This window comes from Rhizobium sp. L43 (assembly GCF_002531725.1).
Classification (GTDB): Bacteria; Pseudomonadota; Alphaproteobacteria; order Rhizobiales; family Rhizobiaceae; genus Rhizobium.
This window is the reverse complement of sequence record NZ_NWSQ01000007.1, coordinates 171,331-229,001: the sequence shown is the minus strand read 5'-3', so window position 1 is coordinate 229,001 and position 57,671 is coordinate 171,331. Positions and strand designations below refer to the sequence as shown.

Below are 57,671 nucleotides of genomic sequence, written 5' to 3'. Positions count from 1 at the left end.
AATGGGCAACGAACGGCGAGTGTCACGGGGAAGAAGAGCGTCCTGCACTATGCCGTTCGTCTCAGGGGATTGTCTCGTCATAAGGGTTCTATGGATCAAATTTTTGCGGCGCGCAACGAGCCGCGTGCCCGTCACCGTTGACAAGGCCACAAATATTGTTAACATGTTAAATATATAAGGCACTGTGGCGCGGGAGGAACGATGCCGCATTTCACGATGGATTATTCGGCCAATCTTGATCGAAGCGTGGACTTCGACGCGCTTTGTCGCGTGGTTCATGCGGAAATCCTGAAAACGGGCCTGTTCGAGGTCGGCGCGGTGCGGGTGCGCGCCATTCGGTGCGAAGCCTATGCGATCGCGGATCTTCTTGCTGAGAACGCTTTCATCGACATGTCCTTCCGTATCGGCGAGGGGCGGAGCGAGGATGACAAGCGCCGGACCGGCGAGGCGATCTTCCAGGCGGTGACGAAGCACCTGAATACGCTTTTCCAGACGCCTCACTTTGCCCTGACCCTCGAAATCCGCGAGATCGATCCGGCGCTCAGCTGGAAGAAGAACGCCATTCATCCGCGCCTTCGCAAAACGAATAGCTAGACCGTCCAGCCAGAATCCAGACGTGACAGACAGCGAAACGTTGCACAGCTGCCTCGTTTCCGGCGCTGAAAGATCAGCAATATCGGAGAAGAAAATGTCGACATTTGAAAACAACATTGCGAAGGCAGAGGCCTATTTGGCCCGCTTCCGTGAGCAAGGTGTACTGAACCATATCGATGGCGAAGCGGTTCCGGCCGCCGACGGTACGACCTTCGATGTCATTTCTCCGGTCGATCTGAAGGTGCTGACAAAGGTCGCACATGGCAAGGCGGCGGATGTGGACCGGGCAGCGAAGGCAGCGAAGGCGGCCTTCCCAGCCTGGGCGGCAATGCCGGGCGATGCTCGCAAGGCGCTGCTGCACAAAATAGCTGATGCCATCGTCGCGCGCGCCGAGGAGATCGCCTTCACGGAATGCATGGATACCGGCCAATCGCTGAAATTCATGGCAAAGGCTGCGCTGCGTGGCGCAGAAAATTTCCGTTTCTTCGCCGATCGCGCCGCAGATGCTCGCGATGGAAAGAGCTTGCGTGCGAACGGCCAGGTCAACATCACCAGCCGCGCGCCGATCGGCCCGGTCGGCGTCATTACGCCCTGGAACACGCCTTTCATGCTGTCGACTTGGAAGATCGCACCGGCACTCGCCGCCGGCTGCACCATCGTCCACAAGCCGGCGGAGTTTTCACCGCTCACGGCGCGGTTGCTGGTCGAGATCGCCGAAGAGGCGGGCTTGCCCAAGGGTGTCTGGAATCTCGTCAACGGCTTCGGCGAGGATGCCGGCAAGGCGTTGACCGAGCATCCTGCCATCAAGGCGATCGGCTTTGTCGGTGAGAGCCGGACCGGCTCAATGATCATGAAACAGGGTGCAGATACGCTGAAACGCGTGCATTTCGAGCTTGGTGGCAAGAACCCCGTCATCGTCTTTGCCGATGCCGATCTGGAGCGCGCAGCTGACGCCGCCGTCTTCATGATCTATTCGCTGAACGGCGAGCGCTGCACTTCCTCCTCCCGCCTGCTTGTGGAAGAAGGCATCTACGACCGGTTCACCGCGATGGTCGCTGAGAAGGCCAAGCGCATCAAGGTCGGCCATCCGCTCGATCCCGAAACCGTCATCGGCCCGTTGATCCATCCCGTCCATGAAAAAAAGGTGCTGGAATATATCGCGATCGGGAAAGAGGACGGTGCGACGCTTGCCGCCGGCGGCGCAAAATTCGATGGGCCGGGCGGCGGATGTTATGTCTCTCCGACCCTGTTCACCGGGGCGAATAACCGGATGCGTATTGCCCAGGAGGAAATCTTTGGTCCCGTGCTGACCGCGATCCCCTTCACGGACGAGGCCAATGCGCTGGCGCTTGCCAATGACGTACAGTACGGCCTCACCGGGTATCTCTGGACCTCTGATGTCACTCGCGCCTTCCGTTTTACCGATGCGCTGGAAGCCGGAATGATCTGGGTGAACTCCGAAAATGTGCGTCATCTGCCGACTCCCTTCGGCGGCGTCAAGAATTCCGGCATCGGACGAGACGGCGGTGACTGGTCCTTCGATTTCTACATGGAAACCAAGAACGTTGCCTTTGCTACCGCGGCGCATGCGATCCAGAAGCTCGGCGGCTGACCGCACGGCGCACATTTAAAACTTCGGAGGAACCCTTCATGCCCTTGCCCACGCCCAATCTCTACCCGCCCTTCAACATCGTGCGCCTCAGCCATATCGAGCTTGCCGTCACCGATCTTGCCAGGTCTCGCGCCTTTTATGTCGATACGCTCGGCCTGCAGGTGACCGATGAGACGGCAGACACGATCTATCTGCGCGCACTCGAAGAGCGCGGCCATCACTGCATCATCCTGAAGAAAGCCGGAACTGCTGAAGCTGGGGACCTGGGCTTCAAGGTATTTTCCGACGAGGACCTCGACAAGGCGGAGCAGTTCTTCAAGGGCAAGGGCTTGCCCGTAGAATGGATCGAACGGCCTTATCAATCGCGCACGTTCCGGACCCGCGATCCGCATGGCATTCCGCTGGAATTCTATTCAAAGATGGACCGGCTACCGCCGATCCATCAGAAATACGCCCTCTATAAAGGCGTAAAGCCGCTGAGGATCGACCATTTCAACTGCTTTTCGCCGAATGTCGACGAGAGCGTTGCCTTCTATAATGAGATCGGTTTCCGGGTGACGGAATATACCGCCGACGAGGAGACGGGCAGGCTCTGGGCCGCTTGGACACACCGTAAGGGTGGGGTTCACGACATTGCCTTCACCAACGGCCGCGGCCCCCGCCTGCATCACACCGCGTTCTGGGTGCCGACGCCGCTCAACATCATCGACCTGCTCGACCTGATGGCGACCACCGGCTGGCTTGCGAATATCGAGCGCGGGCCGGGACGACACGGCATTTCCAACGCTTTTTTCCTCTACATTCGCGATCCGGACGGCCACCGAATTGAAATTTACTGCTCGGATTATCAAACGGTCGATCCCGACCTGGAGCCGATCAAATGGGATCTCAAGGATCCGCAGCGCCAGACACTCTGGGGTGCGCCGGCGCCAAAGTCCTGGTTCGAGGAAGGCAGCCTTTTTGTTGGAGCACCAGTGGTGGATTCTGTCCTGAAGGCGCAGCCGATCGTCGCGCCGTGACGACCCGACGGCTCAGCCGCTAAACCGGCTGGGCCAAGCCGCCTATCCGCTCACATCAACCGATCGGACCTTGATCATGCTCTTGAAAGACCCTTCACTTTTCCATCAGGCGGCACTTGTCGCCGGCGAATGGATCACAGCCGATCCCCCCAACGCGATCGAGGTGAACAACCCGGCGACCGGCGAGATCATCGGATATGTGCCGAAGCTGGGTGCTGCCGAGACCAGGACGGCCATCGAGGCCGCCCGCATGGCGCAGAGGGGCTGGGCAGCGCGCACGGCAAAGGAACGCTGCGCCGTGCTTCGCAAGTGGTTCGACCTGATGATCGAGAACAAGGAAGACCTCGGCCGCATCCTGACGCTGGAGCAGGGCAAGCCCTTGGCCGAGGCGACCGGCGAGATCGTCTACGGCGCAAGCTTCGTCGAATGGTTTGCTGAAGAGGGCCGCCGCATCTATGGCGACTTGATCCCCGGCCACCAGCCCGACAAGCGCATCATGGTGATGAAGCAGCCGATTGGCGTCGTCGCGGCCATCACGCCGTGGAACTTCCCCAATGCGATGATCACCCGCAAGGCCGGCCCGGCTTTCGCAGCCGGTTGCGCCATGGTGCTGAAGCCCGCCTCGCAGACACCGTTCTCGGCGATTGCGATTGCTATCCTGGCCGAACGCGCCGGCCTGCCGAAGGGCCTCTTCAGCGTCATCACGGGCTCCGCCGCGGCGATCGGCGGCGAAATGACTTCGAACCCCGTCGTGCGCAAGCTGACCTTCACCGGCTCCACCGAAATCGGCACCGAACTCTACAAGCAGAGCGCACCGACAATCAAGAAGCTCGGCCTTGAGCTCGGCGGCAATGCGCCGTTCATCGTTTTCGACGATGCCGATCTCGACGCGGCAGTCGAAGGGGCCCTAATTGCCAAATATCGCAACAACGGCCAGACTTGTGTTTGCGCCAACCGCATCTATGTGCAGGACGGCGTCTACGACGCTTTTGCAGCAAAGCTGGCAACCGCGGTCGCCAAGCTGAAGACCGGCAACGGCTTTGACGAGGGCGTCATCCTCGGACCGCTGATCGACAAGGCGGCCCTTGCCAAGGTTGAAGAGCATATCGCCGATGCGCTGGACAAGGGTGCGCACATCCTGCAGGGCGGCAAGCCACATGCGCTCGGCGGCACCTTCTTCGAAGCGACCATCCTGACGGATGTCACCAAGGATATGGCGGTCGCACGAGAAGAAACCTTTGGTCCGCTGGCGCCGCTCTTCCGGTTCAAGGATGAGGAAGATGTGATCGAGCAGGCGAACGCCACCGAGTTCGGCCTCGCCTCCTACTTCTACGCCAAGGATCTCGCCCGGGTATTTCGTGTGGCCGAGGCACTGGAATACGGCATGGTCGGCGTCAACACTGGGCTGATCTCGACAGCGGAGGCGCCGTTTGGCGGCGTCAAACTGTCGGGTCTCGGCCGCGAAGGCTCGAAATATGGCATCGAGGAATTCACCGAGATCAAATATGTCTGCCTCGGCGGCATCGGCTGAACTGAATAGGGAGAGAACGATGTCCCACCCGAAAATTGTCAACTTTTCTCGCAACGGACACACCGGATATGGTCTGCTTGCCGGAGACGGTATCGTCGATCTTTTCGCGCGCCACGGCACCAAGTGGCTAACGCTGCGCGAGGTGATCGCGGCCGGCGCGCTGCTGACGCTCGCTGAGGAAGCGGCGGGCTTGCAGCCCGATTTTCCGGTCTCGGAGATCCGCTACGAAATCCCCGTGCCCGCGCCGGAAAAAATCATCTGCGTCGGCGTGAACTTCCCCGACCGCAACGAAGAATACAAGGATGGGCAGGCAGCCCCTTCCAATCCCTCCCTGTTCATCCGCTTCCCGCGCTCGTTTACCGGCCACGGCCAGCCGCTGATCCGTCCACCGGAAAGCCCACAGCTCGACTACGAAGGCGAGATCGTCATCGTCATCGGCAAGGGTGGCCGGCGGATTCCCGAGGCTGAGGCGCTCTCCCACATAGCTGCGCTGTCGCTGTGCAACGAAGGCACGATCCGCGACTGGGTCCGCCATGCAAAGTTCAACGTCACCCAGGGCAAGAACTTCGACCGCACCGGCTCGATCGGTCCCTGGCTCGTGCCTTATCGCGACGAGAGCCAGCTTGCCGACATCAAGCTTCAGACGCGGGTCAATGGCGACGTGCGCCAGAACGATCGCACCAGCCGGATGATCTTCTCCTTCCGCAAGATCATCAACTACATCTCGACCTTCACCACGCTCGTTCCCGGCGATGTGATCGTCACCGGTACGCCGACAGGTGCTGGTGCACGCTTCGATCCGCCGATCTGGCTGAAGCCCGGCGACCTCGTCGAGGTCGAAGCCGATGGTATCGGCATCTTGCGCAACACGATCGCTGACGAGGTATGAGATGCTGACATCCGAGGAGATCACGCAGGCGGCAGAGCGTCTCGATATCGCCGAGCGGACGCGCGAACAGACGGAGCTTCTGTCGCTCAGGTATCCGCACATGACGATGGACGACGCCTATGCCGTGCAGTCGGCCTGGGTGAAGAAGAAGCTCGCAGCCGGGCGCAAGGTGATCGGCTGGAAGATCGGGCTCACCTCGAAAGCCATGCAATATGCGCTGAACATCGACACTCCCGATTCCGGCGTGCTTTTCGACGACATGCTCTTCGAGGACGGTGCGACGGTCCCTGCTGATCGCTTCATCCAGCCCCGGATCGAGGCGGAGATCGCCTTCATCATGAAAGCTCCCCTGAAAGGACCCGGCGTCACAGTGTTCGACGTGCTGAATGCCACGGACTACATCACCCCGGCCCTGGAAATTCTTGATACGCGAATCCTCAGGGTCGACCCCGAAACAAAGAAGGCCCGCACCATCGTCGACACGATTTCCGACAACGCGGCCAATGCCGGCATCGTGCTTGGCGGGCGCATGGCGCGGCCCGACACCGTCGACATGCGTTGGATGGGGGCTATCGTCAGCCGCAATGCAGAGGTGGAAGAGACCGGTCTGGGTGCCGGTGTCTTGAACCAGCCGGCGCGAGGCATTGCCTGGCTTGCCAACCGGCTGGCACAATATGGTGATGGCATCGAGGCAGGCCAGGTCGTCCTCGCCGGATCCTTCATCCGACCGATCGAGGCGCGTCACGGCGACACCATCATCGCCGATTTCGGCCCCTATGGAACGGTCAGCAGCTATTTCGCATAGGAGAGTGCCGATGCCCGCGCCCAAGAACACGTTCAAGACGGCCTTGGCCGAGAAACGTCCGCAGATCGGCCTCTGGCTGGCGCTCGCCAATCCCTATACGGCCGAGATCTGTGCAGGTTCCGGCTATAACTGGCTGCTGATAGACGGCGAGCATGCGCCGAACGACATACCTCTGATGACCGCGCAATTGCAGGCGCTCAAGGGTTCGCCGAGCCACCCGGTCATCCGGGCACCGATCGGCGAGGCCTGGCTCTTGAAGCAGATCCTCGATATCGGCGCGCAGACGGTGCTGGTTCCGATGATCGAGAGTGGGGACCAGGCAAGCGCCATGGTGCGCGCGGTACGCTATCCGCCGCACGGCGTGCGAGGTGTCGGGGCAGCGCTTGCCCGTGCATCGGCATTCAATCGTATTCCCGATTACCTCCGGACCGCCAATGACGAGGTCTGCTTGCTGCTGCAGATTGAGAGCCGCGCCGGGCTGGCCGCGCTCGATGACATCGCTACCACCGACGGCGTGGATGGTGTTTTCATCGGGCCGGCCGATCTCGCCGCCGACATGGGCCACCTCGGCAGGCCAGGCGATGCAGAGGTGCAACAGGCAGTGGAAGCGGCATTGATTCGTATCCAGTCGCATGGCAAGGCCGCCGGCATCCTCACTGCCGATCAGTCGCTTGCTAAACGCTACCTCGAACTCGGCGCCACCTTCGTCGCCATCGGCAACGACGTCAGCCTGCTGGCGAACGGCGCGTCGCGCCTGTTGTCCGATTTTCAGAGGGCAAATGCCGCTTGTCCTGGAAGCTCAGTTTCGGCAAGTGTTTACTGAACTGTGCTGAATGAAGCGAATCCACGTTCAAATGAGAGTGACATTCATATCTGTTGATTTCCAGTGAGAAAACTGACCGGCATTTCCATAGAGATTTGACCGCCCTCTATGTATGTTTCGGGTCTGTATTTGAGGTCTCGGTTTTCTCCTTTGCTTTTTTCGGCTCGTGCGCTGAGCAGTTTTCCCACAGGTCGTGTGTTTCGCAATTGTCTGGGCCGGATGATTGATATCGCAGATCACCACTTCGTCACTTGTGGCCCACAGCAATCAGCGCGTAGAGGGCCTGGGCAAGGGCTGTGCCGATCAAGCCGTAAATGACGCCCTTGACTTGTCGCGCCCACAACCACAAGCAGCTCTCGGGCCCGAGGGCCGGCAATGGCGGCGCCTGCGGATCCTGCCGGACTTATAAGCTCGTCGAGATCAATCATCCGGTCTTGACGCAAGGAAGCCGGACTTCTGTCGGCATCACCGAAGGTGGCCTCCGATTTCTCGACCTAAGTTAGCACCACGGCGCCGGGTCGATTCATTTCGAAGTTCGGCAAGGCAACCAACGCACCCCTCGGAAACGCAACCCTACCACCGCGCCGGCGCGACGTGCAACAGCGTAGGGAAAGCGGCTTCCGTCCACCTCGCATTGGGTGCCAGGGCCGCAAGCAGGTTGCGACCATTGTCTTCCGACGAACCCTCGTAGGTGGCCCGGATGAGATCGAGGTTGATGCCCACGGCGATCAGCCCCACTTCATTTCGCCGGTGGCGACCTTGGAGCCGATATCGAGCGCAACGCCCATGCCGAGACCCGGGAAGCGTGCTTCCATGGTGGCCTTCAGAGCTGCGGCATCCTTGGCCTTGGCCAATTCTTCCTCAAACGCCTTCAGGTAGGCGATGGTATGTTCGACGCCTGAGAGATCGGTCTTGGCATCGGGAGCCATGTGTCCGGCGACGACCACCGCCGGCTTGCGCGCCGCGATCTTTTCGAGGTTGGCAACCCAGGCGGCGCGGAGTTCGGCGCTGTTTGTGTCTGCCGTCCACACATGAACACCGTTGAAGATCATCACGCCGCCGAATACCGCGTTGATGGACGGCACGAACAGATAGCGCCGGTTGGGGAGGCCTTCCGCGTCGACGATCTCGACGGTCTCGCCGTCAACCGTCAGCGCCTTGTCATCGAAAGTTTCGGGGATGACGACATCGGTCAGCGTCTGCGGGCCATTTTCCTTGAGCTGCGGACCCCAGACGGAAAGCTTCTTCTCGACACTGCCCTTGATGGCGGCAACCGTGGCGGAGGCAGCGATAACCTTTGCATCCGGGAAGGCAGCCTTGATCGGACCCAGACTGAAGTAATAATCTGGATCGCTCTGGCTGATATAGATCGCGGTGAGCCTCTTGCCCGTAGCTTTGATCGCTGCGGCCACCGCCTTGCCATCGGGAAGCGTGAAGCCGCCATCGATCAGCACGGTTTCCGTCGCGCCGGAAACCAGAACCGGGGCACGGAAGAAACCGTTCTGTCCGGCGGGGAAATGCTTCCAGGTCAGCCCCGCGGCAGCATGGCCAAGACCAGCTGGAGCAAAGACGGCGGTAGCACCGGCTGCGAGAGTGGTTTTCATGATGGTTCTCCTTGTAAACATAGTTGTCTCCTGGTGTTTCTCTCGATGTTTGTCAGACGGTCAAGTTCGGGCTGGCAGCCCGATCGTGAAACTTCGTCTGCGTGATTGGCGGCTGCACCTCAAGGATGGAGACCTTTCGCACCAGCATCGGCAACCGCACCGTCGTCAGCAGGCATACCGCCACTAGCGCCAATCGCACCGATAACCTGATTGTCGACGACAATCGGCACGCCGCCTTCGACCGGGAACGCTCCCGGCACGGCAAGCAGGTTACTTTGATTGTGGTTGAGGATCATGTCCTCGATTGCCTTGGTCGGCGTCTTGATGCCGTTGGCGGCCTTCGCCTTACCGATTGCCGCGTCGATCGTGCCGATGCCGGCTTGGTCGGACCGTTCCAGGTAGACCAAATTGCTGCCGGAATCGACGACCGCAATGGTCATCGCTAGATTGCGCTTGCGCATTTCGGCGACGGCCGCCGCTGCAGCCTGCTTGGCACGTTCGACGGTGATCGGCGCGCCATAGGGCGGCGCGCTCTGGGCCGAGACAGTGGCCGGCATAGCAACCCCAAGCACACCCAAGACCAGTGCGGAACGGATCGCTCGCTTCATCATCATCGTGGTATCCTTCGTTCAGGAATGCGTGGTGGCCTCGGACAAAGAAGCGCCCATGTCCGAGAGCCTGGCAATCAGATCGGGGTTGCCGAACAGATCACGTGCCCCGATCAATCTGCGGCGCTGTCCATCATCGACAACCAATCCCGGTACGCCATCGATGTGGAATTCCTTCATCAGGGCGCGGGCCGCCTCAATGCGCTGACGGTTTGCGGCGAGAAGATCCGCATCCGGTACTTCAAGGCGGCCTGAGGCTACGCCGAGACCGGCATTCTCGAGGATGTTCCTAATTTCGGGCATGTCAGTGATATCGCGACCTGAGACATAACGAGCCTCCTGAATCTGACTGAGCGCATCGAGTTCGCGTGCCGGAACTGTCAGCGCCACTGCTGTGATCGCCAATGTCGCCAGGCCGGAGTCCAGCATGCCGCCCTTTGCAAGCACTTGGTTGCGATAGCCGTCGGTGAACCGCTGTCCCGTCAATTGCGCAATACGCTCGTCGTTGGACCAGGCAAAGGCGGCAAACTGCGTGTCCATTCGCCGTGCTCCAGTTCCGGAAAACAAGCCTGTCGGCGCAAGCACGAGAGTCAGCCCCGGAATTGCGGCTAACTGCCGGAGCACGGGCGAGGCACCATAGCACCAGCCGCAGAGGGGATCGAAGAGATAGGTGATGTGGGCCTTGTGGCGCATGTCTCGCTCCTTGTGAAGTCATAAATGGCATGAGAAGATTGAAACGATAAGGCCAACGAAAACGACAGAATGTATGTTAAAAGCAAATGATCAAACGGGAGTGCCTTCGTGCAGGAAGCGACAAATCTCAATCGACTCGCCTATTTTGTCGCCGTCGTCGATGCGGGATCCTTCACCCGGGCAGCGGAGTATCTCGGCATCACCAAGGCGGTCGTCAGCCAGCAAGTTGCAAGGCTCGAACAGGAAGTCGGCATTACGTTGCTAATGCGCACAACGCGGCGGCTCCAACCCACCGAGGCGGGGCGGATGTTTCACGCCCGTTGCGTATCGATCCTGCGCGAGGCCGAAGATGCCCTGGGAGAGCTGGCTCAAGCCAGGACAGAACCTAAAGGCTTGCTGAGGATCACGGCACCCTATGATTACGGTACCTCGGTCGTCGTGCCCCTGGTCACCGCTTTCGCGAACCGCTATCCACATTGCAAGGTGGAGCTTAACCTGAGCGACAGTGTGGTCGATCTGGTCGCCGACAACATGGACTTGGCCATTCGCGTCGGCTGGTTGGCTGACTCAAGCATGCAGGCACGACGGATCGGCTCGTTTCGGCAGTTGCTGGTCGGTGCGTCGTCGCTCGCCGACAAAATAGTTGCATACAGCGAACCGTCCGACATGCCGTCCCTACCGTTTGTTGCCAACAACGCGCTGAAAGAGCCTTTGGAATGGACCTTCAAACGCGGTGATGGAGGAATACGCACTGTGCGTTTCAAGGCGGACATCGCGATCAACACCACGCCAGCGGTGTTGGAAGCGGTTCGCCAAGGTGGCGGATTGTCTATCGTGCCGGATTTCCTCGCGACCGCCGATCTGGCCGATGCGCGCTTGGTTCATGTTCTCCCTGAATGGCATCTACCATCGGGCGGCGTGTACACGGTCTATCCTGCAGCTCGCTTTCGTCCGCCTAAGGTTTCAGCGTTTGTGGAAATGCTAATGGCGGCGTTGAAGATGTAAACACACCGGGCATTTGATGACTCTACCGTTGGCCCACTCTTGCCGAAGCACCATTCTCTTTAGTGAAAATTCCGACTTTTGATTTTCAGAGTATCGATGTGAAGGTCTGGAATGAAAATATCCTTCGGCTTGACCGTCGGCGCTCGATCCCGCGAATCCGGGCTCCCCGGCGACCCGTGAGCGAACTCGTCGCCGGGGCCCGTCGGCAGTTTAAATTCTCCATCACGATCAGCCAAGGCGGATAGGTCGCCCGACAGATCAAACAGTTGCTGGGCGATGAGGTGCACGACGTCCCCTTCCCGTTGGATCCGCCCGTTGATCGCCATCATGCTTGACCCGAGCAAAACGCGCCGCCGGGTGAGGAGCTTACAGACGGCCTGCCACAGCAGCGGTCCGCGGATGGCGGCGCAAATGGTGGCCAGGGCTATCTTCATGAGACGCCAGCGCGAGGGGCTTGCCTGTGGGAGGCTAGCCTGTGGGATTGGCGTATCCAGAGGGGGGAGAGTCCGGGACTTGCCCGGCAATCTGTTCGGCGATGATGGCAACGATCAGTCTGGCGTAGAGCCATGCCCGGGCCAGTTCCGGCTTCTTGGCCGGCAAGCTGTCGAGACCGGCCAGGCTCTTGAACCGTTTGAACGCCAACTCGATTTGCCAGCGGAAGCGATAGAGGGTGAGAATATCAGCTGGCGGGAAGGTGGCGGCCGGCAGCGAAGTCAGCAGCAGAATGTACTTTGCCGCCTCGAGACTGCGCGGATCGGGTTGTTTGCCGCGCTTTCTGGCGTCCTTGAGCAGGCGTTTGTGCTCGGCTTCCACCTGTTGCGGATCCTTGCGCCGGACAACCAGGCGCAGGACCAGTGGCGTCGCCGCCGTCACGCCTTCGTGGATACGGACCTGAGTTCGCCTTCCTGCTCTTGCTGAGCGGCGAGCGCAGCAAACAGATCAAAGGGCTCGCCATTCGTCTGCAGCAGGCGCAAGGAGTTCCAGCCGGTCCGCACGATGAAGTCTGCGCCGGCGTCGATCACCGGCCGGAGATTGCGCGGTCTTGCATAGTAGCGATCGGCCAGCACGATATTGCCGGGTGCGTAGGTCAGGCGCTGAAGGTTCTCGGCACCATGGATGTCGGTCAACTCAAGCTGATCGACCTGAGCCGTTGCCAGGTCGTAGCCGACATGCAGCCGCCATGTCGTGCGGTCGGCGCCCGGTTGGCAGATCGACGTTCCATCGAGCACCCGCAAGCGATATCCCGACCAGCGCCCCGCCGGCACTTTGGTCTGTTCGGCAATCAGCGCGGCCACGATGTCGCCAAGCCAAGGCGCTGCTTTGCACAGCCGCTCGAGCAGCGATGGGTCGGACAAGCGGGCAATCCCGCCCGCTTCGGCCCAGGCACAGGTCTCGCGCAGCGACATACCAAGGCCGCCATAGGCAAGCGCCAGCCGCAACAGCGTTGCGGCGTTCTTGATCTCCCGCACCCGCGTGAAAGCACACCGCGCGACCGCGCCGTTGCCTCCAGGTCAAAACCCGCCGGAAACCGCGCGCTGACTTCCGGCCAATGATCCAAAATCTCAGGACGAATCTTCATCCTAAGCTTGAATCACAACCAGATTCTTCATGTCCAGTCCTAAACCTAGCGCATATGAGCCGAGAGGTGTCCCTCACCCGCCCCGATCTGATCTTGCAACCCGGACCAGCCGCTCAGATCGGGGCTGGTCGTCGTACCGTGCCGAAGCCCAAAGTGACATTTCTACTTTGCACAAAAGCGGACATTCCAACTCCTCCGCCACAAGGTACGATAGGGTATACTATATATCCTCTGACAGCCGTCATTTTCGACCGTCCAAGCGATGCGATCCCCTTCCCGTAGGAAGGATTCCAGCGTGACCGTCAGCGGCCTCACGCCGGGGCGACGGAAATCGAGTTCTTCGCGGATCGGCTATGACGCCGTGATGGACGGAAAACAGCCGCAGCGGCGGCGCCGGATGGACCGCATTCACGGCGGACGCCTGACGCCGTGTCACCCTTTTCCCCGCTTGGAGAGGCTCACTCGTCCAAAATATGGTGCTCCGCCAACCCTCTGTTTAGTTTCGCCCTTTCGATGTCTTCGCCAGCATCTCGCTCAGCGTTGCCGCCGAGAGCATGGCTTCGGCCAAAAGCTTCTTGAGCTTCTGGTTCTCTTCCTCCAGCGCTCGTACCCTTCTGGCCTCGAGACCAACATTTCCGTACTGCAGGGATTGCCACCGATAGAAGGTCGGCTCGCTGATGCCGTGCTTGTGGCAAACATCCGCCACCGTCACTCCGGCTTGGTGCTCCTTCAGAATGACCGTAATCTGCTCATCGTCGAATTTCCTCTTGCCCATCACCGCTTCAGTCCTCACGAAATGCTCTATTGAAACTGTCGAGAAGTGGTCTGACAGCATAGAGCGCCACGCTGCTTTTGCCCGTTTCAATCAGTGTCTGTGCTGGCATGCCTGCAACCAGTTCGACATCGCGCATTTTCGCCAACCGTTCATCCGTTACGCGGATCGTCGCGGCAAAGTAGGGCTGGCCGCTCTGCGTATCGGTGAGACGGTCTGCTGATACATACTCGACCCGACCTTTGAGGAGTGGAACGCGCCGCTGATTGTAGGGAAGGAGGTGAACCTGTGCCTCGAGCCCCGCATGGACGAGATTGATGTCTTCCGGTCTCACATGGGCAGAGACGATAAGGCGATCGGCGCGGGGCAGAAGATCGACGAGCGGTTCGCCGGCGCCGATCACCCCACCTGACGTATGGACGCGCAGGTTCATGATCGTTCCGTCTTCGGGAGCGCGGATGTCGGTCCTTGCGAGTTGGTCGTCGATCGCCCGCAAACGCTCGCGCAGCTGTATAATCCGGCTTTCCGTATCGCGCATGCCTTGGGCGACTTCGCTCAACCGGTCGCTCTCGAGCTTTGCAAGATCGGCCTGTGAGCCGCTGATCACCTGGTAGGCGCGCGAGATCTGTGCCTCGACTTGACCCTGCTGGCCATCGAGGTCTGCTTTTTCCCGCTCGAGGTTGAGAAGTCTGCTCCTTCTTTCCAGTCCTTTGGCATTGAGGACGGTCACCTGATCCAGTTCTTCGCTCGAGATTGCGGCTCTGTCGGCCAGTGCTGCCTTCTGCGCGCCAAGTCCGACGATTTCCTGCCGCACCTGCGCGATTTTTTCATTGGCGATCTGAATTTCCGCCTGCATGACCCGGCGACGGGCCTCGAAGATTTTCTGTTGCCCGATCAGAATCGCGCTGACCGAAGGATATCTGTCCATGGCTGCCCTGAGGTCCTCAGGATAGGTGACATGGTCGCCGCCCGTCTGCTCCGCAAGCAGGCGGGCGCGGCTTCCTTCGGCGTCCCAAAGTTGCCCTTGAATGCTGTCGCGCTCTGAGCGAGACTTCGTGTCGTCGAGTTCTATCACGATCTGTCCGGCCATGACGGCATCGCCGTTTTTGACGAGGATCCGTCGGACAATCCCGCCTTCCAGATGCTGAATGGTCTTACGGCTGGACTCCGGCTCGATCACGCCCGATGCAATTGCAGCGCTTTTCAGCGGCGCCAGAACCGACCAGATTCCCAATCCGACGATAAAAACCAGGATCAACAGGTTCCCCGTCCAGACAACGCCTCTGAGCCCCGGCATCGGCGAAGGCGGGGCGGGTCCGCGCTGTTTCGACTCGATCACCGGCGAATAGGCCGCCTGTTGCCTTGATGTCGCTGTCGGTATCTGAGCCAGCCGCTGGCCCGTCCCTGGCGAATTTGAAAATCTCGCCGGCGTTGTGTCCAGTGGAACAAGGGTCATGGCGGCGTCCCTCCCTAGGTTCCTGTTCGAGACGGTGGTTGAAGATAAGCTTCATAAATCCGCTCGCTGTCGCCGAAGGCAGCCACCGTCCCGTTACGCATGATGGCAATCTTGTTGGTGACCGGCAGGATCCCCATCCGGTGCGTTATGACAACGACGATCATCCCCCTGGATTTCATGCGCTCGATTGCCGCAAACAGCATGCGTTCGCCGTCATAATCCAGGCTCGAATTCGGATCGTCGAGAACGATCAGAGACGGATTTCCATAGGCCGCCCGCGCCAGTCCCAGCTGTTGGCGCTGAGCCCTAAGCAGCAGGTTTCCACCTTCACCGATATCGGTCTCGTAGCCCTGCGGCAGCCGCATGATCGCCTCATGCAATCCAACCAGCTTTGCGGCGTCGATCGCTTTGCCGGGATCTCCTCCGTCCAGCCGACCGATCACATCCTTGATCGCTCCGCCGAAGAGTTCGATGTCCTGCGGCAGGTAACCGACGTGGCAGGTTCCCCCGCAAAGGCGCAGAGCCGAGATATCGACCCCACCGAGAAGAGCATATCCGCTCGTTGCCGGCACAACGCCTGCCATGACGCGACCCAGTGTCGATTTTCCCGATCCCGACGGACCGATGAGCGCTATGCAATCGCCAGGCGCCAGGCGCAAGGTGATGTCAGTCAATATCGGCCGATTGGCGAAGGGCTTGAAATAGCTGACGTTATCGAGAATGAGGCCACTGGGTTCCGGCACCGGCACCATTCGGGCATCGCAATCCGATGCAACTGTTATCAGCATTCTGTTCAGGCGATTGAAGGCATTGCGGGCGAAGGTAAAGGAGCGCCATGCCCCTATTGCGCCCTCGATCGGTGCGAGCCCGCGCCCGAGCAGCAGGCTCGCAACGAAGATGATCCCGGGACTGCCGCTGTTTACGAGCACCAGCCAGGTCGCCGATCCCATCATGAGGATCTGCGCGAGTGTTCGGATCGATTTGGAGAAACCAAGAATGATCTCGGTGCGATGCATCGCGATATCCTGCGCCCGTCTTGCCATTTCCGCATCGCGATAGACGATCAGCGCTGCGCCATCCTGCATGCCCATTGCCCGGATGACCTCGATGTTTTTGAGGGCGGTCGCAAAGCGCAGATAGCTCTTCGAAAGGGCAAGATTGGCGTGGGCAAGCGGCGCGCGCGTCGCCAGTTCCGTCATGAACGCAAACAGCAGAAGTGCAACTGCGCTCAGAAGACCGATGGTCCCGAGCAGCGGATGCACAAGAAAGAGCAGGAGCAGGAATAGCGGCGCCCAGGGAACGTCAAAAAACAGGGAACTAGCCGGTGAATCGAGGAACTGGCGCAATGCGGCCAGGTCCCTGTAGCATTCCGTGGCGGCTCCCGCATCAGCGCGAGCGGCATATTCGAACGATGCGGTGAGAACCATAGGCCGTAGCCTGTGGTCCAGCCAACTGCCGATGCGCGAAAGAGCTGCCCTGCGCACGATATCCAGCATGGACCCGACCAGCACGGCGATGGCGATGATGATCGTCAGCATCAGGAGCGTGTCGGCGCTTCGGCTCGACAGCACCCTGTCATAGATCTGCAGGAGATAGATGGAAGGCGCGAGAAGAAAGAGATTGTAGCCGCAGCTGTAGAGGAAGACCAACCCGAAGGCTCCGGCACAAGCCCTGAGCGCAACAACAAGCTGTGTCGGCGGGCGCGGTGGCTTTATGGAAATCGTTGTCATTATCAGATCTCGCTGCACTTGATTCTGACAAGAAGAGGCTGCGTGCTGATTCAGCAATTCAGGAGGGTCGCCAGCCGAAACCGGCGACCCTCAGAGTCAGAGTTCATGAGCCGAGATGGTCGACGTCGATATGGCCGAAGGCGTTTATGAAGTGATCGAGAGAATTGTTCACCGTCGTCGTTTCGGGATCCGAGTGAACCAAAGCCGACGAGATATCGCCGCCCAGAGCGTTGTTTCCGTTGCCGCCATTGCCGCCGACGCCGGCGAGGATGGTGGCATGCTGATCGGCCACGAGCTGCGTATATTGTGTCGCGGTCGTAGCCGCAGCTACCGAAGCCGTGTCGTGGCCGCTCGTGTTTCCTTGGCTGCCGTTGGAGTGGGAATCGCCCCCCGCGCCGCCGTCGCCGCTGTTCGTGACCGCCGCCAGGAAGCCGTTCTTGGCCTGAGCAAGGCCACCGTCTCCGCCACTGCCGGCGTCCCAACCTGCCTTCTGCCAAACGTGATCGCCGTTGTGCAGATGGGTCTCTGCCCCGTAGACCGTTTGCACGGGGTCTACATACGCAACCGGATTGTAGTTGATGTTCCCATTGTTGTGGCCATCACCGCCGTTGCCGGCATTCGCATCACCCGCATCCGGGTTGTTGAGGTGAATCGTGTCGGATATCTGTGGAATAGGCATTGATGTCACTCCTTTACTTGGTTTCATCCGTGTTCGTTTTACGGCGTCCCCCTGCGGTGTGCGTCCCAGCATGTCACCGCAGCCAATACAACCGCAGGCGAATATTGCCTGCGATTTAATCTGTGGCCTATCTAGATATTCGGCGACATTCATTCGGGCGTATACTTGGAGGTAGCGGAGCGTTATTTGGATTAGCACTTAGCGATTTGGTGCAGGGTGGCATAGTCACGATCCTGTCTGCGAGCTCGTCGAAGCGACGCCAGAGCCTTTGATCCAAAGGCGGATTTAGCGCTCGCTATTCGCACAAGAGGCGCTGCGGCCATGACAGCCAAATGGCTACAGAACTAGCCGACAGGATGTAGACGAATTGCAGGCTCTGCTTTTCCCACGTTCAGATGCACAATGCCTGAACAACTCAGGCTGCATAGCGCCGCATGCTCGGTGGACGTGCAGTCGCCCGCGAATGGAGACCGTAATGGCGGAAACTCGTCCCTTATCGGAAAACCTGCCCAAGACGGGCACCGATCAACACCTCGCCTCCAACGTGGCCGCGGGGCATTTGGCGCTGGTACCGACTTGGCTTCCATTGGATGTCGCTTCTGGTCCGAGCCATAATTCAGCCGGCAGCGGCGGTGACGGGATCAGCGAAGGCGTGGTCAGCAGCAACGCACTGGCCGTCTTCGCGCCGTCCAATGCCGCCATTGCGGGACCTCATTCCAGTGCCGGCGCCTTCCAGGGCAACGACGCGCTCATCAATCAGCATCCCACCGAAATGGCTGGGATAGGCGGCAATGGTGGAAGCGGCAATGTTGCCATCGGCAGCGGCGATGGCGGCAATCATGCCGGCACCGGGGGCAATGGGCTCTTCTACGGTGGACTCGTCAGCACCGAAGTCGCGGCGTTTACCCCCGTGAATACTGCTGTGGCTGCAGGCCCCGGCGCGGAGGCTCACGCCGAGCAATCGAACAACGCACTGTTCCTGCAGGGCGCGACCCAGATTGGCGGCATGGGCGGCTCGGGCGGAGACCATAACGTCGCGAGCCACGGCGCGTCGATGAGCCCGGGAACTGCGCTCACATTGACCGGCGACTTTTATGCGGGCCACGGCGGCGATGGATATTTCGTCGGCAGCATGGTCGACGTGAGTATCGCCATTTTCTCACCGATCAACATCGCCGTGGGCGCCGCAGGCGGCTCCGCAGAGGCTCATCAGACAAACAATGTCATTTTCGATCAGGGCACTGTGCAGATCGCAGGCATCGGCGGCAATGGCGGAGGCTTCAACCTGTCGTCAGATACGATTTTTACCGGCAACCACGCAGGTGGCGGCGGTGGGGACGGATCGTCAACCGGCAGCATGGTAGACGTCAATTTCGGCTATTTCCATCCCATCAACATTGCCGTTCCCGCCGGCGGGACGGCGGACGCCCAACAGACCGATCATGTTCTCTATGATCAGCAAGCGCTGCAACTGGCCGGTATCGCAGGCCACGGTGGAGAAGGCAACCTCACGGACGCGCATTCGGCTCTCGTCGACGACATTCTGAGCTTCATGCATAGCTAGAGCAATTCCAGCAAAAGTGTGCCGCGGTTTTCCAGGCAAAGCGTGAAACGCTTTTGCCGGGAATTGCGTGAAAACAAATAGCTAGAGCGGATAGACTCCGACTTGCATTGCAGAGGTTCAACTGCACGAGGCTGTGCTTCGTGTCATTTTCAAGCCATATGTTGAATCGCTTGCTCCGCCCGGCTTTCGTCTCTTGGGCCGATATGGCACGGAACGGACCGGTTCACCGAGATACCGAACATCCCACTCTGACCTCATCCGCATTCTCGCCGATTTCGGCCACCAGAGGCCGTTCGCGGCCGGCGTCTGGCGGTGCCGGAGGGCAGTGTTGCCTGAGTGAGAACAATGTTAACTGGTATTATGCGTCATTAAAGCGCAGTTTCACTAATCATAACGGGTAGTCGGCGATCTTTGTACTTTTGCCGCTTGTCCCCTTTGTCGTTTTGCTACCGGGGTCTGCGACCGCTTTGATTTGAGATATGGAAACAAAGCCGAGCCGATCGCCAGCTGGTGATATCCAATGGCTCTTTCCTCAATGGTTCTGCGGCAGATCGGTTGCCTTTTCAGTGCCTTTGAAAGCTTTGTTGACCCGCTTGCCATACGTGAATTCGGCGAAAGCTGGAAAGTCTGCAGCGACAAGTCGAACCAGCGTACCCGCATGAACAAGCCCTTCAATATGCTCCGCATCCCCAGTTATCTATCGATGAAATCTTATAGACTATAAGAATTATCATGAGAGATCAGACTATTGATATCAATAATACACTCGCTTTTTATCATGACATGTAGTGAGAAGAGGAATAATATGAATAGCTGTTGCGTTGCAAATATCTGGGGAGCACGCAAGTGTCCGACATTGCTAGAACTAAGCGCCGTCTGGGGCGCAATGCACCAACTGTGATCATCATTGAGCACTCTACTCTCGCGCGCACGACCGTGGTGAAGCTTCTTCAGGGTGAACTCGCCGGTTGGAACTTTATAGATTTAATCTCTACCGAGAGTCTCGATCGAGCTCTTGGAGCTGAGGTGCGTTTGATTGCATTGGATCTGGCCGGCAGAGGTGTCGAAAGCACCAGCCTGCGTGATGATCTCGCGGCAATTGCTGCACGTTTTCCTGAGGCTCCGGTCACGTTTCTCTCAGGCACGGATGACGCCATCATAGCCCGTCAGGCGCTCACGATGGGCATCCGCGGCTTTTTCTCGACTTCCCTGCCCGTTGACATTGCCCTTGCCGGTCTTCGTCTCGTTCTGGCTGGAGGAACATTTTTCCCGCAGCTATTGGGAGCTGTTACAGCAGGCTCAAACGATAGCCCACCCAGAAATGAGGCCGAAAAAAGCTTGGATGACAGGACGCAGTACCTGGCGATTGCCGATTTCACTCCCCGGGAGACGGATATCCTCGCGGAGTTGCAATGCGGCTGCTCAAATAAGGTCATTGCGGGCAAACTCAATTTGTCGGGGCATACGGTGAAGATGCATTTGCAACACATAATGCGCAAGTTGCAGGCGCAGAACCGCACTGAGGTGGTTGCCCGCTTAGTTCAAAGAGCCGCCGGCGGGCATGACGCCTTGCCGAGTTAGGTGGTGTCGTCAGGGGGCCGATGTCGGCCAGCCGGTTCCTCGCACTGATCCTTTCCGCTTCGGGCGCCGATGCCCCAATCTCTCGAAGAAGATGTTCATGCCAGGGTTCCTGGTTGGCACATGCCTGTCGAACTTCCCTCCTCACACTAAGTTCTCCAAATGGACTGAGCAAAAGCACCGCAATGACGGACCTCGGAAGAAAGACCTGTTGAGCACCCCTTGAATCGGATCGGAAAAGGTTCCTCGACGTGTCGGGCATCGAATCTGACAGCCTCGCCGCGTGCCAAAACCTGCCGATCCCAGGAACTCCCCGGTCGCCGATTTGTTTTACATTCTGCACCGCCCAGAAGTTTGCCAGGATGCAATCGGGACAGTGGAACTGATCCATGGATATGACGCGAATCCGAGATCACATGGTGGAGCACCACGTTACGGGTCGTGGCATTCGCGATCAAAACGTCACCGAGGCGATGCGCACAGTGCCACGCGAAAAATTTGTCGCTCCCGGCTGCGAGGAATTCGCCTATGAGGATGCGCCGCTGTCGATCGGCGAGGGCCAGACAATCTCGCAGCCGTTCGTTGTGGCCCTCATGCTCGAAAAGGCCAAGCTGGCTGCCGGCGACAAAGTGCTCGAGGTTGGAACAGGCTCCGGCTACGCTTCAGCCCTCATCAGCCGGATAGCAAGGCAGGTCTATTCCATCGAGCGACATGAAAGCCTGGCGCTTCAGGCCAGCGAACGGTTCGAGAAACTCGGATATCGCAACATTGACGTTCGTGTTGGCGATGGCAGCAAAGGCTGGTCGCAAGCCGCCCCGTTCAATGCCATTGTCGTTTCTGCGAGCGCGCCCCAGGTGCCGACCGCGTTGAAAGAACAGCTGGACCTTGGAGGCAGGCTCATCATCCCGATCGGCCGCAGTGAAGAGCAGCGGCTGAAACGCATCACGCGCACCGGGGCCACCGCGTTCGAGGAAGAAGATCTCGGTGGGGTGCGCTTCGTTCCCCTGATCGGCGAAGACGCCTGGACTGCTGCACATCCGATGTACACGGCGCCGGCCCCATCACCACCGGGAACTTTTGCCTCCGCGCAAAGTTCTCCGCGAAACGCTGAAGGAGGGGGCATGGGAAAAATACCTAAACCGCCCGCGCTGCCGGAAGGCGTGCTTGATCATAGCGAATTCCAGCAACGGTTCTGGGCCGTTCAACGCATTTCCTGGGTCGCCTTTACGCTCCTTCTGGCGACCTGCTTGCTGGGCTTGCTCGGAAGGGGCGGTCCGTTTTCACGGCAAACACTCCTATTGCCCGATGGCTCCATCGATTTTCCCGTCATCTCCCGATGGAATGCGCCCGAGGATATGACGGTGAAATTCACGCCGTCGTCCGAAGACCGGGTCTTCACGATCGATGCCGCCTTCCTTCAAACTTTCTCGATCCAGGGCATCGACCCGCCCCAAAAGGCGACTTTCGCGCGGGAAGGACGGATAGGTTATGTCTTCCCCGCCGATCCGGCGGGCTCGACGCAGATCGTGTTTCGTCTGCAGACTCAGCTTCCCGGCGCTCATCGCGCCACCGTCGGCATCGGTGGGGAGACACGCGCCCAGTCCACTTTCATTTTTCCATGAGGGCAGCACGGTGGATGCGGTATTACGCGGACTGGCAATTTATTTCACGCTGCTCGTGATCATCCGCTTGTCGGGAAGACGGACACTGGCCCAGATGACGCCGTTCGATCTGGTCATCGTGCTGGTGATCTCCGAAACCACGCAGCAGGCGATGCTGGGCGATGACTTCTCGATCACCAACGCCGTCATCTTGATCCTGACGCTGTTTACGACCGACATCGGCCTGTCCTATGTCAAGAGGTGGTGGCCTCGCGCAGCGCATATCATCGAGGGCGTTCCGACCGTTCTCGTGACGGATGGCGTCTACGACGAACGCGCGCTCAAAGGCGCCCGCCTGCAGAAGGAAGATGTCATGCAGGCGGCGCGAAGCCAGGAAGGCGTCGAGAGCGTGACGGAGATAAAATTTGCGATCCTCGAAGTGAGCGGCAATATCAGCATCATCAAGAAGCAGAAATCCGTCTGACAATCGATCTCTGGCATCAAAAGGTCGACGTGATCTTATCATTTTGCTTGTAAGTTAAATATTGACATCTGTCAGCTAAAAGTTTACACGTCGATCATGATCAAGTCGTTCAGAAACAAAGCTCTGGCAGATCTTTTTGAGACAGGCAAAACTGCAAAGATCGATGCCAAGCTGCAAATGCGCATTCTGATCCGGCTCGACCGCCTGGAACAGGCCGAAAAGCCTGATGACATGAACCTCCCGGGGTTCGACTTCCATGCCCTGAAGGGTCATCATCCCACCCGGTACACCGTTCACGTCAACGGCCCCTGGTGCATTACATTCGAGTTCGACGGCAACGATGCCGCCCGCGTCGATTTCGAGCAATATCACTGAGGCGGCTCGGACTGGGGAATGACTTAATGCGCGTATATGAAACGACGAGGCAGACGATGCGCTGCCCTTCCCACCCTGGGGCGCTGCTCGAGGACATCATCCCCGCAACGGGAAAAACCAAGGTGGAGATTGCCAACCTGCTCGGAATCTCGCGTCAGCAACTCTACGATATCCTGAACGAGAAGAAGCCGGTGTCGCCCAATGTCGCTGCTCGGCTTGGGAAATTGTTCGGTGATGGCCCCGCAATATGGCTACGAATGCAGGCTGCCTATGATGCTTGGCACGCCGAACGGGAGGTGGACGTCTCCGGCATCCCGACGATCCGGGCAGCTTGAGTGAAGCTGTCGGCCCGCGCGCTTCAGAAGGACAGGTCGAGCGCCCTGCCCTCGAACAGACGGTCGCGGGAACCTTCGAGATGCGCCTTCATCAGTCTTTGCGCATCGTCAGGCCGGCCATCGGCGATCGCCTTGTAGATGGCGTTATGCTCTTCATAGACCTGTTCCAGCCCCTGGCGGGGACCAAGCAGGGACAGGCCGTGGAGATGCATGCCGACGGCGATATGGGCTTTCAGCGCATCGATCGAGGCCGTGTAATAATGATTGTTGGCAGCCTCCGTCACCGCGCGGTGGAAGATGAAATCGGCATCGGTGCGATGAAGCTGATGGCTGGTCGCCTCGCGCAGATCGGCAAGCGCGCTGGCAATCTTCTGGATCGCCTGCTCATTGCGGCGTTTGGCGGCGAAATAGGCGGCGGCCGGCTCGATCGTCAGGCGGAATTCGTAGCAGCGCTGAATGTCGGCGATCGTCTTGACCGGCGAATAGGCGAGCTGCGTCGTCGGCGACCCATGCGCGCTGACGAAGGTGCCGGCGCCCTGCCGGGCATAGACCATGCCCTGATCGCGCAGGCGGGCCAGCGCATCGCGGACGATCGGCCTCGACACACCCAGCATAGAGGCAAGTTCATGTTCGCCGGGAAGACGGGAATCCGGCGGATAGTTTCCGCCGCGGATACGCTCAAGCAGTTGGTCGAAGACGCGATCGACCAGTTTGACGGCCTTGCCGCGTTCGGGCTTGCCCGGCGGGCCGGCTTCCGCGTTCAAAGATTCGCCATTCACTTCAACCACGTCATTCTCCCCGACGGTATCTTACTATGCCGCCCGATTCCAAAGAACCAGTCTTATCAAACTATCGGGAGTGCCGAAGCCCCCCGACTTGACGGCGCACCGAAAATGCCGCCCGTCCGCTGCCGTGACATCGAACCACGGCACGCCGGCTTCGACTTCGCCCTGCGGCGCCAGCACTCTGACCCCGAGCGCCTGGAAAACGGCAAGCGCGGTATCACCGCCGCCGACCATCAGCATATCAGGCTTGGTATCATCGATCACCGTTCTGACGCCGGCCGCAAAGCGGCGGGCGACAAGTGTTGCATCGGCTGCCATATCGCCGGTGCAGCGCAGCAGCGCCGGCAGCGCTCCGCCCTCCCCGCCTTCGACCTGCCCCATCGGCGCGTCCACTACCATACGCAAGGCGCCCGAGGCTTCGAGCCGGTTCATCTGGGCTGTCGTAATTGGATCGCGCGAGCCAAAGGCAAACAGCGTGCGCTGGGTCGCCGCAAATTCCGTCACCGGCCGCCCCGCTTCGCCGAGCCCACGGGCGAGCGCCGCGCCGAGGCCGCGCGCACCGACCGCAAGCGTCTTCAGCCAGTCATGACCTTCGACGATCCGGTCGAGATCGGTATCGTCCTCGGCATCGGCAACGACAACATTGTCTGCGCTGCCCTCGAACAGCTTGGCGATCGGCAGCGGCTTGTTGACGCCACGGCCGACGACACAGCCTCGGTAGGTCAGGCGCTCCTGATCGGGAATGGCAGGCGCCACAAGGATATTCTTCAGGCCGAGCGCATCTGCGAGCGCCAGGCTTTCCGCCGCGACATTGCCCTTCAGGCGGGAGTCGATCTTCTTCATCACGACTGCGGGCTTCACGCCGCAAAGCGCCTCGGTCGCCAAGCGCACCCTTTCGGCAGCTTCGCGCTCGCCAAGCGCGCGTGAGGCGGTATTGATAACGACAACGTCACAGCCGGTGGCGATCGCATGCTCTGCGGCCTCGACATCGACGGCGACCGCAACCGAAAGGCCGGCTTCGACGAAGGGCGTGCCGGTATCGAGCGCGCCTGTCAGATCATCGGCAATGATGGCGGCCTTCAACGTCATGCGGTCTGTCCGGTGTTGACGGCATGACAGGCGACGAGATGGCCGGGCTTAGCCTCCTGCCACGCAGGGATAACCTTGCTGCAGACATCCATGGCAATCGGGCAGCGCGTGTGGAAACGGCAGCCGGTCGGCGGGTTCAGCGGGCTCGGCACATCACCCTGCAGGATCTGGCGCTGACGGGTGCGCTCGTGCCCCGGATCGGTCTCCGGAACGGCCGACAGCAGCGCCCTGGTATAGGGATGCAGCGGATTGTCGAAGAGTTCCTCGCGGGTGGCAAGTTCGGCGAGCCGCCCGAGATACATGACACCGACACGGGTGCTGATATGGCGCACGACCGCCAGATCATGGGCGATAAAGAGATAGGTCAGCCCGTATTTTTCCTGCAGGTCGAGCAGCAAGTTGATGATTTGCGCCTGGATCGACACGTCGAGCGCCGAGATCGCCTCGTCGCAGACGATGAATTTCGGTTGGCAGGCAAGCGCGCGGGCGATGACGACACGCTGGCGCTGGCCGCCGGAAAGCTCGTGCGGGTAACGCTGGGCAAACCGGGTCGGCAGGCCGACATCGGTGAGCAGCGTCGCCACCCTCTCCTTCAGTTCGGCCTTGGTGCAGAGCTTGTGGAAGAGGATCGGCTCGCCGATCGCCTCGCCCACCGTCATGCGCGGATTGAGTGTCGAATACGGGTCCTGGAAGACGATCTGCAGGTCGCGGCGGAAGGGCCGCATCTGTTTTTCATCGAGCGTCGCCAGATCCTGGCCCTTGTAGACGACCTTGCCGCTGGTCGCCTTGTAGAGATTGAGGATGGTGAAACCGGTCGTCGACTTGCCGCAGCCGGATTCGCCGACGAGGCTCAGCGTCTCGCCTTCCATGATATCGAGATTGACATTGTCGAGCGCATAGACCGTCGCCGAGCGTTCGCCGAAGGCGCCGAGCTTGACGTGGAAATGCTTGACCAGGTTTTCGACCTTGAGCAGCGGTTCGGCAGCCATCATGCGGCCTCCTGCATTCTCTGGACGACGAAACAGGCGGCGCGATGATTGCTGCTGCCGCTCAACGGTTCGAGCTGCGGCACCTTCTCTTGACAGATCGCCTCTGCAAGCGGACAGCGCGGCGCAAACGGGCAGCCCTTCGGCCGGCGGCCAGGCTCCGGTGGCGTGCCGCCGATCGAGCTCAGCCGGCTTGCCGGCGGGTCCGAGAGTTTCGGGATCGACGACAGCAGGCCGCGCGTATAGGGATGGCTCGGGCGGGCATAGAGTTCATCAACAGGCGCGTCCTCGACCACCGTGCCGGCATAGAGCACGGCGACGCGATCGACCAGGCCGGCGATCAGCGCCAGATCATGGGTGATCCAGACGACGGACATGCCGAGCTTGGTCCTGAGGTCCTTCACCAGATCGACGATCTGGGCCTGGATGGTGACGTCGAGCGCGGTCGTCGGCTCGTCGGCAATCAGGAGCTTCGGATTGCAGGCAAGGCCGATCGCGATCATCACCCGCTGGCGCATGCCGCCGGAAAGCTCATGCGGATAGGCCTGCAGCCGTTCTTCCGGGCCGGGGATGCCGACCAGGCGCAGAAGCTCGACGGCGCGCGTGCGGGCTTCGGCCTTTTTCATGCCGCGGTGATAGATCAGCGGCTCGCAGATCTGGTCGCCGACGCGCATGACGGGATTGAGCGAGGTCATCGGATCCTGAAAGACGAAGCCGATATCGCCGCCGCGCACCTTGCGCAGCTCGCGATTGGACATCGTCTGCAGGTCGCGGCCGTCGAAGGTCGCCGATCCCCTGGTAACCTTGATCTTGTTCGGTAGCAACCGCATCAGGCTCAGCATGGTCAGGCTCTTGCCGCAGCCGGATTCTCCGACGACGCCGAGAGTCTCGCCCTTGTCGACATGGAGATCGATGCCGTCGACAACGACGGCCGGACCATTGCGGCCATCGATCTCGACAGTGAGGCCCCTGACATCGAGCAGGCGGTCGGTGCTTATGGTGTCCATCATTTGCTGCCCCGCGGATTGAGCGCGTCGTTGAGGCCGTCGCCGAGGAAGCTGAAGGCAACCGAGGCAAGGCCGAGCACGGCCGCCGGAGCGGCGAGAAGATGCGGATAATGCTGCCAGACGCGGAGGCCGTCCGAGATCATATTGCCCCAACTCGGCGTCGGCGGATTGACACCGACGCCGAGGAAGCTGAAGGCGCTTTCAAGCACCATCGCCGTGCCTAGACCGGCGCTGACGGAGACGATCAGGGGTCCCAGCGCATTCGGCACGACATAACGCTTGATGATGATCCAGTTCGAAAGGCCAAGCGCCTGGGCCGCGGTGATATAGGGCCGGCTGCGGATCGACAGCACCTGGGCGCGCACGAGACGGGCATAGGGCGGCCAGGAGATCAGCGCCATCGACCCGAAGACGAGGATGAAATCCACCCATATCGTCTGGCGGTAGAAGGGATTGAGCGTCTCGAGGTAGCGCGCCTCCATCCATTTGCTGATCGGCGATTTCAGCGAGGCGTTGATGACGACGACCAGCAGCAGGTTGGGAACTGACATCGTCACATCGGTCAGCCACATGATGGCGCGGTCGAAGGGATTGCCGAAGAAACCGGCCACCGCACCCAGCGTGAGGCCGATCACCACCGCGAACAAGGTGACGATGACGGCAACGAGGAAGGCAGTCCGCGTGCCGAAGACCACGCGGCTGAAGACGTCGCGGCCGAGATCGTCGGTGCCGAAGAGGTGGCTCATCGACGGCAGCGCGTTGCGGGCGTTGAGGTCCTGGCTCAGATAGTCATAGGGCGTGAGATAAGGCCCGAAGATCGCCGTGAAGGCGAGGATCAGCACAACGCAGAGCCCGAAGACGGCGAGCTTGTTGCGCTTCAGCCGATACCAGGCGTCGCGCCAGAGGCTGACCGGCGGTTCCTCGGCGGTTTCAGCGGTGGAAAGAGGGATTGCGGACATGGTCAGCGGCTCCTTCTTGAATCATTGGCGCGCGGGTCGAGCAGCGGATAGAGCACGTCGACCAGCAGGTTCGACACCATCACCAGGAACGATCCGATCAGCGTGATCGCCAGAATGACCGGATAATCGGAATTGATCAGCGCCTGCACCGTCAGCCGGCCGAGGCCCGGCAGGCCGAAAACGAGTTCGACGAAGATCGCGCCGTTGACGATGGTAATCATGATCAGGCCGAGCTGTGTGACGACGGGCGTCAGCACCGGCCGCAGGATATGGCGCAACGCCACGATGATTTCGGGCACGCCCTTGGCGCGGGCAGTCCGGACGAAATCCTCCGACAGGACCTCGATGACGGCGGCACGCGTCTGACGCACGATCAGCGCGATCGGCTGGAAGGAAAGGACGAGCAGTGGCAGCAGGATCCTGACATCGAGGATGCCGCCCCAGCCATAGGGCACGCTCGCACCCGGCAGCAGCACGATGAGGCCGACCATCAGCAGCGGGCCGGCGACATAGGCCGGGATCGCCCAGAGGAAGAGCGCCGAGCCCAGAATGGCATAGTCGATGCGCGAATTCTGGTTCAGCGCGGCGATCATGCCGAGCGGGATCGCGACGACAGCCGTCAGAATGATGGAACAGAGGGCAAGCTGGAAGGAGACGGGTGCGGCGGCCGAGACCATGGCCCAGACGGAGCGGCCCGAAGTCAGCGAATTGCCGAACTGGCCGTGCAGCAGGTTCCAGATGTAAAGGCCGAACTGGACGATGAAGGGCTTGTTGAGGCCGGCACTTTCGCGAATGGCTTCGATGCGCTGCGGATTATAGGCGACATCACCAGGCGCGCGCAGGAAGATCAGCTTGATCGGATCGCCGGCGCCATAGAAGGCCAGCGCGTAAACGGCCAGCATCACGACCAGAACGGACGGAATCCAGATGGCAAACCGGGTTAGCACGTAGCGCAGCAAGGCTACCTCCCGCCTGTTGTTCGATGCGTTCCCGCTTTTGGCTGCGATCGCATCTCTTCTTCTTGACACGTGCGCGAAGGCCTTGCGGCCTTCGCGCGTTTATTGCCAGGAACGCTCATTCCCAATCAACCGATGGAAATGTTCCAGGGTTCGACGACCTGCCAGTCGAGATTCTTCTCCAGGCCCTTGACCTCCTTGGTGGCCCAGCGCGACATCGCCTGAGAATACCACGGGATGAAAGCCCAATCGTCGCGGAACGCCTTCTGGGCTTGCTGGGCGAGAGCGATGCGCTGCGGATCATCCGCAGCCTTGGTTGTCGCTTCGGCCAAGGCGCTGTCGACCTTGTCGTTCTTGTATCCGCCAAGCTTGTTCTGGGCGTTCGACGAAGTCGAGGCGATGGAGCCGGCGAGATAAGAGACGGCATCGGGAACACGGGTGCCGACATCGTCGCGGAAGATCTGGACCGAGTTCTGATCCGGACCGGCATAGGAATCCTGCTGCGGCTTCATGTCGACGGCGGTGATGCCGAGATTCTGGCGCCACTGCTCGGCGATGAACTGGGCGGCAGCCTGAATGGCCGGCCCCGAGATGCCGACGAACAGGATCTTCGGCAGCCGCTCCGGACCGCCATAGGTCGATTCCGCAAGCAGCTTCTTTGCGCCTGCGGGATCATAGGGATAGGGCTCGAAGCCGGAATTATCAGCACCCGGAACCGAGTTGAGGATCTGATCGGCCTTCTTGTGCGGCCCGTCGGGATAGGACGCCTTGAACAGGCCATCGCGATCGACCGCCATGATCAGCGCCTGGCGGACCTTCGGATCGTCCATCGGCGCACGGGAGATGTTGAACCAGAAATGCTGGCTTGTGGGTATCAGCGGGCCGGCCGAGAATTCCGGGCCGAGATCCTGGATGATGGTCGAGGTGATGAGTTCGGTATGGGCGTTGAACTCTCCCGACTTGATCAGCGACGTCGCGCTGACATTGTCCTCGATCGAGGTGATGTCGATGCGGGCAAGCTTCGGCTTCGGCCCGAAGAAATTCTCGTTCGGCTCGAAGGAGAGCTTGCCGGCGTCGATATCGATGCTCGTCAGCTTGAAGGGGCCGGAGAAGACCGGCTTACTATCGGGCTTGTACCAGTCGATGATCTCCTCGCCGTCGCTGCCGCGCGACTGCGACGCCTTGGTGATCGGCGCGATATGGTTTGCCAGCCGCATGAAGAAGATCGGATCGGCGGCAGCCAGCGTCACCACCACAGTCCCCTCGTCGGGGGTTGCGACACCGGTCAGCTCGTTGCCGGAGCCGGCGGCGATTTCGGCATAACCCTTGACCTTGCTCAGCACCTGGTCGGCGCGCTGGCTCTTGGTGTTCGGCATCGAGGCGACTTCCCACGATCCCTTGACATCGGCCGAGGTGATCTTGCTGCCGTCGGAGAAGACGGCCTTAGGATCGATCTTGAAGGTCCAGACGGTGTTGTCGGCCGATTCCCAGCTGGTGAAGACGTAAGGCTTGATATTGCCTTGGCTATCGAAATACATCGGCGCCGCCCACCAGATCGAATTCCAGCGGAACGTCCTGCCGCCGCCGCGCAGCGGCGACCAGTCCTGGTCGAAGGCCGGATGCGCGACCTTGAGCACCTGCCCTTCATCGGCCAGCACGATGCGGGCATTCATCCCGAACACGGTCAGGCCGACGCCGGCCGCAAGACCGAGCTTCAGCGCGTTGCGGCGCGATAGATTGGTTTTATCCGATTGATCAAAAGACATGGCATTCCCTCCCACGGTGAATTCGGCAGCGCTCTCCCTGCACCTTCCAGGCGCAGCACAATCCGTCCCGTATCGTTCTCTCGTTATTGTAAATATGTCAACAAAAAATCGCTATTTTCATCCGAACAAAATTTCAACGTAAAAATAAATAAATAATAACAATCAGATAAGTTTTCGTCTCTTCGCTTCCGCATTTTGTCTTCTTGACAAAAGCGCTGCAATGGAAAAGTTCTTTGCACTCCATCACAACAGACGAATGACATTTCCATGCGCCATCGGGCGGTTCATCGCCCCCAGACAGGACGCGCCGAGGAGGGCGGAATGAGCCATCACAGGATCACAGGCGTTTTCAGCGCATCGGCAACGCCGCTGACGGCAGACAATACACCTGATCTCGCCCTTTTCACCGATCATTGCCGGCAGTTGCTCGCCGAGGGATGCCATGGCGTGGCGCTGCTCGGCACGACGGGCGAGGCCAATTCCTTTTCCGGCACCGAGCGCCGCACGATTCTGGAAGCGGCGCTGAAGGCCGGCATTCCCGCCGACAGGCTTTTGCCGGGCACCGGCGTCGTCGCCATTCCCGAAACGGTGGAACTGACCCGGCACGCGCTGTCGCTCGGCGTCACCAAGGTGGTGATGCTGCCGCCCTTCTACTACAAGGGCGTTTCCGACGACGGTCTTTTCGCCGCCTATTCGCAGGTACTGGAAAAGGTCGCCGATACCCGCCTGCAAGTGATCCTCTATCATATTCCGCAGGTCTCGGGCGTGCCGCTCTCCATTCCGCTGATCGGACGGCTGATTGCCGCCTTCCCGGAAACGGTCGTCGGCATCAAGGAATCTGCCGGCGATTTCAACAACATGCAGGCGATCATCGCCGCCTATCCCGGTTTCTCGGTGCTGGCGGGCGCCGATCCGCTGCTGTTGCCGCTCTTGAAGGCCGGCGGCGCCGGCTGCATCACCGCCACCTCCAATCTGGTGGCGAATTCGCTGCGCACCGTCTACGACCATGTCCATGACGAGGCGCGCGCTGGCGATGTCGAGGCGGCGCAGGCACGCATCAACGCCTATCGCACGCTGTCCAATTCCTACGTCCAGATCCCGACCATCAAGGCGATGGTGGGGCTGAAGACCGGCAATTCTGCCTGGAAGCGCACACGTGCGCCGCTGATGCCGCTCGGCGATGCCGATTATGCCGCGCTCGCCGAAAGCTACGCCAAACTGCCTTGAGGAGATCCGTCATGCGTTTTACCGGCCTGCCCCCGGAAGCCGTTCCGGCCCTGATGACCGGGGCCACCGCCCCTCACCCCACGATCGAGGGTCGTACGGAAGCCTATCTGCCCTCCCCCTGCATCCAGAACCATGCCGCCAATCTTGCCTTTCTGTCCGACGGCACGCTGACCTGCGTCTGGTTCGGCGGCACGATGGAGGGCATGGGCGACATCTCGATTTACATGTCGCGGCTGGCGCCCGGCTCCGAGCGCTGGTCCGAACCGGAAAAGATGAGCGACGATCCGCAGAAATCCGAGCAGAATCCTTTGATTTTCAATGCCCCTGACGGAAAGATCTGGCTGCTCTATACCTCTCAAACCTCGGGCAATCAGGACGGCTCCATTGTCAAATGCCGGATTTCAAATGATGGCGGCCGGAGCTTCGGCTCTGTCCGGATCCTCTGCGACAGCCCCGGCACCTTCGTTCGCCAGCAGATCGTCGTCAACGGCAGGGGCGACTGGCTGCTTCCGATCTTCCGCTGTGTCGGCCTGAACGGCCAGCGCTGGAGCGGCGATGCCGACACGGCTGCCGTGCTGATATCACGTGATGGCGGTGCGAGCTGGCAGATGCACGATATTCCGGACAGCATCGGCGCCGTGCACATGAACATCCTGCCGCTCGGCGGCGACGAGATGATCGCCTTCTACCGCAACCGTTTCGCCGAAAATATCCTGTCCAGCCGATCATCCGATGGCGGCGAGACCTGGAGCGTGCCCGCGCCCACCGACCTGCCGAACAACAACTCATCGATCCAGGCCACCATCCTCAATGATGGAGCGATCGCAATGGTTTACAACCATTCGAATGCCGGCATGTCGGATGCGCGGCGCCAGTCGCTCTATGACGAAATCGAGGGCAGCGAGGCGGGAGAGACCGCCATTGTCGCCGATAACGGCCGCAAGGCGGTCTGGGGTGTTCCGCGTGCGCCGCTGAGCCTGGCGATATCGAGGGATGGCGGCAAGAGCTTTCCGCACCGCGTCGATCTCGATACCGGCGACGGCTTCTGCCTCAGCAACAATTCGAAGGATTCGCTGAACCGCGAATTCTCCTATCCCTCGGCGATCCAGGGCAGCGACGGCACGCTCCATATCGCCTACACCTACTACCGGCGCGCCATCAAATATATCGGCCTCGCCCCGCAATCGCTGCCGTGAGCAAAACGACAGCCGGAAAATTGTAAACCTGCATCCGATCGGCTGCGAAAGGATGCGGGATACAACGGCTGCCGGGCGGCAGCAGGATGGCAGTTGACAACAGGTTCGGATGCGTCGCCGTCATCGGAGTGGCGGCTTGCCCGTTGCGCTGAAATGCAGCCGTCATCGATGACAAATTCCATAAGCTACTGATATTTTTATGGATATTCACGCAGCAACCTGCCTTGAAGCGTGGCCTGACCACATACCGGCCGATAAAAATCTCCGCCCTTTGGAATGCCGGCTTGACATTGATCTTACAACTTTACATTAAAGAGAGCGACGATATTGCAGGGAGGACTGGTTCATGGCCAGCTTGGGTTCGCCAATCACGATAATTCGGCCGCATCTGATCGAATTCGGCGTCGGCACGGCGGGAAAGCTCGGCAAATGGGCTGATGAAAAGGGCTATCGGCGCACACTTGTCATCTCCGATGCCTTCAACGCCTCGCGCATCGACGTGCTGGAACTGAAAGGCGAGGTCACTGTTTTTTCCGAGGTGACGCCTGAACCGGATACCGCCAATCTCGAAAAAGTCCTGGCAGCGGCAAACGCCGCCGATGCCGAGCTGATCGTCGGCTTCGGCGGCGGCAGCGCCATGGATCTGGCAAAGCTGGCCGCCGTGCTTGCCGGCTCCGCGCAGACGCTGCACGAGGTCGTCGGCCCGAACAAGGTGCATGGGCCACGCAAGGTGGCGCTGGCCCAGGTGCCGACCACATCGGGCACCGGCAGCGAGGCCGGCATCCGCGCGCTCGTCACCGATCCCGCCACGAAGGCAAAACTTGCGGTGGAAAGCCTGCATATGCTCGCCGATATCGCCGTCATCGATCCGGCCCTGACCTTCAGCGTGCCGGCCCGCACGACGGCGGCAACCGGCGTCGACGCGATGGCCCATTGCGTCGAGGCCTTCACCAACCGCAAGGCCCATCCGATGGTCGACATCTATGCGATCGAGGGAACGCGCCTCGTCGGCAAATATCTCGCCCGCGCCGTCAAGGACGGCAACGATGCCGAGGCGCGCGCCGGCCTGTCGCTCGCCTCGCTGTACGGCGGCTTCTGCCTCGGCCCGGTCAATACCGCCGGCGGCCATGCGCTCGCCTATCCCCTCGGCACGCGCTGGCATGTGGCCCATGGCGCGGCCAATGCGCTGATCTTCCCGCATGTGCTTGCCTTCAACACACCGGCCGCCCCGGAAAAGACGAAGGCGGTGATGGAAGCGCTCGGTTATGAGACCTCGGAAAACACAGCATCGGTCTTCGATGCGGCTTACGCTTTCTGCGCCGAACTCGGCATCGAGATGAAGCTGTCCGGCCTTGGTGTGCCGGAAAGCGATCTCGACGCCATGGCCGACGACGCCTTTGCTATCCGCCGTCTGCTCGACAACAATCCGCGGGACCTCTCACGCGCCGACATTCGCTCGATTTATGCAGCCGCCTTTTAGGCGACACGATTTTCAGAAGGGACCTTGATGATGGACAGGAATGCGAAAGTCGCCGTGACGCTCGGTGATCCCGCCGGCGTCGGCCCCGAAGTGATCGTCAAGGCCTTGGCGGCCCTTCCAAGGGAAGAGCGCCGCGATTTCGTCATCGTCGGCAATGTCGAAGCGCTGGAACGCGCCGACCGCGTCACCGGCGCCGGGCTGCGGTTCGGCCCCGCCGATGCCGCCGGCGACGACAGGATCGCCGTCGATGAAGTCGCGCTCGGCGCGGCCCTGCCCAAGATCGGCAAGGTCAGCCCCGTCGCCGGCGATGCCTCGGTGCGCTATATCACCCGCGCCGTCGATCTCGCCATGTCTCATGAAGCCGATGTCATCGTCACCGCGCCGATCAACAAGGAAGCGATGAACCTCGCCGGCCATCACCATGACGGCCACACCGGGCTGCTCGCCCATCTCACCGGCTCGAAGAGTTCTTTCATGCTGCTCGCCTCCGAGCGGCTGAACACCATCCACGTCTCCACCCATATTTCGCTGAGGGGCGCGATCGAGCGCGCCAAGACCGAGCGGGTGCTGGCCACCATCGAAGCCGGCCACAGGCACTTCCTGCGCCTCGGCAAGACCGCGCGCATCGCCGTCGCCGGCCTCAATCCGCATTGCGGCGAAAACGGCCTGTTCGGCACCGAAGACATGGAATTCCTGGCGCCCGCCGTCGAGCAGGCGCAGGCAAAAGGCATCGACGTCGTCGGGCCGATCTCGGCCGATACGGTGTTTGCCCGCGCCTATAACGGCGCCTTCGATCTCGTCATCGCCCAATATCACGACCAGGGCCATATCCCGATCAAGCTCGTCGCCTTCGAGACCGCGGTCAACGTCTCGCTCGGTCTGCCGATCGACCGCGTCTCGGTCGATCACGGCACCGCCTTCGACATCGCCGGCACCGGCAAGGCCAACCACGTCAACATGCTGTCGGCCATCGCCTATGCCCGTCTGATGGCCCGCTCGCCACGGCAGAGGGTGTGACGGTTATCGAGCTGGCCGAGTCTGCATGGCCATGGTTCTGTCTAGGAGACGAGCCGTTACATAAGCGAAACATACGACGGCACTCAGAAGCACGAAGAAGGCGAGAGGGCCGTTCAATCCAATCCACCCGGCGACCGGCTTGAAAACACCGATCACACCTCGGTGCAGGATGTAGACAGGGTAGGAGATATATCCGACCCACGTTGCCAGCGTCTCTGCCTTTGCTGGCATCTCCAGAAAGAGGCCCAGCATCACGATGAGCGGCGCCAGGGCCATCGCGAACATCAAATCATAGTACGGCCGCAGCAGGAGAGGAACCGGCGCGGCAATACAAATCATCAGCAGAAGGCACGGCACGATGGCCACCCAACCCTTCCTCCAGGCGGGCATGCCACCGAACAGACGGCTGATCACGACCCCTGCCGTGAATGAAAACATCACCCTTGGGAGACCACCCACCGCTGAAGGCCACTCCCAGCCGATATTCAACATACCGTAGTGAAGGCCCACAAAAACCAAAAGCGCAGCCGAAACCAACGCAACGCCGCAAAGGGCGCGGACGGAGAGCCGGAAAAGCCATAGCGCGAAGACAATATTCACCAACAATTCCCAGAACATCGACCATGCCGGGCCATTGATTGGAAACATCCCCTGCATCGGCTTCGTCTGCAGGAAATACATCGGGCTGGGCAGAAAAACCCCGTTGGCCACGGTCGACACCAGCAAGTCAACGACACTTTGATCTCTGAGACCCCAGCCTGTTAACAGTATGATCTGGACGAGACCGACCAAAATTCCGATCAAATAGAGCGGATAAAGGCGCTTGATTCGAGCCGTCATAAACCCCTGGAATGGCAGACCACGCGAAAGCCGCTTTCCATAAATCTCCGCGATAATGAACCCGCTGAGAACGAAGAAAAAGTCGACTGCCAGATAGGCCGATGGAGCATATCGTTCCTGGAAATGGGTAGCGACGACACAGATAGCGGCAAACCCACGCATCGCATCCAGAGAATAGTAACGGCTGCGGTCGGGAATCGAGACGCCAGCGTCGTCAATCGTCGATGGCGAATAACCGCGGTCCAGACTGGTCATCTGATGGATTATCCTCTTTCGCTTGCGTCTGAGTGGCGTTCAGACGCGGTGGGGAAAGTGACGTCGTGCCGACTTACTGCTTTAAGTATCAATCGGCTCCTCCGCAACGCAGGTTGCTGCGGAGGAGCACCGATATCACGATTGTCGTGTCACAGGTTCGACAGGCGCGTCCCTATTGGTTTTGCGCTGCCGTACCTGCTTTATGCTGCCGATCAAGACATTGAGACGCGACCTGCACAGAACAAAGATCAGGCAGCAATATGCAATTCCGCCTGCAACGATTTCCACAGCCAAACGTGGATAAGGCGACCAATGAATGAGCGTTTCATGCAGGAGAAAAACCACCGCAACCATTCCTGCACAAGCCAGGCTGGGCCGAAGAAACTGCCTGAGATAGGCTCCGACACTCAGCTCTATATGCTGCGAAACCTTCCAGCTGGTGATTGGCCAAAACAACAAAACTTCGATCATTATGGCGAAAACAATCGTCGTGACGCCATAAGGATAGAGAATTGCGATCGTCAGGAGTGTGAGGAGGTTTCGTGCCAGCTGGTAGTAAAACCACCAATCCATCTCTCCTTGGCTCTTGATCAAGGATGCCTGCACGTAGCCGATCCCGGCCATCAACCCGATAACGCAGTAGAACCGGACCGGCCAGACGGCCTCGATCCAGTGCGCACCGAAAATTGTCGCGATCGCATCATCGGCAACTGCGGCAAGGCCAATGAATACGGGGTAGGAAACCAGAGCGCATCCAAACGTTGCCATGAGAAATGCTTCTCGAACTTTCTTCGGATCGGTCCGCAACGACGACAGCAAGACGTGGGTGACAGATGTTAAGCCCCCGGCGATGACGTTGTTGATCATATCAAACAAACGCTTCGAGAAATTATAAATGCCGAGCGCCGACGGGCTTAAGAGCACACCGATGATCAAGTTGTCCAAGCTCATCGTCTGCAAAAACCGAGTGCCGGATGCAAAAAAGCCGTAGTGCAGGAGGTCGTTCAGGCTTTGTCTCTTCAAGTGAAGTCCGGGCGACCACCCTGCACCCCAGAAAGCAGCGCCGCATGATGCCGCCGTGGCCGCGATCTGTGCAATCGCGAGCGCCCACAAGCCGAAACCCGCGAGAACCAAAACAAGGCAAATGCAAGCAGACGTGACGGTCGCTATAACTGTGCGGACGGCCACCAGATGGAATGACATCTTCCTGTTGACGATCGCGTTCGGAACGATGGCGGTGAAGTCGAAGAACACCTTCAGTCCCATGATGTAGATAAGGGAGGTGACTTCCTTGTGTCCCACATATGCCGCGATTGGCGAAGCGGCGATACACAAGACTCCGTAGACCAAAAATGAGAAAGCAAGCGACAGCAGGAATATCGTATCCAGATGGCTTCGCCTTATTTCGGATCGTTGTATGATTGCTTCCCCAAATGCAGTCGGTCCAAAACTGCCCGCAAACGACACGATGCTGAATGACAGCGCGACGAGACCGAAATCCTGAGGCTGGAGGACTCGAGACGTCACCACGAAAACTGCGAAAGTGAGGACCGTCGGAATAAGCGTACTCATCGCCGACCAGAAGGCGCCGGTTACAGCAGCCGCGGATCGGTTCTTGTTGACATGGCTGAATAGAATATCATCGTCTCGTGCAACCGACAAAACTGAGCTCCTACTGGGAATCAAACTATCGAGGGATGAGGTACGAGATCTCTGGCAGGTAGGCTGTGGCTTAGATCCATGGGTATACTTGACCTGTACCAAGTTCCGTTCATCTCATACGGAAGGCGGGACATTGCCGCTAAAAGCTCACTGGAATTTGTCGCTTTCTCCACCAGAGGGGTGTCGCCAGCCCAGCTACTGATGACGTCGTGCAGCTTACTTCCGCTTCTCGCAACCGCGACATGTGGCTTGTTGAGCAAAAGACAGAGAATATGACCATGCAGACGGTTGGTGATGATCCGCTGCGCGCCGGACAGCATCTTCACGCCGTAGTCGACATATCGGGCAGCGACATCCTCGTGATGTTGGGCCACCATCTCGGCGCGGCTGAAGCCACACCGCATGGCTGCCTTAACAACACTCGACTTGCGCATGCGCGACAAACTGTCCGGACCGTTAATCCAATTGGTAAGGGGGCCGTCAACAATCGCTCGCGCTTCGGCGATATCGACGTCGTCCTCTCCAAAAGGCTGCATGACGTATAAGACCCTGAGAGGGTCGGCTTCGAATGGTTTAGGCAGCTCAATGCCGAATGCCGTGTCCGGGCCGGCCTCGATATCGCAATCGAAGTTGGCTTTTGCCAGCTCGAAACTCTGCTCATCGCGCGTCATAAAGAAAAATTTGCGATGCCTTCCAATCGTACGCTTCGCGTACTCCTTCAGTGACTCGTTCGCGAAATCGATGGTTTGAGGCATCTGAACGATGGTTCGATCCGGATATCTGCAAGCCAGACGATAGCGAATATCATCCCTGCCGATCCGGCCATCTCCGAAGTCTGACCACCCGCAAATGAATATTGGAGCGTCGCCAGGAGTGGATTTTACTTCGTCAATACTTTTGGGAGAGCCGCCGGCAAGCACCGGCAGGCGCCCTGTTATACCGTACAATACATTAACCAACCCCAACCAACTTGCGTGGTGACCGGGATCTTTAGTGGATGGAAAATCCATTATAATGTATGGCTGCCCTCTACTAACAAATTTCCTTACCGATCTAATCAACTTTTCTTGCTGTCGCCGTATTACAACTTCGCCCAGATGATACATATATTCTACTTGCATTTTCAAAATTAGATTAGCAATTACATGTCCAAGTTTTAGAAGTCAATTGGACTGCCGTGCGTCATAGCTACGCACCAAATTTACCCTAGTTTTTAAGGTAAATGATGATGACGAGGTTCGGACCTCGCCGACCTCCGGGCGATTGCAGCACTGGGAGGGAGCGGTCGTTAGACGCCGAACAGACGGCGATCCCAGAAGACGGGTTGGTGAAGGCTGACCGCGATCGAGGGGAATTCCGGGTGGGCCGGGTTGATCAATATGTTGTTGTCGACGCGGGCGACGACGCTTGGGACCAGCAGGATGGCGCTGCGCTTCTCCTGGCACCAGCGTTCGCCGAAGGCCTTGCTGACAACAGCCGGCATGCTGTCCCAGCCGGGCAGCGCGGGCTCGGAGAACACCTCGTAACTTAGCCCACGCGGTATGGTGATGGTGACATAGTGCTGGTTGGGCGGCAGCCGCCCGCTGCCATGGACGAGCTTTTCGAGCAGCGCCGTCGAATAGTGCTCGCTCGTATAGATGATCGGGCTGCCCGATGTGTTCCACCGTCCCGGCGCGATGGTCGAGCCGGTGGCGTCGAAGATCGGATAGGTCCCGGCGGGATCACCGATGCGGACGGATGTCAGCGTCCGGTCGAGATGCTGTGCGCTCAAGTAGCACTGCCATATTTCAGGCTTCCGAGGATATCGAGCACCAGCTCGCCGCCGATCTCGCTCTGAATGACCACATCGATCGGCCGCCTGTCCTCCAGCATCGCATGCGGGCGAAACAGGAAATCGCGTGCCTCGGCCTCGCTCTGCCAGACATCGAGCGCCAGACCCCAGACGCGTGCAAGACGGGCGAGCTTTATGCCCTCGTCGGAGGAGAGCCGATGCTTGGACTTACGCCGCTCATAGGTGGCCTTCGGTACGAGGCGGTATTTGAACTGGGCGTCGCTTGGCGCCAGCAGCAGCGCCATGCGGTCAAGCGCCTTGACCGGCAGGCCTTCCTCGATGCTGGAGAGCAGGCCGAAGGCCGAGCGCGACGCCGGCTCCCTGGCGGGCAGGCCGAGAACATCGGCGACGGCAGCAAATCCCATCATGGTCATGGATCCTTTTCACTTGAGGTTATATTTAGCCTCAAGTGAGCCGATGTTCAATAGTGCCTTGCGGTTATCGTCGGTAGCAGCGATTGCCCCGCACGCCGTCCCACCAGCGGATCGATCGCGGGAAACCGCAGCCAGGGATGCGCTTTCGCTCCCTCCACTCTTTTCTCCGGAGATCGTTCTTTTGGAAATTCGTTCCTCCCCATCCGCATTAATCCATTTAATCTATAGACTTAATTAATTGGAGAGAATGGCAATGAGTACTGAAAAATCCGGAAGCGGTCTCGGAAGACGAGACCTGTTGAAACTGTCCGCAGCGGCCGGGGTTGCCGTCGCCGGTGCTTCGCTCATCGGGCAGAAGCCGGTTTTTGCAGCCGAAGAGCTGTCGCTGAAAGGCAAGCGCATCGCCATCAGCGCCACCGGCACCGATCACTTCTTCGACCTGCAGGCCTATAATGCCCAGATCGAAGAGGTAAAGCGCCTCGGCGGCGAGCCGATCGCCGTCGATGCCGGCCGCAATGACGGCAAGCTGGTGTCGCAGCTGCAGACGCTGATCGCCCAGAAGCCGGATGCGATCGTGCAGATCCTCGGCACGCTCAGCGTCATCGATCCCTGGCTGAAGAAGGCGCGCGATGCCGGGATCCCGGTTCTGACCGTCGACGTCGGCTCGACCAATTCGATCAACAACACCACGTCCGACAATTGGGGCATCGGCAAGGATCTGGCGCTGCAGCTCGTCTCCGATATCGGCGGCGAAGGCAATATCGTCGTCTTCAACGGCTTCTACGGTGTGACCCCCTGCGCGATCCGCTACGATCAGCTGGTCAATGTCGTCAAATATTTCCCGAAGGTGAAGATCCTCCAGCCGGAACTGCGCGACGTCATCCCGAATACCGTCCAGGACGCCTTCACGCAGATCACGGCAATCCTCAACAAATATCCGGAAAAGGGTTCGATCAAGGCGATCTGGTCGGCCTGGGACATTCCGCAGCTTGGCGCGACCCAGGCACTGACGGCTGCCGGCCGCACCGAGATCCGCACCTACGGCGTCGACGGCAGCCCTGAGGTGCTGCAGCTGATCGCCGATCCGAATTCGCCGGCCGGCGCCGATGTCGCCCAGCAGCCGGCGGAAATCGGCCGCACCGCCATCCGCAACGTCGCCAAGCTGCTCGCCGGCCAGACGCTGCCGCGCGAGACCTATGTTTCAGCCCTGCTCGCCAACAAGACCAATGTCGGCGAAGTCACCAAGAAACTCGGCATCGGCTGACAAGGCTCCCGAGCGATCCGGCCATGACCGGGTCGCTCGGAACCTGCCCGGAGAGATCGACATGACGGCCATTTCGTTGAAGCAGCCGGTGACGGCGGGCAACGACATTATCCGCTTCGAAGGCATCGTCAAGCATTTCGGCGGGGCGCAGGCGCTTGCCGGTGCGTCGCTGCTTGTCAAGCGCGGCACCATCCACGGTCTCGTCGGCCAGAACGGCGCCGGCAAGTCGACGCTGATCAAACTGCTGGCCGGTCTTCACCAGCCGGATGCCGGCCGGATCGAGATCGAAGGGCGCACATTCGACAGGCTGACGCCGCATCTTGCCGAAGATCTCGGCATCCACTTCATTCACCAGGACCGGCTGCTGGTGCCGACCTTCACCGTCGGCGAAGCCCTGTTCCTCGGCCGGGAACCGCGGATATCGGGTACGCCGTTCCTCGACCGGCGGCTGATGCAGCGGCGCGCATCCGATATTCTCAACGATTATTTCGGTATCCGCCTGCCGAACAGCGCCCTGATCGGCGAATTGTCGACCGCCGAAAAGCAGATCGTGCAAATGACCCGCGCCCTCCTCAACCAGCCGAAAGTGCTGGTCTTCGACGAGCCGACGGCCGCCTTGGTGCGCCGTGAAGCCGATATCCTCTTCCGGCTGATCCGCCGCCTGCGCGACGAAGGCGTCACCATCATCTATATCTCGCATTACCTGAACGAAATCGAAGAGCTCTGCGACCACGTCACCGTGCTGCGCAATGGGCTCGACGTCGCCTTGCTGCCGATCGGCGAGACCTCGGCCAGCGCGATTGCGCGGCTGATGGTCGAGCGCGACATCAAGGAGATGTTCCCGAAGCCGCAGGTCACATCAGGCGAGGAAATCCTCAAGGTCGAGCAGCTGTCGGCGCCGGGGAAATATAGCGACGTGAGTTTCGCGCTTCGCCGCGGCGAGGTGCTCGGTCTGACCGGCCTGCTCGGCTCCGGCGCCAAGGAGCTGGTCCGCACCCTCTTCGGGCTGGAGACCCCGGCTTCCGGCCGTATCGAGATCAGCGGCAAGGCTGCCCGTTTCAACAATCCGACGCAGGCGACTGGGCGCGAGATTGCGCTGGTGCCGGAAGACCGGCGTCGCCATGGCATCGCGCTCGACCTCAGCGTTACGGAAAACACCAGTCTTTCGAGCCTGGGCCGCTTCACGCGTTTCGGCTTTCTCGACCGAAAAGCCGAGCAGCGGGAAGTCGATGCTCTGATTGCCCGGCTGCAGGTAAAAACCAATGGACGGAATGCCCTGCTGCGCACGCTTTCGGGCGGCAACCAGCAGAAGATCGCCATCGCCAAATGGCTGAGCCGCCACTCCGAGGTCTATCTCCTCGACGAGCCGACGGTCGGCGTCGATATCGGCTCCAAGGTCGAGATCTATACGCTGATCGGCGAACTCGCAGCGCGCGGCGCCGGCGTCATCGTGCTGTCTTCGGACCTGCCCGAACTCGTCGGTATCACCGATCGCATCCTCGTGCTCTTCCGTGGCCGCGTGGTGCGGGAATTCATCTCGTCGGAGACCACGGCGGATGCCGTGCTGGCGCAATCCACAGGATCATCCGAGGGACATCGCCATGTCGGCTGAAGTGGAATTCGCGCCTTCCGGTTTTTCCGCTGCGGAGCCGCCTCCGCGGCCGGCTGGCAATATTGCCGCTGCGGCATTGCGCTTCGGATCGCTGATCGCATTTGCCGCCATCCTGATCATCTTCTCGCTGACGGCACCCTATTTCCTCAGTATCGGCAATATCGGCAATGTGCTCGGCCAATCGGCCATCTCAGGCGTGCTTGCCATCGGACTGACGATCGTGCTGATCGCCGGCGGCTCCAATGTCGTCACCGGCGGCATCGACCTGTCGCTCGCTGCCAATATGGGCCTCAGCGCCGCCGTTTATGCCAGCCTGACGCAGCTAGGCTACGGCGACGCGACGGCGATTGCGGCGGCGATCTCGACCGGCGCGTTGATCGGCACGGTCAATGCCATTGCCGTCGTCTATGCCGGCATCGTGCCGCTGCTTGCCACGCTTGCCGTCATGAACGTTGTCGCCGGCCTGGAATTGGTGCTGACCGGCAATACCGTCCTGCCGGCCTCGACGCCTTTCCTATCGGCGCTTTCGGCCTCGGATCCGTTCGGCATACCGGTTCTTGCCTATGTGCTTCTCGGCTTCACGGCGATCGCCACGGCGATCGTGCAATATACCCCGCTCGGCCTGCGCCTCTATGCGGTCGGTGAGTTTCCCGATGCGGCGCGTGCCGCCGGCCTGCCGCTTCGCCGGCTACTATCAGGCGCCTTCGTCGCCAGTGGCCTCTCCGGCGGCATCGCCGGCATCCTGTCGGTTTCCTATCTAAGCGGCAGCACGACCGGCTCCGGCGAGATGCTGTTGCCCGTCGTCGTGACCGCCCTGCTCGGCTCTGTCTTCTCGCGCCGGCTCGTTCCCACGATCACCGGGACGCTGCTCTCAGCCCTGCTGGTCGGCTTCCTCGTCAACGGTTTCCAGCTGCTGAATATTTCGAGCACGCTGGTCAGCGGCGTCCAGGGCGTGCTCATACTCATCGTCGTTTCCGCGACCACGTTGCTGCGCCGGCAGGAGGCCTGACCATGTCGCTCCAGACCCCTACCCTCACCACGACAGGCTTGCCGCGTCTAATCGCCGGCAGCCTGGTGCGTTATGGGCTGATCCTCGCCCTGATTGCGGTGTTCGCCGCCTTTTCCGTGGCGACGCCAACATTCCTGACGCTTGCGAACCTGCAGAGCATCCTGGTCAACAATTTCACGCTGCTTGCCATCGTCTCCATCGCCATGACCTTTGCCGTGGCGGCGGGCGGCATCGATCTTTCGGTGGGAACGGCGATGGATTTCGCCAGCTTCGCCTTCGTCTCGCTCGTGCTCGCCGGGCAGCCGGTGGCACTCGCCGCACTTGCGGGACTGGCGGCCGGGGCAGTCGTCGGCGCCTTCAACGCGCTCTTGATCTCCGGGATCGGCGTGTCGCCGTTCCTCGCCACGCTCGGCACGCTGTTCATCGGCCGCAGCGTTCAGCAGCTGCTGACCAATGGCGGCAATCCGGTCTATCTGCCGCCGAACGGCGTGCCGGACGCCTTCCGCTTCCTCGGCCACGGCACGATTGCCGGCTTTCCGGTGCCGCTGGCCGTTGCCATCATCGTCATCGCCGCCGCTGCGGTGGTTTTTGCCCGCACGCGTTTCGGCCGCGTCGTCCTGTCGATCGGCATCCAGCCGGGCGTCGTGCGCTATTCCGGCATCGCCGCGCCCGCCTATGTCGCCGTGACCTTCATTCTGGTCGGGCTGATCGCGGCCATCGCCGGCCTGATCCTGACCGCGACCGTCACCACCTACATTCCGTCCTCCGGCAATGCCTTCCTGCTCAATGCCATCGGCGCGACCTTCATCGGCACGACGCTCAGCCCGCTCGGGCGGCCGAATGTCGGCGGGACTGTTCTCGGCGCGCTGCTGCTCAGCATCGTCGCCAACGGGCTGCTGCTGACCGATCTGAACTTCTATTGGCAGCAGGTCGGTACGGGAACGCTGATCTTCGCGGTGCTCGCCCTAAGTTTCATCAACAGGAAGGCCGCCGGCGGCGCGTGAAAGCAGCCGCCATTGCGGTCGTAGCCGGGGAAGCTGCTCTATCCCGCCGAGGCGTCGGAAATCATTCTGGACACGGCATTCTTCCAGCCGATGATCTTGCCCTGCCGCTCGGTCTCCTCCATCGACGGGCTGAAGCGGCGGTCGCAGGCCCAAGCCTGCGCAAATTCCCGCCTGCCCGGCCAGATGCCGGCTTTCGAGCCGGCAAGCCAGGCGGCCCCCAGCGCCGTCGTCTCGCGGATCGCCGAGCGGTCGACGGGATTTCCCGTCATGTCGGCCAGGCACTGCATCGTCCAGTCCGAAGCCGCCATGCCGCCATCGACACGCAGCACGGTTTCCAGCTGGTTGACGCCCCAGTCCTTCTTCATCGCCACCAGCAGATCAAGTGTCTGGTAGGCGACGGATTCGAGCACGGCGCGGGCAAATTCCGCCGGCCCGCTATTTCGCGTCAGACCGAAGATCGCACCGCGCGCGGCCGGATCCCAATAAGGCGCGCCGAGGCCGGTGAAGGCCGGAACGATGTAGACCTGCTGTCCGGGATCGGCCTTGGCCGCAAGGACCCCTGCCTCCGACGCCTGACCGATGATGCCGAGGCCGTCGCGCAGCCATTGCACGGCGGCACCGGCGATGAAGATCGAGCCTTCGAGCGCATAGGTCGTCTCGCCGTCGAGCCGGTAGGCGATCGTCGTCAGCATCCGGTTGGAGGAGGAAACACGATCCCTGCCGGTGTTCAGCAGAGCGAAGCAGCCGGTGCCGTAGGTGGATTTCATCATGCCGGGCTCGAAGCAGGCATTGCCGATCGCCGCCGCCTGCTGGTCGCCGGCAACGCCGAGGATCGGAAGCTCCGCACCGAGCAGCGCCTGGTCGACGCGGCCGAAATCATCGGCGCATTCCCTGACCTCGGGAAGCATGACGGCCGGGATTCCGAGAATGCCGAGAAGCTCCTCGTCCCATGCGCCGTCATCGATATTATAGAGCAGCGTTCTCGACGCATTGGTCGCATCGGTGGCGTGCACACGGCCGCCGGTCAGATTGTAGATCAGCCAGCTGTCGATCGTGCCGAAGCAGACGTCGCCCGCTTCCGCCTTCTCCCGCAGGCCGTCGACATTGTCGAGCAGCCAGCGCAGCTTCGTTCCGGAAAAATAGGGGTCGAGCAGCAGGCCGGTCTTGGCGCTGAACAACTTCTCGTAGCCATCGGCCTTCAAGCTCTCGCACATTTCGGCCGTGCGCCTGTCCTGCCAGACGATCGCGCGGTGAAGCGGCGTTCCGGACCGGCGATCCCAGACAACAGCGGTCTCGCGCTGGTTGGTGATGCCGATCGCGGTGATGTCGGTGGCATCGAGACCGGCATCGGCGATCGCCTTGCGCACCGTGTCGACGACGGACTGCCAGATCTCAGTGGCGTCGTGCTCCACCCATCCGGGCTGCGGATAATATTGGGTGATCTCCGCCTGGGCCGAGCCGGCCATTTTCATGTCGCCGTCGAAGATGATCGCGCGTGAAGACGTCGTGCCCTGGTCGATTGAAAGAATATAGCCGCTCATATCCGTCTCCGGCTCGCACGAAACCGCTCCGCCCGGCAGGGAGGGCAGACGCGGAGGTTTCATGAGAGAAAGATTGTGGGTGCCACCGGCCGTAGCCGGTGGCGGGAAGTGATGGCCGGAAGCCTCGTTGCCTCCGGCCGAGGTCCGCCTTACTTCGACTGCCAGCTCTTGACGAGTTCGTCGTAGTTGACGGTGACCGGCTTTTCTTTCTCGTTCTCGATCTTCAGCTGCGGCGCAAGGTTGCCCTTCTTCACCGCATCCGCGTTCCAATAAGCGAGATCATGCTCTTCGGCCAGTTTCGGGCCGATATCGCCCTGGACGCCCGATTTCTCGATACGGCCCATGACCTTCTCCTGCTCGCCGCAAAGAGAATCCATGGCTTCCTGCGGTGTCTTGGCGCCGGCAGCGGCGTCACCGATAGCCTGCCACCAAAGCTGAGCCAGCTTCGGATAGTCGGGAACGTTGGTGCCGGTTGGCGACCACTGAACGCGGGCCGGCGAACGATAGAACTCGATCAGACCGCCAAGCTTCGGAGCGCGCTCCGTAAAGCTCTTGTCGCGAATGGTGGATTCGCGGATGAAGGTGAGACCGAGCTGGCTCTTCTTCACGTCAATCGTCTTGGAGGTCACGAACTGTGCATAGAGCCAGGCAGCTTTCGCACGGTCCGTCGGGGTCGATTTCATCAGCGTCCACGAGCCGACGTCCTGATAACCAAGCTTCATGCCGTCTTTCCAGTAAACGCCATGCGGGCTCGGTGCCATGCGCCATTTCGGCGTGCCGTCCTCATTCATAACAGGCAGGCCAGGCTTGACCATGTCTGCGGTAAACGCCGTGTACCAGAAGATCTGCTGCGCGACGTTACCCTGTGCCGGCACCGGACCGGATTCCGAGAAAGTCATGCCCTGAGCTTCCGGCGGTGCGTACGCCTTCAACCAATCGAGATACTTCTGGATCGAATAGACCGATGCCGGGCCGTTGGTATCGCCGCCACGCGCGACGCACGAACCGACGGGACGCGACTTCTCGTCGACCTTGATGCCCCATTCGTCGACCGGAAGACCGTTCGGCAGGCCCTTGTCACCATTGCCGGCCATCGAAAGCCAGGCGTCGGTGAAGCGCCAGCCGAGCGACGGGTCCTTCTTGCCGTAGTCCATATGGCCGAAGACCTTCTTGCCGTTCACGTCACGGCCGGTAAAGAATTCGGCAATGTCCTCATAGGCCGACCAGTTGACCGGCACGCCGAGATCGTAGCCGTATTTCGCCTTGAAATCGGCCTTGTTCTTCTCGTCGTTGAACCAGTCGTAGCGGAACCAGTAGAGGTTGGCGAACTGCTGGTCGGGAAGCTGATAGAGCTTCTTGTCCGGCGCGGTCGTGAACTTCGTGCCGATGAAGTCGTCGATATCGAGGCCGGGGTTGGTAACGTCCTTGCCTTCGCCGGCCATCCAGTCGGTCAGGTTGCGCACCTGCTGATAGCGCCAGTGGGTACCGATCAGGTCGGAGTCGTTGACCCAGCCGTCATAAAGGTTCTGCCCGGTCTGCATCTGTGTCTGGATCTTCTCGACAACGTCACCCTCTTGAATGACGTCGTGCGTGACCTTGATGCCGGTGATCGCAGTGAAGGCCGGAGCCAGAACCTCGGACTCATACTTGTGAGTGGTCAAGGTTTCCGAAACAACCTTGATGTCCATACCCTGGAAAGGCTTCGCCGCATCGACGAACCATTGCATTTCCTTTTCCTGGTCGGCGCGAGAGAGCGTCGAAACGTCGCCGATCTCTTTGTCCAGAAAAGTCTTTGCCTCGTCCATGCCGGCATAGGCCGACCCGGTCATGGCCAGCAGTACCGCTGCTGTCGTCGTCAATAAATGCCTTCGCATGATATCCTCCCAGGGTTTGCGATTGCAGTCTTCACGTCTCAGGCGACCAGAAAAAACCCGGCCGTCTGCATCAACTTGCCTCACACGTAACGGAATACGCCGACGGCGTAGACAACGGAGAGAGCGAGAGCCCACCAGAGGCTTGATCCAGCGAGACCAAGCCAGGCAAGATGGATAAAGGCGCTGCCGAGCAGCGAAAGGAAAAGCCGGTCACCGCGCGTCGTCTCGAAGCGCAGGATTCCGATCCGCGGGTTGCCGCCGGGCACGGCATACTCCCAGACCCCCATGCCGATCAGCAGCAATGCGATAACGATGAAGAACGCGGCCGTCGGCCAGGTCCATGCCATCCATGAAAAATCGGGAAGTGAAAAGCCCATCAAACCCTCCCCAGGGCGAAGCCCTTGGCGATGTAATTGCGCACAAACCAGATCACCAGCGCCCCTGGGATCAAGGTCAGAACACCCGCGGCGGCGAGCAAGCCCCAATCCATGCCGGATGCGGAGACGGTACGGGTCATGGTGGCAGCGATCGGCTTCGCGTCGGTCGTCGTCAGCGTTCGTGCGATCAGCAACTCGACCCAAGAGAACATGAAGCAGAAGAAGCAGGCGACACCTATGCCGCTCGCAATCAGCGGCGTGAAGATCTTCAGGAAAAACCGCGGGAACGAATAGCCATCGATATAGGCCGTTTCGTCGATTTCCTTCGGCACGCCGGACATGAAGCCTTCAAGGATCCAAACCGCAAGCGGCACGTTGAAGAGGCAATGCGCCAATGCCACGGCGATGTGCGTATCGATCAGTCCAAAGGCTGAGTAGAGCTGAAAGAACGGCAGGGCAAAAACCGCCGGCGGCGCCATCCGGTTCGTCAGCAACCAGAAGAAAAGATGCTTGTCACCAAGGAACCGATAACGGGAGAAGGCATAGGCCGCCGGCAGCGCGGCTGCCACCGAGATCACCATGTTGATCACGACATAGGTGATTGAATTGATGTAGCCGGAATACCACGCCTTCTCCGTGAAGATCGTCACGTAATTGGCGATCGTCGGGTTATGAGGATAAAGCGTCAGAGAATTGACGATTTCCGCATTGGTCTTGAAGCTCATGTTGACGAGCCAATAGATCGGCAACAGGAGCACGATGATATAGATCGTCGGAACCAGCCACCACCAGCGCGATTCCTCGCCGCGCCGGCGCATCAGATGGCTGACTTCATCGGAGGAGAGACCGCCTGCGACACTAGTAACGCCTGAGATTTTTCGGCTCGCTGTCGTTTCGTTGGAGGCGCTCATTTCAATTCTCCGCGTCGTGGCTTGTCATGACGGTGTAGAACACCCACGAAAGCAGCAGGATGATCAGGAAATAGATCAGCGACATGGCAGCGGCCGGACCGAGGTCAAACTGTCCGAGCGCGGTCTTGACCAGATCGATCGACAGGAAAGTGGTCGCGTTGCCGGGACCGCCACCGGTGACGACAAACGGCTCGGTGTAGATCATGAAACTATCCATGAAACGCAGCAGCACGGCGATCAGAAGAACGCGCTTCATCTTTGGCAGCTGGATATAGCGGAACACGGCCCAACGGGACGCACCGTCGATCTTGGCTGCCTGATAGAAAGCATCCGGAATGGAAACGAGGCCGGCATAGCAGAGCAGGACGACCAGGCTCGTCCAGTGCCAGACATCCATGATGATGATCGTCACCCAGGCGTCGAGCGGATCCTGCACATAGTTGTAATCGATGCCGATGGCATTGAGGGAATAGCCGAACAAACCAATGTCGTTGCGGCCGAACACCTGCCAGATCGTGCCGACAACGTTCCACGGGATCAGCAGTGGTAGCGCCATCAGAACCAGGCACACCGGCACGCCGATGCCCGATTTCGGCATGTTGAGCGCAATGAAGATACCGAGCGGGATCTCAAGAGCGAGAATGATCAACGAAAAAATCAGGTTTCGCTGCAGGGCGGCCCAGAAACGGTCGGAATGCAGGATTTCGGTAAACCAGTCCGTTCCGTTCCAGAAGAACTGGTTGTTTCCGAAAGTGTCCTGAACGGAATAGTTCACAACCGTCATCAAGGGAATGACGGCCGAGAATGCCACCAGCACGAGGACCGGCAGGACCAGAAACCACGCTTTGTTGTTCCAGGTTTTTTCCATGATCAAGCCTCCGGTCCGGCGCGCCAAGAGTCGGCATAGATACTGATACCCGATGGCTCGAAGGTCACCCGGGGATCAGCCGGAATGTCCCCGTCTTCAGGGACGACGATCGCGATCGGCTGGCCGGCGAACTGCGCGCGGACGATCTTCTGCCGGCCGATATCCTCCACCTTGCTGACCGTCACAGGCATGCCCTCGCGGCCGACCCGGATAAACTCTGGCCGGATTCCAAGCTCTACCCTGGCCGCTGCCGAAGTCTTTGGCGCATAGTCGAGCGTCAGCGCGTGCTCACCGACCCGAACCGTGCGGCCTTCCACCTTGGCCGGCATGAAGTTCATGCCCGGAGAACCGATGAAGTAGCCGACGAAAGTATGGCTCGGACGCTCGAAGAGCTCGGCCGGCGTGCCGATCTGCACGATCTCGCCATCGTACATCACCACGACTTTGTCGGCGAAGGTCAGCGCCTCCGTCTGGTCATGCGTGACGTAGACCATCGTAAAACCGAACTGCTTATGCAGCCGCTTCAGCTGCGATCGCAGCACCCATTTCATATGCGGATCGATAACAGTGAGCGGCTCGTCGAAGAGAATCGCGTTCACATCCGAGCGCACGAGGCCGCGGCCGAGCGAAATCTTCTGCTTTTGGTCCGCCGTCAAACCGCGCGCGCGCCGCTTGGCCCAGTCTGCAAGATCGATCATCTCCAAGATTTCGCGGACACGACGATCAACATCAGGCTCCGCCACTCCGCGGTTGCGCAAGGGGAAAGCCAGATTGTCGTAGACGGTCATCGTGTCGTAGATGACCGGAAACTGGAATACCTGCGCAATATTTCGCTGCTGCGTCGGCAGGTTCGTAACATCCTGTCCGTCGAAGAGAATTCGCCCTTCGGACGGCTGAATAAGGCCGGAAATGATATTGAGCAGCGAGGTCTTTCCGCAGCCTGAAGGTCCGAGCAGCGCATAGGCGCCGCCATCGTTCCACTCGTGGTGCACTTCCTTGAGAGCGTAGTCCTTCTCGCTCTTAGGGTTCGGCCCATAGGCATGTCTGATATGATCGAGGGTGATCCGTGCCATGATCTTCTCCTAGCCCCTCTGCCCGGCGGTGGTGATCGCCCGGCCGTCCGCGCCGAACGCCATCAGGTGGCGCGTATCGATGAAAACGGAGAGATCCGTGTCCGGGTCGATATTGTGGATGCCGTGCGCAAGCATTACCCAGCGGGTGTCGGCAAATTGCAGATGCACGAAACTTTCCGACCCCGTGATCTCCGAAATCTGTGTCCGTGCTGTCAGCCGCGCCGAATCAGCCGTCTGGGCGGTTGGTGCAAGATGATGCGGGTGAAACGCGATCGTTGCCGGCCCGTCCGGCACGTTCTGAAGATGCGGCGGCACGGCAAAAATCACAGCGCCATCGCGCAGGAAATTGCCTGCCGATTTGATGAGATCAATAAAATTCAGCGGCGGATCGGCAAAGGTTTTCGCCGTCGTCAGATCGAGCGGATTGCGATAGACCTCGATCGTCGGGCCGAACTGTGTGATCCGGCCCTCGTTGAGCGCTGCCGTATTGCCACCCAGCAACAAGGCTTCGGAGGGTTCCGTCGTGGCATAGACGAAGATCGCGCCGGACTGGGCGAAGATGCGCGGCAATTCCTGCCGCAGCTCTTCACGCAGCTTGTAATCGAGATTGGCGAGCGGCTCGTCCATCAGCACGAGGCTGGCATTCTTGACGAGCGCGCGCGCAAGCGCAGTGCGTTGCTGCTGGCCGCCGGACAGATTGAGCGGCGTGCGGTCGAGATAGGGCGAGAGCTTCAGAAGCTCGGCTGCCTTGCGCACCTCACGGTCGATCGTCGCGGCATCCTTGCCCGATATGCGCATCGGCGAGGCGATGTTCTCGTAAACGGTCAGCGCCGGATAGTTGATGAATTGCTGGTAGACCATGGCGACGTTGCGCTTCTGCACCGGCATGCCGGTGACATCGGCGCCGTGGAAATGGATAGAGCCGCCGGTCGGCCTGTCGAGCCCGGCCATCAGTCGCATCAGCGACGTCTTGCCCGACAGCGTCGGCCCGAGCAGGACGTTCAGCGTGCCCCGCTCGAGGACCAGATCGGTCGGATAGATGTGATAGTCCGCCCCCACCATCTTGGCGGCGTTTCGCAGTTCCAGCATTCCTGTTCCCGTGCCTCCACGCAGCGGGGACCACACGCCGCCTTTATCCGGCCATTGCCGGTATGGCAGCCATGTACTCCTCCAGTGACTGAGCCTGCTCCTTGGAAAGGCGCAGACCATCCTTTGTTCTCCTCCACAGCACGTCTTCGCCGTGCCGGGCCCATTCATGTTCGGCGAGATATTTGACTTCTGCTTCGTAGAGATCGCCGCCGAACAGCCGTCCGAGATCGTCGATCCCGCGGGCATCGCCAAGCAGCACCTCGGCCTTCGTGCCATAGCGGCGCACCAACCTGCGGGCATGCGGATCGGCCAGGAACGGATAGCGCCGTTTCAGCTTGACGACCTCGGCCTCATAACCCTTGACCGGAAAATCGCCGCCCGGCAGATGGCTCTTGGCCGTCCACGGCGCACCCTTGACGCCGATTGCAGCCCCGATCTTTTCCAGCGCATGTTCGGAAAGCCGGCGATATGTGGTGAGCTTGCCGCCGAAGACGTTGAGCAGCGGTGCCGCCTCACCCTCGCCTTCCAGCTTCAGCACGTAATCGCGCGTTGCTTCCTGGGCCTTCGAGGCGCCGTCGTCATAAAGCGGCCTGACCGCCGAATAGGTCCAGACGATATCTTCCGGTTTGACCGGCTCCTTGAAATATTCCGACGCCGCATTGCAGAGATAGACGGTCTCCTCCTCGGAGATCCGGACATCCTTGGGATCGGCGGTGTAGTCGCGGTCGGTGGTGCCGATCAGCGTGAAGTCGCCCTCATAGGGGATGGCGAAAATGATGCGATTGTCGGGATTCTGGAAGAAATAGGCTCTGGGATCGTCGAACTTCTTCTTCACGACGATATGGCTGCCCTGGACGAGACGGACATGGCGGGCCTCGTTCTGGCCGAAGGCAGCGCGGATGACGTGGTCGACCCAGGGGCCGGCGGCATTGACCAGCATGCGGGCCTGATGGCTGTCGGTGCGGCCGGTGACCGTATCGGTGGTCTCGATATGCCACAGACCATTCTCGCGCCGTGCCGCTACCACCTTGGTGCGCGGCAGGATGGTCGCCCCCTTGTCGGCGGCGTCGCGGGCGTTCAGCACCACCATGCGGGCATCGTCGACCCAGCCGTCGGAATATTCGAAAGCCTTGGCAAACAGCGCCTTCAGCGGCTTACCGGCCGGATCGCGGCGCATGTCGAGCACCGATGTCGCCGGCAGCAGCTTGCGGCCGCCGAGATGGTCGTAGAGGAAGAGGCCGAGCCGGATCAGCCAGGCCGGACGGATGCCGCCCTTGTGATAGGGCAGCACGAAGCGCAACGGCCAGATGATGTGCGGCGCCATCGCCCAGAGGATCTCGCGTTCCATCAGCGATTCGCGCACCAGGCGGAACTCGTAATGCTCGAGATAACGCAGGCCGCCATGGATCAGCTTGGTGGCGCCCGACGAGGTGCCCGAGGCGAAATCGTTCATCTCCGCCAGCGCCACGGAATAACCGCGCCCAACGGCATCGCGCGCAATGCCGCAGCCGTTGATGCCGCCACCGATGACGAATATGTCGTGAATCTCCCGGCCCAATATCCCCTCCGAGCCCTGCTGCGGATTTCGCATCGCACAAAACTTGCACAATTGCGAAAGTAACATCAGTTAAAACGAAAGGAATACGAATGTCAAACGAATGTTGCGGAGATCGCAGCCTGGATCTGGACTATTTTGAGACCAGATCGAGATAAATCTGGAATATCTATCTGAATCAAAGGCATAGAGCATATGCCTTTTCGAAAAGGGCAGACGCTTTTCAACAATATCCGCTAGCGCGATCTGCCGTTCGTTTCGATCAGCTTCACATTGTTTTCGAGGCAGAGATTGCGGATCGACGCCACCGGACAGTGGTCGGTGATGAAGGTATGGACCTGGGAAAGCTGGCCGATCCTGACCGGTGCTGTGCGTTCGAACTTCGTCGAATCGGCAACCAGAATGACGTGCCTTGCATTGGCGATGATCGCTTGAGCCACCTTCACCTCGCGAAAATCATAGTCGAGAAGCGCGCCGTCCATGTCGATCGCCGACGCGCCAATCACGGCGTAGTCGACCTTAAACTGCCGGATGAAATCGACCGCCGCCTCACCGACGATGCCGCCGTCCGAACCGCGCACGACCCCGCCGGCGATCACCACCTCGATCGCCGGGAACGAGCGCAACCTGTTGGCGACGTTGATATTATTGGTGATCACCATCAGCTCGTGGTGATTGGCGAGCGCCTCGCCCACCGCCTCGGTCGTCGTTCCGATATTGATGAAGAGCGAGGCGCCGCTCGGGATCAGCTCGACCGCGGCAATGCCGATCGCCTGTTTCTCGGAGGCGGCGATCTGGCGGCGCGCCTCGTATTTGACGTTCTCGGTGCCGCTCGGGAATGTCGCGCCGCCATGGATGCGCGTCAGCACCTGCGCATCGCAAAGATCGTTCAGGTCTTTGCGGATCGTCTGCCGCGTCACCGAAAAGCGGGAGGCGAGCTCCTCGACCAGAACCCTGCCGCTCGATTTCGCAATCGCTACGATTTCGGTTTGCCGGTCGGTCAAGAACATGAGCGTGCGCCTTTCGATCTGCTTTCGTTTTAAAGAAAGCGAACGCCTGCGCAATGCCTATCTGCTACCTGATCTCGCCTTCCATTTGATTTTAGGCTGACCACCCGAAATTCTGGACTCGCAGCCTGTGAGAGGGCACAAAGGCTGATGTCGACCGGCAACCAGTTCCTTCTGGCAGCCTTCCGCGGCAGCGCCTGTGCTTCGCCGAGGAGCGCTACGCAAACATATTGGGACCGATCTCCTCGCTAACTTCTATGATTACATCCGCAGGGACATTGTTCCTCCGGGCCGCGGCGAGAATGGCTTGCGTACTGGGCGCCTCGTAAAGGCAGTAAGTCTTTTTTCTGTCCGCGCTAAGGAACGAAAAAATCCACTTCACTCCTTCCTGGTCGTTGATCAGGTTGATTTGCTCGACCCCCTCTTTCGAGAGATCGAGCTGTTCTGCAAAGTTTCTTTCAATGATATAGCGTGGCATGACGAGACCTTCCTCCCACCAAAGCAGCGAACTGTTGGTCCTAATGAATCGTTGGCTTCAGTCGCTGTTGCAGACGGACCATTCCCAGTTCGGCTGCGGTTGACCGGGCATTCTCGGATAGCAACATTGCTCTCTTTATCGCGGCCCGGCTACCTATTTTCATTAGCAAGTCCGCATAATCTGCCTGTGTGTGCGCGAGCCACGGCCGCGACCCGATCGCCGCGTTCATCTCGAGCGCGTGCTCAAAGTGCTCCGACGCTCTGTTGAATTCACCCAGAGCCGCTGCCAACACTCCCAGATAGCGGCTGGCCGCGCCAAAGCAAACGGTTGCCATACCGATCGTGACGGTCATCTCCTTGTAGTCGAGCATAAGCTTATAGAGAGTTTGAGCAGCGTCCGCGTCGCCGAGACCAGCGGCGACTTCTGTCAGGAACGAGAGGGACGCACTCCGCTTTCCGTCAAGCGGAAGGGCGAAGCGGGTGCGGGCAAGCTCGCTCAACCTCCGTTGGGCCGCATCCCGATAGCCCAGGTCAAAGGCAACCAACGCAAAACCCGGTAGCCAGGTGGTTTCCTCCGGGTGTTCCTCAATCAACAGTTTCATGACCGGTGCGACCTCCGAGAGGCGGCTTTGCTCCCGTCGGATCGCGAACATCTGCATGCCGTAAACGCCTTCGGGCGCAGCGCCAAGGGTTCGCATGCCGAGCTTCAGTGCTTCTTCAGCGAGCTCCTCCGCAGCCGCGAACCTTCCATCGAGTATGGCCATCATCGCTCTAGCGATGCGAGCGTAGAACTGGACGTTGAGATGCTGCCGCTTGGTACCAAGTTCGTCCAGGGCGTCAACTGCCCGATCGGCGCGTGCGCGATCGCCGAGCTCCGTGGAGACATAGGCGTCGACTGAAAGCGCTCGGCTTTGCACATCGTCGTCGTCGATCTCACCCGCGAGGCGTCTTATTTCATCTATGCGAGCGATCCGGTCGTTTCTCTCCATAACGGACCTGACCGGTGCCGGCGTCAGAAATGGCAATGCTGAGAGCTCCACTAGCGCAGTCTTGTCGCCAACCCGTCGGGCCAGTTCGATCCCTTCGCCATGGCATTTTGCGGCGTTCTTGCTGTCGCTCAGGTAGGTGTATGCCCGCGCAAGGCGACTGAGAAGCTGGCACCGTGAACTCTTATCCGCTGGTTCAACCATCTCGAGGGCTTCCACGAGAAGCGGCACCGTTTCGGCAAGCGAATTCGAGGAGAG

Annotated in this window: 55 protein-coding genes and 1 pseudogene (2 of these 56 only partly in view); 22 read left to right on the top strand and 34 right to left on the bottom strand. The window is 60.1% G+C overall.

What is annotated here, in order from left to right; genetic code table 11:
- Positions 1-81: the start of a homoprotocatechuate degradation operon regulator HpaR gene (gene hpaR / locus CO667_RS11745; protein ID WP_097618533.1), read on the bottom strand. It extends 393 nt beyond the left edge of the window; the window shows 81 of its 474 coding nt (coding positions 1-81); the start codon lies at positions 79-81; its stop codon lies beyond the left edge, outside the window.
- 120 nt (positions 82-201) lie between these two features.
- Here hpaR and CO667_RS11740 point away from each other — a divergent pair, with 120 nt between their 5' ends.
- The 7 genes from CO667_RS11740 (at position 202) to hpaI (ending at position 7,273) form a co-directional block, all read left to right on the top strand.
- Complete coding sequence (locus CO667_RS11740; protein WP_097618532.1) at positions 202-594, top strand: 5-carboxymethyl-2-hydroxymuconate Delta-isomerase; 393 nt, start codon at positions 202-204, stop codon at positions 592-594.
- 94 nt (positions 595-688) lie between these two features.
- On the top strand, positions 689-2,206 hold the full coding sequence (gene hpaE / locus CO667_RS11735; RefSeq protein ID WP_097618531.1) for a 5-carboxymethyl-2-hydroxymuconate semialdehyde dehydrogenase: 1,518 nt from the start codon (positions 689-691) through the stop codon (positions 2,204-2,206).
- A gap of 38 nt (positions 2,207-2,244) precedes the next feature.
- Positions 2,245-3,225 (top strand): 3,4-dihydroxyphenylacetate 2,3-dioxygenase, encoded by a 981-nt coding sequence (gene hpaD, locus CO667_RS11730; protein WP_097618530.1) that lies wholly within the window; start codon positions 2,245-2,247, stop codon positions 3,223-3,225.
- Positions 3,226-3,301: 76 nt separating this feature from the next.
- Entirely contained in the window at positions 3,302-4,756 is a 1,455-nt protein-coding gene (gabD, locus tag CO667_RS11725; protein WP_097618569.1) for an NADP-dependent succinate-semialdehyde dehydrogenase, read from the top strand.
- A gap of 19 nt (positions 4,757-4,775) precedes the next feature.
- The gene (locus CO667_RS11720) at positions 4,776-5,645 is read left to right on the top strand and encodes a fumarylacetoacetate hydrolase family protein (RefSeq protein WP_097618529.1); all 870 of its coding nucleotides are present in this window, start codon (positions 4,776-4,778) and stop codon (positions 5,643-5,645) included.
- A gap of 1 nt (position 5,646) precedes the next feature.
- A complete protein-coding gene (hpaH, locus tag CO667_RS11715; RefSeq protein WP_097618528.1) occupies positions 5,647-6,450 on the top strand; it encodes a 2-oxo-hept-4-ene-1,7-dioate hydratase in 804 nt (267 codons plus the stop codon).
- A 10-nt stretch (positions 6,451-6,460) separates the two neighbouring features.
- On the top strand, positions 6,461-7,273 hold the full coding sequence (hpaI, locus tag CO667_RS11710; protein ID WP_097618527.1) for a 4-hydroxy-2-oxoheptanedioate aldolase: 813 nt from the start codon (positions 6,461-6,463) through the stop codon (positions 7,271-7,273).
- Positions 7,274-8,001: 728 nt separating this feature from the next.
- Here the strand turns inward: hpaI and CO667_RS11700 are convergent.
- From CO667_RS11700 to CO667_RS11690, 3 genes are all read right to left on the bottom strand, one after another.
- Positions 8,002-8,898, bottom strand: coding sequence for an MBL fold metallo-hydrolase (locus CO667_RS11700; protein ID WP_179874118.1), 897 nt, complete (start codon positions 8,896-8,898; stop codon positions 8,002-8,004).
- Positions 8,899-8,996: 98 nt separating this feature from the next.
- Entirely contained in the window at positions 8,997-9,491 is a 495-nt protein-coding gene (locus CO667_RS11695) for a heme-binding protein (protein WP_097618525.1), read from the bottom strand.
- Between the two features lie 15 nt (positions 9,492-9,506).
- Positions 9,507-10,178, bottom strand: coding sequence for a DsbA family protein (locus tag CO667_RS11690; protein WP_097618524.1), 672 nt, complete (start codon positions 10,176-10,178; stop codon positions 9,507-9,509).
- Positions 10,179-10,286: 108 nt separating this feature from the next.
- Here CO667_RS11690 and CO667_RS11685 point away from each other — a divergent pair, with 108 nt between their 5' ends.
- Positions 10,287-11,183 (top strand): LysR family transcriptional regulator, encoded by an 897-nt coding sequence (locus tag CO667_RS11685; RefSeq protein ID WP_097618523.1) that lies wholly within the window; start codon positions 10,287-10,289, stop codon positions 11,181-11,183.
- Between the two features lie 59 nt (positions 11,184-11,242).
- On the opposite strand, the pseudogene CO667_RS11680 reads toward CO667_RS11685, so the two are convergent.
- The 7 genes and pseudogenes from CO667_RS11680 to CO667_RS11655 form a co-directional block, all read right to left on the bottom strand.
- Positions 11,243-11,539, bottom strand: a pseudogene (locus CO667_RS11680) (hypothetical protein); the annotation flags it as partial.
- Between the two features lie 112 nt (positions 11,540-11,651).
- Entirely contained in the window at positions 11,652-12,056 is a 405-nt protein-coding gene (locus CO667_RS35820) for a transposase (protein WP_245433123.1), read from the bottom strand.
- Positions 12,053-12,589: a transposase gene (locus CO667_RS35815; RefSeq protein ID WP_245433122.1), complete on the bottom strand. Its 537-nt coding sequence runs from the start codon at positions 12,587-12,589 to the stop codon at positions 12,053-12,055. The genes CO667_RS35820 and CO667_RS35815 overlap by 4 nt, the downstream gene beginning before the upstream one ends.
- Before the next feature lie 669 nt (positions 12,590-13,258).
- Entirely contained in the window at positions 13,259-13,555 is a 297-nt protein-coding gene (locus CO667_RS11670; protein ID WP_179874117.1) for a transposase, read from the bottom strand.
- On the bottom strand, positions 13,545-14,990 hold the full coding sequence (locus CO667_RS11665; protein ID WP_097618521.1) for an HlyD family type I secretion periplasmic adaptor subunit: 1,446 nt from the start codon (positions 14,988-14,990) through the stop codon (positions 13,545-13,547). The genes CO667_RS11670 and CO667_RS11665 overlap by 11 nt, the downstream gene beginning before the upstream one ends.
- 14 nt (positions 14,991-15,004) lie before the next feature.
- Positions 15,005-16,720, bottom strand: a complete 1,716-nt coding sequence (locus tag CO667_RS11660; protein WP_097618520.1) for a type I secretion system permease/ATPase — start codon at positions 16,718-16,720, stop codon at positions 15,005-15,007.
- A 103-nt stretch (positions 16,721-16,823) separates the two neighbouring features.
- Entirely contained in the window at positions 16,824-17,399 is a 576-nt protein-coding gene (locus CO667_RS11655) for a PE-PGRS family protein (RefSeq protein ID WP_097618519.1), read from the bottom strand.
- Between the two features lie 475 nt (positions 17,400-17,874).
- Here CO667_RS11655 and CO667_RS11650 point away from each other — a divergent pair, with 475 nt between their 5' ends.
- The 6 genes from CO667_RS11650 (at position 17,875) to CO667_RS11620 (ending at position 23,336) form a co-directional block, all read left to right on the top strand.
- The gene (locus CO667_RS11650; RefSeq protein WP_097618518.1) at positions 17,875-18,963 is read left to right on the top strand and encodes a hypothetical protein; all 1,089 of its coding nucleotides are present in this window, start codon (positions 17,875-17,877) and stop codon (positions 18,961-18,963) included.
- An 846-nt stretch (positions 18,964-19,809) separates the two neighbouring features.
- Positions 19,810-20,544 carry a response regulator transcription factor gene (locus CO667_RS11640; RefSeq protein WP_097618517.1) on the top strand — a complete coding sequence of 245 codons (735 nt, stop codon included), beginning with the start codon at positions 19,810-19,812 and terminating at the stop codon, positions 20,542-20,544.
- 386 nt (positions 20,545-20,930) lie between these two features.
- Positions 20,931-22,163, top strand: a complete 1,233-nt coding sequence (locus tag CO667_RS11635) for a protein-L-isoaspartate(D-aspartate) O-methyltransferase (protein ID WP_097618516.1) — start codon at positions 20,931-20,933, stop codon at positions 22,161-22,163.
- Between the two features lie 10 nt (positions 22,164-22,173).
- Complete coding sequence (locus tag CO667_RS11630) at positions 22,174-22,626, top strand: YetF domain-containing protein (protein ID WP_097618515.1); 453 nt, start codon at positions 22,174-22,176, stop codon at positions 22,624-22,626.
- Positions 22,627-22,722: 96 nt separating this feature from the next.
- Positions 22,723-23,001: a type II toxin-antitoxin system RelE/ParE family toxin gene (locus CO667_RS11625; RefSeq protein WP_097618514.1), complete on the top strand. Its 279-nt coding sequence runs from the start codon at positions 22,723-22,725 to the stop codon at positions 22,999-23,001.
- Positions 23,002-23,027: 26 nt separating this feature from the next.
- Complete coding sequence (locus CO667_RS11620) at positions 23,028-23,336, top strand: HigA family addiction module antitoxin (RefSeq protein ID WP_097618513.1); 309 nt, start codon at positions 23,028-23,030, stop codon at positions 23,334-23,336.
- 23 nt (positions 23,337-23,359) lie between these two features.
- Here the strand turns inward: CO667_RS11620 and CO667_RS11615 are convergent, their stop codons facing one another.
- From CO667_RS11615 to CO667_RS11585, 7 genes are all read right to left on the bottom strand, one after another.
- A complete protein-coding gene (locus CO667_RS11615; protein ID WP_097618512.1) occupies positions 23,360-24,124 on the bottom strand; it encodes a FadR/GntR family transcriptional regulator in 765 nt (254 codons plus the stop codon).
- 24 nt (positions 24,125-24,148) lie between these two features.
- On the bottom strand, positions 24,149-25,210 hold the full coding sequence (locus tag CO667_RS11610; RefSeq protein ID WP_097618511.1) for a four-carbon acid sugar kinase family protein: 1,062 nt from the start codon (positions 25,208-25,210) through the stop codon (positions 24,149-24,151).
- Entirely contained in the window at positions 25,207-26,199 is a 993-nt protein-coding gene (locus CO667_RS11605; protein WP_097618510.1) for an oligopeptide/dipeptide ABC transporter ATP-binding protein, read from the bottom strand. Before CO667_RS11605 ends, CO667_RS11610 begins: the two co-directional genes overlap by 4 nt.
- On the bottom strand, positions 26,199-27,206 hold the full coding sequence (locus CO667_RS11600; protein ID WP_097618509.1) for an ABC transporter ATP-binding protein: 1,008 nt from the start codon (positions 27,204-27,206) through the stop codon (positions 26,199-26,201). The genes CO667_RS11605 and CO667_RS11600 overlap by 1 nt, the downstream gene beginning before the upstream one ends.
- Complete coding sequence (locus CO667_RS11595) at positions 27,203-28,162, bottom strand: ABC transporter permease (RefSeq protein WP_097618508.1); 960 nt, start codon at positions 28,160-28,162, stop codon at positions 27,203-27,205. Before CO667_RS11595 ends, CO667_RS11600 begins: the two co-directional genes overlap by 4 nt.
- A 2-nt stretch (positions 28,163-28,164) precedes the next feature.
- Positions 28,165-29,121, bottom strand: coding sequence for an ABC transporter permease (locus CO667_RS11590; protein WP_003552254.1), 957 nt, complete (start codon positions 29,119-29,121; stop codon positions 28,165-28,167).
- A gap of 125 nt (positions 29,122-29,246) precedes the next feature.
- Positions 29,247-30,884, bottom strand: coding sequence for an ABC transporter substrate-binding protein (locus CO667_RS11585; RefSeq protein WP_097618507.1), 1,638 nt, complete (start codon positions 30,882-30,884; stop codon positions 29,247-29,249).
- 321 nt (positions 30,885-31,205) lie between these two features.
- Between CO667_RS11585 and CO667_RS11580 the strand changes: the two genes are divergently transcribed.
- From CO667_RS11580 to pdxA, 4 genes are all read left to right on the top strand, one after another.
- Positions 31,206-32,111 (top strand): dihydrodipicolinate synthase family protein, encoded by a 906-nt coding sequence (locus CO667_RS11580; RefSeq protein WP_097618506.1) that lies wholly within the window; start codon positions 31,206-31,208, stop codon positions 32,109-32,111.
- An 11-nt stretch (positions 32,112-32,122) separates the two neighbouring features.
- The gene (locus CO667_RS11575) at positions 32,123-33,307 is read left to right on the top strand and encodes an exo-alpha-sialidase (RefSeq protein WP_097618505.1); all 1,185 of its coding nucleotides are present in this window, start codon (positions 32,123-32,125) and stop codon (positions 33,305-33,307) included.
- A 346-nt stretch (positions 33,308-33,653) separates the two neighbouring features.
- Positions 33,654-34,787 (top strand): iron-containing alcohol dehydrogenase, encoded by a 1,134-nt coding sequence (locus tag CO667_RS11570; protein WP_097618504.1) that lies wholly within the window; start codon positions 33,654-33,656, stop codon positions 34,785-34,787.
- Positions 34,788-34,817: 30 nt separating this feature from the next.
- Positions 34,818-35,804, top strand: coding sequence for a 4-hydroxythreonine-4-phosphate dehydrogenase PdxA (pdxA, locus tag CO667_RS11565; RefSeq protein ID WP_097618503.1), 987 nt, complete (start codon positions 34,818-34,820; stop codon positions 35,802-35,804).
- A gap of 3 nt (positions 35,805-35,807) precedes the next feature.
- Here pdxA and CO667_RS11560 read toward each other — a convergent pair whose 3' ends face one another.
- From CO667_RS11560 to CO667_RS11540, 5 genes are all read right to left on the bottom strand, one after another.
- The gene (locus CO667_RS11560) at positions 35,808-36,899 is read right to left on the bottom strand and encodes an acyltransferase (protein WP_097618502.1); all 1,092 of its coding nucleotides are present in this window, start codon (positions 36,897-36,899) and stop codon (positions 35,808-35,810) included.
- Positions 36,900-37,034: 135 nt separating this feature from the next.
- A complete protein-coding gene (locus CO667_RS11555; RefSeq protein ID WP_097618501.1) occupies positions 37,035-38,561 on the bottom strand; it encodes a lipopolysaccharide biosynthesis protein in 1,527 nt (508 codons plus the stop codon).
- A gap of 20 nt (positions 38,562-38,581) precedes the next feature.
- Entirely contained in the window at positions 38,582-39,667 is a 1,086-nt protein-coding gene (locus CO667_RS11550; RefSeq protein WP_097618500.1) for a polysaccharide pyruvyl transferase family protein, read from the bottom strand.
- 182 nt (positions 39,668-39,849) lie between these two features.
- A complete protein-coding gene (locus tag CO667_RS11545; RefSeq protein WP_097618499.1) occupies positions 39,850-40,332 on the bottom strand; it encodes an RES family NAD+ phosphorylase in 483 nt (160 codons plus the stop codon).
- A complete protein-coding gene (locus tag CO667_RS11540; RefSeq protein WP_097618568.1) occupies positions 40,329-40,760 on the bottom strand; it encodes an antitoxin Xre-like helix-turn-helix domain-containing protein in 432 nt (143 codons plus the stop codon). Before CO667_RS11540 ends, CO667_RS11545 begins: the two co-directional genes overlap by 4 nt.
- Before the next feature lie 259 nt (positions 40,761-41,019).
- Here CO667_RS11540 and CO667_RS11535 point away from each other — a divergent pair, with 259 nt between their 5' ends.
- The 4 genes from CO667_RS11535 to CO667_RS11520 all read left to right on the top strand — a co-directional run bounded on the left by CO667_RS11535 (position 41,020) and on the right by CO667_RS11520 (position 45,655).
- Positions 41,020-42,030 (top strand): sugar ABC transporter substrate-binding protein, encoded by a 1,011-nt coding sequence (locus CO667_RS11535; protein ID WP_097618498.1) that lies wholly within the window; start codon positions 41,020-41,022, stop codon positions 42,028-42,030.
- A gap of 61 nt (positions 42,031-42,091) precedes the next feature.
- Positions 42,092-43,642 carry a sugar ABC transporter ATP-binding protein gene (locus CO667_RS11530; protein WP_097618497.1) on the top strand — a complete coding sequence of 517 codons (1,551 nt, stop codon included), beginning with the start codon at positions 42,092-42,094 and terminating at the stop codon, positions 43,640-43,642.
- Positions 43,632-44,651, top strand: coding sequence for an ABC transporter permease (locus CO667_RS11525; RefSeq protein WP_097618496.1), 1,020 nt, complete (start codon positions 43,632-43,634; stop codon positions 44,649-44,651). Before CO667_RS11530 ends, CO667_RS11525 begins: the two co-directional genes overlap by 11 nt.
- 2 nt (positions 44,652-44,653) lie before the next feature.
- Complete coding sequence (locus tag CO667_RS11520) at positions 44,654-45,655, top strand: ABC transporter permease (RefSeq protein WP_097618495.1); 1,002 nt, start codon at positions 44,654-44,656, stop codon at positions 45,653-45,655.
- A gap of 38 nt (positions 45,656-45,693) precedes the next feature.
- Here the strand turns inward: CO667_RS11520 and glpK are convergent, their stop codons facing one another.
- The 11 genes from glpK to CO667_RS11465 form a co-directional block, all read right to left on the bottom strand.
- On the bottom strand, positions 45,694-47,196 hold the full coding sequence (glpK, locus tag CO667_RS11515; protein WP_097618494.1) for a glycerol kinase GlpK: 1,503 nt from the start codon (positions 47,194-47,196) through the stop codon (positions 45,694-45,696).
- Positions 47,197-47,345: 149 nt separating this feature from the next.
- Positions 47,346-49,070, bottom strand: coding sequence for an ABC transporter substrate-binding protein (locus CO667_RS11510; RefSeq protein ID WP_097618493.1), 1,725 nt, complete (start codon positions 49,068-49,070; stop codon positions 47,346-47,348).
- A gap of 80 nt (positions 49,071-49,150) precedes the next feature.
- Entirely contained in the window at positions 49,151-49,447 is a 297-nt protein-coding gene (locus CO667_RS11505; protein ID WP_018246653.1) for a DUF2160 domain-containing protein, read from the bottom strand.
- Positions 49,447-50,358: a carbohydrate ABC transporter permease gene (locus CO667_RS11500; RefSeq protein WP_097618492.1), complete on the bottom strand. Its 912-nt coding sequence runs from the start codon at positions 50,356-50,358 to the stop codon at positions 49,447-49,449. Before CO667_RS11500 ends, CO667_RS11505 begins: the two co-directional genes overlap by 1 nt.
- Position 50,359: 1 nt before the next feature.
- Positions 50,360-51,226 (bottom strand): sugar ABC transporter permease, encoded by an 867-nt coding sequence (locus CO667_RS11495; RefSeq protein ID WP_003552206.1) that lies wholly within the window; start codon positions 51,224-51,226, stop codon positions 50,360-50,362.
- A gap of 2 nt (positions 51,227-51,228) precedes the next feature.
- Positions 51,229-52,299 (bottom strand): ABC transporter ATP-binding protein, encoded by a 1,071-nt coding sequence (locus CO667_RS11490; RefSeq protein ID WP_097618491.1) that lies wholly within the window; start codon positions 52,297-52,299, stop codon positions 51,229-51,231.
- A gap of 9 nt (positions 52,300-52,308) precedes the next feature.
- On the bottom strand, positions 52,309-53,388 hold the full coding sequence (locus CO667_RS11485) for an ABC transporter ATP-binding protein (protein ID WP_097618490.1): 1,080 nt from the start codon (positions 53,386-53,388) through the stop codon (positions 52,309-52,311).
- A gap of 43 nt (positions 53,389-53,431) precedes the next feature.
- On the bottom strand, positions 53,432-54,946 hold the full coding sequence (glpD, locus tag CO667_RS11480; protein WP_097618489.1) for a glycerol-3-phosphate dehydrogenase: 1,515 nt from the start codon (positions 54,944-54,946) through the stop codon (positions 53,432-53,434).
- A gap of 233 nt (positions 54,947-55,179) precedes the next feature.
- On the bottom strand, positions 55,180-55,953 hold the full coding sequence (locus CO667_RS11475; RefSeq protein ID WP_097618488.1) for a DeoR/GlpR family DNA-binding transcription regulator: 774 nt from the start codon (positions 55,951-55,953) through the stop codon (positions 55,180-55,182).
- A 214-nt stretch (positions 55,954-56,167) separates the two neighbouring features.
- The gene (locus tag CO667_RS11470; protein WP_097618487.1) at positions 56,168-56,428 is read right to left on the bottom strand and encodes a DUF4242 domain-containing protein; all 261 of its coding nucleotides are present in this window, start codon (positions 56,426-56,428) and stop codon (positions 56,168-56,170) included.
- A 40-nt stretch (positions 56,429-56,468) separates the two neighbouring features.
- Positions 56,469-57,671, bottom strand: partial view of an adenylate/guanylate cyclase domain-containing protein gene (locus CO667_RS11465; protein WP_097618486.1) — the 3' portion only. 2,325 nt of this gene lie beyond the right edge of the window; 1,203 of the gene's 3,528 nt are visible here — the last part of the coding sequence; its start codon lies off the right edge, out of view — the gene reads right to left on this strand; the stop codon is at positions 56,469-56,471.

Bases quoted from the DNA above. Each gene is read 5' to 3' on its own strand.
- CO667_RS11740 (WP_097618532.1), top strand. From the start codon at position 202: ATGCCGCATTTCACGATGGATTATTCGGCCAATCTTGATCGAAGCGTG.
- hpaE (WP_097618531.1), top strand. From the start codon at position 689: ATGTCGACATTTGAAAACAACATTGCGAAGGCAGAGGCCTATTTGGCC.
- hpaD (WP_097618530.1), top strand. From the start codon at position 2,245: ATGCCCTTGCCCACGCCCAATCTCTACCCGCCCTTCAACATCGTGCGC.
- gabD (WP_097618569.1), top strand. From the start codon at position 3,302: ATGCTCTTGAAAGACCCTTCACTTTTCCATCAGGCGGCACTTGTCGCC.
- CO667_RS11720 (WP_097618529.1), top strand. From the start codon at position 4,776: ATGTCCCACCCGAAAATTGTCAACTTTTCTCGCAACGGACACACCGGA.
- hpaH (WP_097618528.1), top strand. From the start codon at position 5,647: ATGCTGACATCCGAGGAGATCACGCAGGCGGCAGAGCGTCTCGATATC.
- hpaI (WP_097618527.1), top strand. From the start codon at position 6,461: ATGCCCGCGCCCAAGAACACGTTCAAGACGGCCTTGGCCGAGAAACGT.
- CO667_RS11700 (WP_179874118.1), bottom strand. From the start codon at position 8,898: ATGTTTACAAGGAGAACCATCATGAAAACCACTCTCGCAGCCGGTGCT.
- CO667_RS11695 (WP_097618525.1), bottom strand. From the start codon at position 9,491: ATGATGATGAAGCGAGCGATCCGTTCCGCACTGGTCTTGGGTGTGCTT.
- CO667_RS11690 (WP_097618524.1), bottom strand. From the start codon at position 10,178: ATGCGCCACAAGGCCCACATCACCTATCTCTTCGATCCCCTCTGCGGC.
- CO667_RS35815 (WP_245433122.1), bottom strand. From the start codon at position 12,589: ATGTCGCTGCGCGAGACCTGTGCCTGGGCCGAAGCGGGCGGGATTGCC.
- CO667_RS11665 (WP_097618521.1), bottom strand. From the start codon at position 14,990: ATGACCCTTGTTCCACTGGACACAACGCCGGCGAGATTTTCAAATTCG.
- CO667_RS11660 (WP_097618520.1), bottom strand. From the start codon at position 16,720: ATGACAACGATTTCCATAAAGCCACCGCGCCCGCCGACACAGCTTGTT.
- CO667_RS11655 (WP_097618519.1), bottom strand. From the start codon at position 17,399: ATGCCTATTCCACAGATATCCGACACGATTCACCTCAACAACCCGGAT.
- CO667_RS11650 (WP_097618518.1), top strand. From the start codon at position 17,875: ATGGCGGAAACTCGTCCCTTATCGGAAAACCTGCCCAAGACGGGCACC.
- CO667_RS11635 (WP_097618516.1), top strand. From the start codon at position 20,931: ATGGATATGACGCGAATCCGAGATCACATGGTGGAGCACCACGTTACG.
- CO667_RS11625 (WP_097618514.1), top strand. From the start codon at position 22,723: ATGATCAAGTCGTTCAGAAACAAAGCTCTGGCAGATCTTTTTGAGACA.
- CO667_RS11620 (WP_097618513.1), top strand. From the start codon at position 23,028: ATGCGCGTATATGAAACGACGAGGCAGACGATGCGCTGCCCTTCCCAC.
- CO667_RS11610 (WP_097618511.1), bottom strand. From the start codon at position 25,210: ATGACGTTGAAGGCCGCCATCATTGCCGATGATCTGACAGGCGCGCTC.
- CO667_RS11605 (WP_097618510.1), bottom strand. From the start codon at position 26,199: ATGGCTGCCGAACCGCTGCTCAAGGTCGAAAACCTGGTCAAGCATTTC.
- CO667_RS11600 (WP_097618509.1), bottom strand. From the start codon at position 27,206: ATGATGGACACCATAAGCACCGACCGCCTGCTCGATGTCAGGGGCCTC.
- CO667_RS11595 (WP_097618508.1), bottom strand. From the start codon at position 28,162: ATGTCCGCAATCCCTCTTTCCACCGCTGAAACCGCCGAGGAACCGCCG.
- CO667_RS11585 (WP_097618507.1), bottom strand. From the start codon at position 30,884: ATGTCTTTTGATCAATCGGATAAAACCAATCTATCGCGCCGCAACGCG.
- CO667_RS11580 (WP_097618506.1), top strand. From the start codon at position 31,206: ATGAGCCATCACAGGATCACAGGCGTTTTCAGCGCATCGGCAACGCCG.
- CO667_RS11575 (WP_097618505.1), top strand. From the start codon at position 32,123: ATGCGTTTTACCGGCCTGCCCCCGGAAGCCGTTCCGGCCCTGATGACC.
- CO667_RS11570 (WP_097618504.1), top strand. From the start codon at position 33,654: ATGGCCAGCTTGGGTTCGCCAATCACGATAATTCGGCCGCATCTGATC.
- pdxA (WP_097618503.1), top strand. From the start codon at position 34,818: ATGGACAGGAATGCGAAAGTCGCCGTGACGCTCGGTGATCCCGCCGGC.
- CO667_RS11560 (WP_097618502.1), bottom strand. From the start codon at position 36,899: ATGACCAGTCTGGACCGCGGTTATTCGCCATCGACGATTGACGACGCT.
- CO667_RS11550 (WP_097618500.1), bottom strand. From the start codon at position 39,667: ATGTATCATCTGGGCGAAGTTGTAATACGGCGACAGCAAGAAAAGTTG.
- CO667_RS11540 (WP_097618568.1), bottom strand. From the start codon at position 40,760: ATGATGGGATTTGCTGCCGTCGCCGATGTTCTCGGCCTGCCCGCCAGG.
- CO667_RS11535 (WP_097618498.1), top strand. From the start codon at position 41,020: ATGAGTACTGAAAAATCCGGAAGCGGTCTCGGAAGACGAGACCTGTTG.
- CO667_RS11530 (WP_097618497.1), top strand. From the start codon at position 42,092: ATGACGGCCATTTCGTTGAAGCAGCCGGTGACGGCGGGCAACGACATT.
- CO667_RS11525 (WP_097618496.1), top strand. From the start codon at position 43,632: ATGTCGGCTGAAGTGGAATTCGCGCCTTCCGGTTTTTCCGCTGCGGAG.
- CO667_RS11520 (WP_097618495.1), top strand. From the start codon at position 44,654: ATGTCGCTCCAGACCCCTACCCTCACCACGACAGGCTTGCCGCGTCTA.
- glpK (WP_097618494.1), bottom strand. From the start codon at position 47,196: ATGAGCGGCTATATTCTTTCAATCGACCAGGGCACGACGTCTTCACGC.
- CO667_RS11510 (WP_097618493.1), bottom strand. From the start codon at position 49,070: ATGCGAAGGCATTTATTGACGACGACAGCAGCGGTACTGCTGGCCATG.
- CO667_RS11505 (WP_018246653.1), bottom strand. From the start codon at position 49,447: ATGGGCTTTTCACTTCCCGATTTTTCATGGATGGCATGGACCTGGCCG.
- CO667_RS11500 (WP_097618492.1), bottom strand. From the start codon at position 50,358: ATGAGCGCCTCCAACGAAACGACAGCGAGCCGAAAAATCTCAGGCGTT.
- CO667_RS11495 (WP_003552206.1), bottom strand. From the start codon at position 51,226: ATGGAAAAAACCTGGAACAACAAAGCGTGGTTTCTGGTCCTGCCGGTC.
- CO667_RS11490 (WP_097618491.1), bottom strand. From the start codon at position 52,299: ATGGCACGGATCACCCTCGATCATATCAGACATGCCTATGGGCCGAAC.
- CO667_RS11485 (WP_097618490.1), bottom strand. From the start codon at position 53,388: ATGCTGGAACTGCGAAACGCCGCCAAGATGGTGGGGGCGGACTATCAC.
- CO667_RS11475 (WP_097618488.1), bottom strand. From the start codon at position 55,953: ATGTTCTTGACCGACCGGCAAACCGAAATCGTAGCGATTGCGAAATCG.
- CO667_RS11470 (WP_097618487.1), bottom strand. From the start codon at position 56,428: ATGCCACGCTATATCATTGAAAGAAACTTTGCAGAACAGCTCGATCTC.